Origin of the sequence: Nocardia sp. NPDC050406 (genome assembly GCF_044459025.1) — a bacterium.
Lineage (GTDB): Bacteria > Actinomycetota > Actinomycetes > Mycobacteriales > Mycobacteriaceae > Nocardia.
Genome location: NZ_JBITIM010000002.1, coordinates 1996137 through 2051167 on the forward strand (window position 1 = coordinate 1996137; position 55031 = coordinate 2051167).

Consider the following 55031-nt stretch of genomic DNA (forward strand, 5'->3'; position numbering starts at 1 on the left):
CGCCGCGCAGCTGGCCGCGCTCGAGCCCGACGAGGTGCCGCTGAACTTCCTCAACCCGCGCCCGGGCACCCCCTTCGGCGACCTCGAGGTGCTGCCCGCCGCCGACGCGCTGCGCGCCGTCGCCGCCTTCCGGCTCGCGCTGCCGCGCACCATCCTGCGCTTCGCGGGCGGTCGCGAGATCACCCTCGGCGACCTCGGCGCCAAGCAGGGCATTCTCGGCGGTATCAATGCCGTCATCGTCGGCAACTACCTGACCACCCTCGGCCGCCCCGCCGAAGCGGACCTCGATCTGCTGGGCGAGTTGAGCATGCCGATCAAGGCCCTCAACGAAACCCTGTAGTGCGCATCGCATATCGATTGGGCAACCGCATACCGAGAAGTGGGCGCACGCATGGGTAATGTCGTGGATATGGACACGGACGAGGTCGGCGGGTCCGCGGGCGGCCCCGCGCTGTACAACCCGTTCACCGGCAAACCGATCGTGGCGGGCGTGGACAATCCGGTCCCGACGGCCGCCGCCATGGGCTTGGAACCGCCGCGCTACTGCGATCGGTGTGGCCGTCGCATGATCGTCCAGGTGAGCCCGGACGGCTGGTGGGCCAAGTGTTCGCGGCACGGGGTCCTCGACTCCAAGAGTCTGGAACACCGGTAGTGGCAACGGCATTCGCCACGGCCGAGCGGTCCGGGCCGCGCAGCACCGTGCTGGTGCGCGAGGCCCGGGCCGCCGCCATGGTGCTCGCCGCCGTGGTCGCCGCGAGCGCGCTCGCGGGCATCGCCTGGGCCTACCTCGCGCCGACCGAACGGCTGTATGTGGTGGAGCCCGACCGAGGTTCGGTGCTCACCGGCGAAAGCGCGCACCAATTCGACGCTTTGGCGATCTTCATCCTGATCGGCATGGTCACCGGCGTGCTCTCCGCGGCCGCGGCGTGGCGGTGGCGCACGGTGCGCGGCCCGGTTCTGTTGGCGGGACTGCTGCTCGGCTCGTTGGCGGGCGCGGTCGTCATGCGCGGCGTCGGCGAGGCGATGGCCGAGATCGTCCATCCGCGCCCGCGCGACCCGGCGGTGCACACCATCGTCGAGATCGCCCCCACCATCCAGGGCTGGTCCGGCCTGATCGCGCAACCGCTCCTGGCGGCCCTCGCCATCCTCGTCATGACCGCGCTCAGCGTCGCGGACGATCTCGGCAGCGGCCAATATCTTCCCTTCGGTGGCGCGAAACCGCGTACTCCTCTGGCCCCCGGCCCGTACGGTTCCGCCATCAGCTACGGCCCGTACGGCGGACCGGGAGCCAACGGCGGCTCGGTGCAAGCCTTCGGCCCCGGCCCGTACGAGGGCGCGGGCCCGGCCCGCTGACCTCGCGGGGTCCAGGGTCTTCGACGAACGCCTTTGTGCGGGTGCGCTATCGGTCCGCTGGCTGGCTTCGACACCACATGGTTGCCGGATATTGGCCGAATGTGCGTCGTAGCGTGCGGTTTTGGGTCGTAGGCTGAAACCGTACGGCCGCTTCTGGCGGTTGACGCCGTCGTTCGAAGGGGGCGGTCATGGGGTTCATCGGTGGCGGTCCGGTGGTGGAAGAGGCGGACGCGCGCTTCTGGATTGTTCGCGAACCCCTCGTGTACCAGGGCGATACGGATCGATTCGTGGTGCCGGTGGGGTTCCGTACCGATTTCGCGTCGGTGCCGCGCGCGGTGGTCTGGCTGATCCCGCGCTATGGCGTCTACACCCGGGCCGCGATTCTGCACGACTTCCTGGTGCGCTCCAACGAGGTTAGCCGCCTCGACGCCGACGGCCTGTTCCGGCGCGCGCTGCGCGAGGCCGGGGTGTCGGTGCCGCGGCGTTGGATGATGTGGGCGGCAGTGCGTTTCGCCTCCGGATTGACGGGGGCGTCGGCGGGCGATGTGCTCCGCTTCCTGCTCGTCGCCGTGCTCTCGGTGAGCTATCTCGCGGTGCCGGTGGCCGTCGTGCTGCTCGCGCTGCTGCTGTTCTGGTTGGTGGAACTGATGTTCTGGGCGGGAGCGAGACTGGCGCGGCGCACCGCCGCGCCGCCACCAGGGCCGCAGCTGCAGGCGGACTGAGGATTTCGACTACTCGCTCTGCTCCCACGCCGCGACCGGCAGCGACAGGTAGACGCCGAAGTTCGCCAGCCCCACGGCCCGCTCGATGTCGGCGTGCAAGCCCTCGACGCGCTCCTGCCGGTTCTCCGCCCGGCTGGGGAAGAACTTGGACCGCACCTCGATCACGACGTCGAGGCCGCTGCGGTCGAACGGCCCCAGCGGGCGGAAGCGAACCTCCACGTCGCCGGGTCGCAAGTCGCCGTCGTAGGGCTCCTCCGGACACTCCACCGCGACCGAAACCGCGTGCGGCAGTGCATCACCCAGCTTGCGGAGCGTCTCCTCGGGCAGCTGCGGCGCATAGGTCACCTCGACGAGTGGCATCGCACGAGTCTACGAACCCACCCGGTCGGGAAATTCACTGGCGTCGTATGCGTTGTACCGCATACCGTGGCTCGACTTCACGAACCCGAGGGGAACCCCATGAACACCGCAGCACGGGGCGGCCGTGCCCCGGCCGCGCCACAGCAGGCTTCGTCCACGCCCGACGAACGCCCCGATCTGACCGCCTGGCGACAGCGCCATGAGCTACGCCGATCCAATGCGGCACAACCGATCCCGAGCGCCCGCCGCTACCGCCGCACCGGCAAGCACCGCAATCGCGCACAGGACTGAGCCGCTCCCGCTATTCGGCCACCTTCGTGCGCCCGGACCACTCGTACACCGGTAGCTCGCCCTCGGGCGTGGCTTCGGTGTGCGGTGTCGGTTTGAAATGTTCGTAGCCGCCCCGGTGCGAGATCTTGATCTCCAGCCCGGACGGGAGAATGTCGACGATACGTTCGGGCAGATCGCGGGGACCGCCCACCAGATACGCCTTGGGTGCGATTGCCATACGTCGAGTATCACCACCGAATCGGCCGCCCGTGGCCGAATCAGCCTGGCGGGATTGCGATTCCCCACCGCCCAGACCAGCCGGTTTGGCGTGAACGCGCCACGGCGGCCGCGCCGCACGACAGGTCAGCTGGGTGGGCGGAAGGCGGCGAATTCGTCGGTGACTCGGATCTCCGAATCGGTGAAGCGATAGACGGCGGCGGGTCGTCCGCCCGCGCGCCCGGGTGAGGCCGTCGCGCCGGTCGGGGTGATCACCTTGCGGCGGGTGAGAACTCGCTGCAGGTTCGTGGTGTCCACGTCGTAACCGAGTGCGGCACAGTAGATCTCACGCAGCGTCGACATGGTGAACCGATCCGGCGCGAGCGCGAACGCGATATTCGTGTACGACAGCTTCGCGGCCAATCGGGTGCGAGCGTGCTCGACCACCACACCATGGTCGAAAGACATGTCCGGCAAGGCGGATACCGGATGCCATCGCGTATCGGGCGGCAACTGCGGATCGGCGGTCAATGGCACCAATCCCAAGTAGGCCGAAGCGATCCGCCGATCCCCGGGAACCCGATGCGGGTCACTGAAGACCGAAAGCTGTTCCAAGTGCGTCAATTCCCGCACATCGACCTTCTCGGCGAGTTGGCGCGCGGCGGAGAAATCCAGATCCTCGTCATCGCGCAACCGCCCGCCGGGCAGCGACCACGTGCCCTTGGCCGGATCCAGCGCCCGCTCCCACAGCAGCACCGCCAACTCCGTGTGCTGCCCCGGCGGACAACGCCGCGCAATCACGTCGGCGGCGTCGGCTCCCCGTCTCGCCGTCGACCCGGCTGAACCGGGATTCGCATGTCCCTGCGCGCTTCCTCGCCTACCGGAATCGCCTGTACCAGCGCTTATAGCGTTGGGGAACCGTCGAACCTGGAACACCGCGGTGAGCGTTTCGTGGATGGTGCTACTATGGGGCACGTTTTCGATTGTAAGTCGAAAACCGGGTGTATGCGAATCGGCGAGGTTGCCAGTCGCATGAGAGAAGGAGCCATGCCATGGCTGCAATTGGTGCGACACTGACGCTCGCCGAGCGCATCGCGGACGGGCCGTCGGGTTTCGGGGGAGTCGAGGCCACGCCGGAGTGGGCACAGGAGATCAAGCGGCTGGCGCGCGAGCGCAATGCCACCATCCTGGCGCACAACTATCAGCTGCCCGAGATCCAGGACGTCGCCGACCACGTCGGTGATTCCCTCGCGCTCTCCCGCATCGCGGCCGAGGCTCCCGAGGACACCATCGTGTTCTGCGGCGTGCACTTCATGGCCGAGACCGCCAAGATCCTGAGCCCCGAGAAGACGGTGCTCATTCCGGATCAGCGCGCGGGCTGCTCCCTCGCGGACTCCATCACCGCCGACGAACTGCGCGACTGGAAGGCCGAGCACCCGGGCGCGCTGGTGGTCTCCTACGTGAACACCACCGCCGCGGTGAAGGCGCTCACCGACATCTGCTGCACCTCCTCCAACGCCGTCGACGTGGTCGCCTCCATCGACCCCGACCGCGAGGTGCTGTTCCTGCCCGACCAGTTCCTCGGCGCGCACGTCAAGCGCGTCACCGGGCGCGAGAACATGCACATCTGGATGGGCGAATGCCACGTGCACGCGGGCATCAACGGCGACGAGCTCAACGAGCAGGCCCGCACCCACCCCGACGCCGAACTCTTCGTGCACCCCGAATGCGGTTGCGCCACTTCGGCGCTGTACCTGGCGGGTGCGGGCGAGTTCCCCGCCGACCGGGTCCACATTCTCTCCACCGGCGGCATGATCGACGCCGCCAAGGCGGCCAAGTCCTCGCAGGTCCTAGTCGCCACCGAGGTGGGCATGCTGCATCAGCTGCGAAAGGCCGCCCCTGGCATCGACTTCCAGGCCGTCAACGACCGCGCGTCCTGCAAGTACATGAAGATGATCACCCCGGCCGCGCTGCTGCGCTGCCTGGTGGAGAACCGTGACGAGGTGCACGTCGACCTCGAAACCGCTGCGTTGGCTCGTAATTCGGTGCAGCGCATGATCGAGATCGGCAACCCGGGCGGCGGGGAGTGAGAATGCGCCCCCGACTCTCGGCGGGGAATTGCCCTGCCGAGGAGGGGGTGCGGGTTGGATTGGATGGGGGTGCGGTCGCGGAGGGGTGTTTGTGGTCGGAGGGGTGGGAGGAGGCCGTTGGCCTGAGCGGTCACGAATCGCGCCTGGTAGTGGGATTTCGCTGCCTGGCTGCGATTTCCGACCGTTTAGGCCAATACGCACCCACCCATAACCACCGCAGCACTCCCGCCGCACAACACCCCTCCGTGACCACACGCCACACCAGCCCGATCCTGAGCGGCGCGACGATATGCCGCCCACGCATGTCCACCGGGAAGGGAGATATCCGGTGAGTATCACGATCACATGGGAAGCCGAGGCCGATCTCGTCGTCATCGGCGGCGGGGTCGCCGGGCTGACCGCGGCTCGTACGGCCTCCCTGCGCGGACTGCGGGTGTTGACGCTCAGCAAAGGCGGCCCGACCGATACCTCGACGCAGTACGCGCAGGGCGGGATCGCCGTCGTCGCGCCGGAGGGGGATTCGGTCGAGTCGCATGTGCACGACACCGTGGTCGCGGGGGCGGGGCTGTGCGACGCCGACGCGGTGCGGTCGATCGTCGAGGGCGGGCGCGATGCCGTCGCGGCTCTGACCGACCTCGGGGCGGTCTTCGATCTCGGGCGTGACGGGCAGGTGTCGCGGACCCGGGAAGGCGGGCACAGTACGCGCCGGATCATCCACGCCGGGGGTGACGCCACCGGGGCCGAGGTGCAGCGCGCGCTCAATGCCGCCGGGCTGCCGGTGATCTTCGGGGCCGCCGCCGTCGAGATCGTCACCGGACCCACCGGTGTGCAGGGCGTGATCGCGCTGTCGGACAAGGGTTTCGGGCTCGTGCACGCACCCGCCGTGCTGCTGGCGACCGGTGGCCTCGGGCAGCTGTACGCGTGCAGCACCAATCCCGCCGGGGCCACCGCCGATGGGATCGCTCTGGCCTTGCGCGCCGGGGCGCTGGTCGCGGATCTGGAGTTCGTGCAGTTTCACCCCACCGTGCTGTTCGCTCGCGGTGGCCTCGGTCGGCGGCCGCTCATCAGCGAGGCGGTGCGCGGCGAAGGCGCGACATTGGTCGACACCCAGGGTCGCTCGATCATGGACGGGGTGCATCCGCGCGGCGACCTGGCACCGCGCGATGTGGTGTCGCGCGCCATCGCCGCCCGCATGCAGGAGCTCGGCACCGAGCACGTGTATCTCGACGCGCGCGCCATAGCCGGTTTCTCCCAACGCTTTCCGACCATCACGGCCTCCTGCCTCGCGGCCGCCATCGACCCGCAGACCGGTCTCATCCCCGTCGCCCCGGCCGCGCACTACCAGTGCGGCGGCGTGGTCACCGATCCCTCCGGGCGCACCAACGTCCCCGGCCTCTACGCGGCGGGGGAGGTGGCGCGCACCGGGCTGCACGGCGCGAACCGCCTCGCCTCCAACAGCCTCCTCGAGGGTTTGGTCGTCGGCGAACGCGCGGGCGTGGCGGCATCGGAGCGCCTCGGCGAATCGACTCGGATCACCGAGTTCGGGCCGCTGACGCTGCCCCGCGTGGACCGAACCGCTTTGCAGCACCTGATGACCGAGCACGCCTCCGTGGTCCGCGACGGCGACGGCCTGCGCGCGGGCGTGCTGCGATTGCTGCAACTGCTCTCCGAGAGCGGCACCAACACCTCGGACGTCGGCGACGGGGAGGAATCCCGTGCGGCGGCAGCTGACATGACGGGACCGAGCGGCCAGACCGACGTCCCCACCGGGCCGTCGAACCGTCCCTCCGACCCGAATGCTCGGGATCGAGGACGCACTGACGCGGCCGCATCGGATGCCGGGCGGCCGACCATTGCGGACTCGAATTCCACACCGGCACACGTACTGTCGGGGCAATCCGCCGCTCTCGCGCTCACCGATATCGAAGACGCGGCGCTGACCCTGACCGCCCGTGCCCTCTTGGTCGCCGCGGCAGCCCGCACCGAAAGCCGTGGCTGCCACACCCGTTCGGACCACCCCGAGCCCTGCGACGAACAACGCCGCAGCATCGCGGTCCGCCTCGGCGACGACGGCCGCCCGCAGCTGCTCACCGAGGGCTGGGAGGTGACCGAGGAGTGGTCTCGTACCCCCGTTCCGACAGCCCTGTGACACAAGCGTTTCGGCCTGGGCGACGGCCGATATCTCCACGGGAGCGCGGCTCCCGTTCCCTCGAGCTAGGAGTGCAGTGATGGCTCTCGATTCCGGACTCGACCGCGACGAGGTGGTCGCGCTCATTCGCACCGCCCTCGATGAGGATCTGCGGTACGGACCCGATATCACCACTGTCGCGACGGTTCCCGCCGACGCGACGGTGAAGGCGGCCGCGGTGTCGCGGCAGGTCGGTACGGTCGCCGGGCTCGATGTGGGGCTGTTGGTGCTCGACGAGGTGATCGGGGCGGGGAACTACGAGGTCACCGAGCGGGTGGCGGATGGCACCCGCGTCGCGCCGGGCGACGCGGTGCTGAGCGTCGTCGCCCCGACCCGTGGGCTGCTCACCGCCGAGCGGACCATGCTCAACCTGGTCTGCCACCTGTCCGGAATCGCCTCCGCCACCGCGGAATGGGTGGACGCGGTCGCGGGCACCGACTGCCGTATTCGCGACAGTCGCAAGACGCTGCCGGGGCTGCGGGCGCTACAGAAGTACGCGGTGCGCGTGGGCGGCGGCGTCAATCACCGCATGGGCCTCGGCGACGCCGCCCTCATCAAGGACAACCACGTGGTGGCGGCCGGATCGGTGGTCGAGGCCCTGCGCGCGGTACGCGCCCTGAACCCGACCATCGAATGCGAGGTCGAGGTCGACAGCCTGGAACAACTCGACGCCGTCCTCGCCGAGGACGTGGAACTCGTCCTGCTGGACAACTTCCCGCTCTGGGCCACCCAAGCCGCCGTCCAACGCCGCAACACCCGTTCGCCCCGCACCAAACTCGAATCCTCCGGCGGCCTCACCCTCGACGCCGCCGCCGACTACGCCCACACCGGCGTCGACTACCTCGCCGTAGGCGCCCTCACCCACTCGGTACGCGTCCTGGACCTGGGCCTCGACATGTGACACCCATCGACCAGGTGCTGGTGGCGCGTGCCTCTCGCGCGATGCCGCCACCGGTACCTGGTCGATCAGTCGGTCGTTGTGGTGAGGCCGAATTCTTGGGGGTCGAGGTGGAGGATTTGGCAGGCGTCGCGGATGGCGGATACCTCGTGTTGGTCGAAGGCGCCGTCGGCGTTGCCGATCATGATGCCGATCTGGACGACGGCGCGGGCCTCGGTGGGTTTGCCGGTGGCCTTGGCGATCTGCTGCATGACGTAGGCGCGGCCGAAGGCCGGGTCCATGGTGATGCGATTGCAGTTGTCCTCGAACAGGTTTCGCAGCTCGTCGGTCGGGAAGTGGCGCAGGATGGCGTCATTGCCGATGAGCTGCGCCACGCGCATACGCTCCTCCGGATCGATACTGCCGTCGGCCGCGGCGACCAACGCGCAGATCCCCATGGTGGCGTCGCGGAACGACCCGCCCCGCAGGTCGTTGCGCTTGGCCAACAACTGCTCCCGCCACTTCGGCGCATTGTCGAGCAGTTTGCCGATGGTGCTCGCGTTGTAGAGGATGCGGTTGAGGAAGGCCATGACACACTCCGAAATGAGAAGACCGGACCAGCACCCCCGTGCCCGGACCATGCGGCTGTACCAGCCGACCCTAACAGCGCACCGCACCCCGGGACACCCCACGAATTTGCGCGGAATAAACGGCCCCGTCACAGCGCCCCGCCCTCGAATCCCCGGCCCCCCAGCCGGATTCGCCCCGTGACCCCGATCTCGACCGCCGCGCACCCACGCGGGAGTCATCGACGGATGGCTAATCGGTGACCTTCGCGCCGTTCTGAAAAACTAGGACTCGTTGAGATCCATCGGGCCGTATACGACCGCACCGTCCTCGAGGAGCGACACCTTCGACACACCTGCGGCGCGAAGTTCCCGATGATTTTCGCCCAACCAGACCTCAGCGTCGGCCTGCGTTGTGAAAACCTCTCGCGGCAAGCTTGACGCCGTGGACCCATCGGCCGTCTCGTAACTCCACTTCCACGACATGTGTGTTCCCTTCGCTCGATGAACTTTCGTTGTGCTTCAGGCGGTCAGTTCGCGTTCCAGAGGGGTTCGGAATCGGGGGATGGGGCGGATGTCGCCGTACCAGGTTCGCAGGCGGGCGGCTTCGGCTTCTATGAGGGGGTGGGCTTCGGGGTCGACGTCTTCCAGGAGGCGGTAGGCGATGTCGCCGTCGGGGCGTTGGGCCCAGCCGCCGACTATGCGGCCGTTCCACCAGATGGTGGGGCCGACATTGCCGTTGCGGTCGAAGAGGGCGGGGGCGTGCGGGCCGAGGTACCAATCGCGGGACTGCCAGCCCATGGGGGTGGGGTCGAGGGCGGGGAGTAGGGCGGCCCAGGGGTCGGGGGTGGGGACCGGGTCGAGGTCGCCGGCGAGGACGAGGCCGGTCACGCCGTCGAGGTCCACTTCCACGGTGTCCAAGTGGTGCAGGGCCTTTCGTACCTCGCCCAGGGTCCAGCCGGTCCACCATTTGATGTCGCTCACCGGTGCGGGGCCGAAGGTGTGCAGCCACCGGCGGACCAGTTCCGCCCGCGCCTGCTCGATCGGCATCGCCGGAACCCCGTCGGGCAGCCAGGATTCGATCGGAGCCCAGGTGTACTGGCTGCTGGACCAGCTGCCATTGGGGCGGCCGCGCACGATGCGGCCCTCCGCGCCGAGCGTGACGAGCACCCACGTGGTGATATTCGTCGGCTTCGAATACGACTTGCCGGGGGCGGTGTCGACCTGCGTCCGCAGGCGCGGCACATCCTTGCTCAATTGCGCGCCGGTGGCGCTGCCGCGCGCGAGCAGTGCCTGATGCGTCTCCTCCTCGACCGAGGCCCAGAAGGTGCTCACATCCTCGTCGAGCACCCCCGCCTGTTCGAGGAAGCGCCCATAGGTTTTGCGCTGCTTGTGCGCCAACGCGTCTGCGCACGACGCCTGCAACACCGGCACCAAATCCAGCGGCGCGACGAACATGGTCCGCCGCATGGCCAACATGCGCAGCAACGTTCGATCCTCGTACAGCGCCTTCTCCACATGCCCGGGCTCGAGATCCCGACCGCGCGCCGCCACCGACAGAAACACCGTCGCCGGATCGGTCGCATGCAACACCACCATGGCCCGCGCGACAGCGGCCACGTCCTGCTCCCGCGCAGCGGGCGTGAGCAGGTGCCGAACCGCCAGCCGAGCGCGCCGCTCCGCGACATCCATCGAACGCATGCGCGAATGGTAGCGGCCCGCCACGACATTCGGCGCGCGGACGCACAGCCGCGCCATTGCCCGTCAGTCCGCGCTGACGGCGTCGACGATGTTGAGTCTGGCCGCGCGTAGGGCTGGAGGGATTGAACCGAGGAGGCTCAAAACCAGGGCGGTGGTGGCGAAGACAGGGAGCAGAGGGCCGGGGCGAGCGGTCACGTCTACGCCGAGCAGGTCGGTGGCGATGGCGGCGTAGAGGAACTGGTTCGTCAGACCGAAGATGACGCCGAGGACCGCGCCGACCACGCCGATGGCTGCCGCCTCGGCGAGGATCATGCGTAGCGCGAAGCGGCGGGTGGAGCCGACGGCGCGCAGGATGCCCAACTCGCGGCGGCGTTCCAGCAGCGCGAGCATGAGGGTGTTGAGCAAGGCCATGGCGGCGATGACGGCGGTGATCACCAGGATGGCGCGTGCCAGCGTCATGGCCTGTTCCATGGAGGAGCTGATGCCGTCGAGTGCCTCTTCGCCGGAGTAGAGGTGGACGCCGGGCCCCATCGCCTGGTGCAGTGCGGTGCGCAGCTGCGCGATATCGGTGCCGGGCGCCGCGTCGATCTGCAAGGTCGTGAATCCGGGGCGCGCGAACCACTCCCGCATGAGCGGCAGACTCATGACCACGGTCCCCGCCAGCGCGGAGAAGTACGACACCGAATCCAGGATCCGAACGCGCTTCTCACCGCTGGGCGTCTGCAGCGTCACCTCGTCCCCGACCGCCACGTCGAGGCTCTGCGCCAGCGAGCGCGACAGCACCAGCCCCTCACCCGCCAACAGCCTGCGCCCCGTCTCCGGATCGAGCGCCCGGAACATCGAGTAGTTGCTGTCCGCCTCCACCCCGTACAGCAGCGCCTTGGTGCCGCTGAACGACGCGAACGCCAACTGCCCCTCCGATATTCGCGACACCCCCGGTACGCTCGCCACCCGCTGTGCCAGATCCGGCGGCAGCAGTTCGGTGGGCGTCATATCCGCGGGTGTCGACGCCGCCCACAGATCGTTGTCCGACAGGCTCGCGAACGTATCGCGCGCCCCGCGCACGGCATCGTCATTGGCACCCGTGATGGTCACCGTCATCCCGACCGCGATGGTGACGGTCATGAGCGTGGCCCACACCCGTCGCGGCGCGCGCTCGATATTGACCCTGGCCAACACCCCCGCCGCACCGAACAGCCGCGCCGCCGCACCTGCCGCCCGCACGATCGGCCCGGTCAACAGGAAGGCCAGGGCGATCTCCGCCCCGAACGCGAAACCCAGTGCGACAGCGGAGAACATCCCCCACTGCGCCCGCACCACCAGCACCGTCGCGGCGACCAGCAGCACCACCACACCCGCCGCCAACCAGCGAATCCAGCGCGGCACCACATCGGCCCGCGACACCCCCACGGGCGCCAGCGCCTCCACCGGAGCCACCCGGTACACCTGCCGCGCCGCCACCGCCGACGCCCCCACACAGGTCAGCACCGCGGCCGTAACCGCCACGGGCACCGCGTAACTCGGCAGGATGTATTCCAGCCGCGTATCCACCATCTGGGTGATGGCGGGCGGCAGAATCCGAATGGTGAAGCGCCCCGTGGCCATTCCCAGCAGTCCGCCCAGTATGCCGCCGATCAGCCCGAGCACGGCCGCCTCGGTGAGCACATCCCGCATGATGGTCTGCTTGCGTCCGCCGAAGGCCCGCAGCATGGAGATGACCGGACGCCGTTGCGCCAGCGCCATACTCATCGTGTTGTAGACCAGGAAGGCCGACACCACGAAGGCGATGCCCGCGCCCATGGTCGCCATGAACCGCAGCATGAGCACGCCATTGCCGGTCTCCGCCGCCCGCGCCGCCGGTGCCCCGACCACCGCGCGCCCGCCCACGGCCGCGCCGACCTCCGAACGCAACTGCGCCGCATCGGTATTCGGCCGCGCCACGACGAGCAGCGAGTCGAGCTGCTCGACCCGCCCGGCGATCCGCTGGGCGAGGGGCAGCGGAGCCATCACATAGTGCCCGCCGTTGAGCCGCGCCGCCTGCGGATCGTCCAGGACACCCGCGACGGTCACCCGCACCGCGCCGAGCTGGACCGCTTCCCCTTTCGCATATCCGGTACCCGGGCCCACCAACACGCCGTTCGGCACGCTCAACAGCGCGTTCACCTGATCGGCCCGCATCGCCCCCTTCAGGTCGCTGTCCAGTGCCGCCGCGGACGGATCGGTCCCCAACAGCAGCACCCGCCCCGACCCGTCGCCGACACTGGTCCGCATCATGGGCACCGCCGCCGCCACCCCGGGCACCTTCGCCACGTCCTCGCGCACCGCTTGCGGGAATCCGGCGTCCGTTACCCCCGAAACCTCCAGTGCCGCATTGCCCGCCAACCCCGACGCCAACCGCGACACCGACCCCGTGACCGATCCGGAGATGGCGAACACCGCCACCAGAAACGCCGCCGACACCGCCACCACGGTGATCGTTGCCAAGGACCGCCCCCAATGCGCGGTGAACTCGCGAATCGTGAACAGCCGCAACCGATCCAGCAGCGCCGTCATGACCGCACCCGCCGAACCGTCGAATCGCCTCGTCTGGTTCCCCGCCTCGTATCCCGCATACCGCTCGATCCCTCCCCGTGCCGCCGCATCGCGATCTCAGGCTATGACCCCGCCCCGGCGGTGTCCATGATCAGCGAGTTCCCGCACCCCTTACGCCGCGACCGACCCGAAAAACGCGACAAATGCCCCGGCCCCATCCCGTCCCGGACGCTACGCTCGCCAAGGGGGACCATTGTCGAACGGGGAGAGGTTCGCCATGAAAGTCGTTGTGGCAGGAGCGACCGGAGCCATCGGCCGCCCACTCGTCGCCGCCCTGCGCCGATCCGGACATCTCGTCTACGCCCTCACCCGCGGCGGCCGCAGCGCCGAATCCGCCCGAGCCCGGGGTGCGACGCCGATCGTCGCCGATGTCCTCGACCGCGACAACCTGCTGCGCGCCGCCGACGGACTCACCGCCGACGCGGTCATCCACGAACTCACCGCCTACAAATACTCCCCGCCCACGCACTACCGCAGCCCCGGCCTGGTGCGCACGAACACCTTGCGCGACACCGGCAGTCGCCATCTCGTCGAATTCACCCGCGCGATCGGCGCGCGCCGCTACCTCACCCAATCCCTGCACCTCGGCTACGGCCTGCGCGACCACGGCCCCGAACCGGTCACCGAACTCGCCGACTTCGGCCGTCCGCAGGGCGATGCCGCCGACCCCTTCCTCGCCGCCCTGCGCGCCGCCGAATCCCACGCCTGGGAAGCACCCGATATCGACGGCATCGCCCTGCGCTACGGCCTGTTCTACGGCCCCGGCGCCTCCGACATGTTCACCCGCATGCTGAAACTCCGCGCGCTCCCGATGCCCGCGGGCGGTGCCGGGTACACCGGCTTCGTCCATATATCGGACGCCGCCGCGGCCACCGTCGCCGCCCTCGAGCGCGGTCGCGGCGGTCAGCCCTACAACATCGTCGACGACGAGCCCGTCACCTGGGACGCCTTCTTCGACGCTCTGGCCGAGACCATCGGGGCCCGCCGCCCGCTCCGTCTGCACCCGCGCCTGCTGCGCCTGGGCTCCCCGCTCGTCGCCGCCCAGATGCTGGATATGTCGATCCGGCTCGACAACGCCAAGGCCAAGGCCGAATTGGCGTGGAAACCCGAGTACCCGACCTACCGCGACGGTGTCCGCACCCTCGCCCCGGGCTGACGGCCACCCGGGCCCCGAAAACTCATGGCGTGCCCGCCTCGTCACCTGCTGGAATGCTCGCTCGGAACAGGTTCGGCCCGAACGGTGTTGATCGACAACGAAACCGATGAGATGGAGGCGATGATGACAACCCCGCGGGACCCGTCCTACCACTGGCTCGGCGAGGACCTCGATCTGGACGCCTACCTCGCGCGCATCGGGTTCACCGGCGACCGCGAGCCCACCCTCGACACGCTGCGCCGACTTGTCCACGCGCACACCACCACGCTGCCGTTCGAGAACCTGGAGATCATTCTCGGCCGCGGCATCCCCCTGGACCTGGAGACCATCCAGGACAAGATGATCCGACACCGCCGCGGCGGCTACTGCTACGAGAACGTCGCCCTCTTCGCCGCCGCTCTCGAGCGCCTCGGCTTCGACTTCACCGGCCTGTCCGGCCGCGTCAGCATGGGCGCGCCCAAACTGCTCGCCGCCACCCACGCCATGGTGCGCGTCGTCATCGACGGCCAGGCCTGGCTCTGCGACGTCGGCTTCGGCTCGGGCCCCCTCGAGCCCATCGAGCTGACCGCCGACCGCGGCGAATTCGCCCTCGGCGCATGGCGTTACCGCCTCGAGCGCGGCGCGACCGCCCTCGGCACCGAACAGTGGACCCTGCACCATTTCGGCCGCGACGGCTGGATCGACCGGCACACCGTCGATGTGAATCCGGCCTACCGCATCGATTACGAGGTCGGCAACCACTACGTCTCCACCTGGCCGCGCTCCCCGTTCACCACCCGGCCCTTCATCCAGCGCTTCCTGCCGGAGCTGCATCACGTCATCGACGGCACCACCTGGACCACCGAGTACCCGGACGGCACCTTCGAGGTCCGCGAACTGGAACCGGCGGAGCTGCCGAAGGTTCTCGAGGAGGCGTTCGACATCGAACTGGACGCCCCGGATGCCGCGAAACTGGCGCTGGGCGAGTGGCCCGCGCGTCGAGCGGGGTGATTCTCACCGCACCCCACCGCCGACGTTTTCCCAGCTGATAACGCCGCGATCACCCGAATGCGACGAGGATCTCAGCGAGATCTCAGTCATATCTCGCGCTGACGTCGGCGCGACGCGTGGAGCCCGCTACACTCGTGCGGGGAAACACGCGGGCAACCGCGTCGACACAGTCATTCATTCGCGCGGAGAACTTCGGAGTAGTGCCATCGAAACCGGCCAAGTGATCGCAGGGCATTACCGCCTGGTCGAACGGATTGGTAGCGGCGGCACAGGTGTCGTCTGGCGCGCCGTCGACGAGCGGCTGGAACGGTCGGTGGCGATCAAGCAGATCCTCACCCAACCGAGCTTGTCCCAGTCCGACAAGGACGTCGTCAAACAGCGCGCGGCCCGTGAGGCCCGCAATGCCGCCCGCTTCCAGCATCCCAACGCCATCGTCGTCTTCGACATCACCGAGCACGAGGGCGACCCGTGCCTGGTCATGGAGTACCTGCCGTCGCAGAGCCTGGCGGTGGTGCTCTCCTCGCAGGGCACGCTGCCGCTGCCGCAGGTGGCGCGCATCGGTGAGCAGGTGGCCTCGGCGTTGATCGCCGCGCACCGGGCGGGCATCGTGCACCGCGACGTCAAGCCCGGCAATATCCTGCTCGGCGACAACGGAGCGGTGAAGATCACCGACTTCGGCATCTCCAAGGCCAAAGGCGATGTGACTCTCACCGCGACCGGCCTCATCTCCGGCACCGCTGCCTACCTCGCCCCCGAGGTGGCCCGCGGCGCGGAGCCGACCCCGGCCGCCGACGTATTCGCCTTGGGCGCAACGCTGTTCCACGCGCTGGAGGGCGAACCGCCCTACGGCACCAACCCGAATCCGCTCGCCCTGCTCTACGCGGCGGCCAACGGCCAGCTCAGCGAACCGCGCAATGCGGGTCCCCTGGAGGATCTGCTGCGCGGACTGCTGAAGTTCGAGCCGGAGGACCGCCCGAGCATGCTCGAGGTGCGCGATCGCATGGCCGATTTCGCCGAGGTCGGCCCCGATGCGGAGGCCACCCGGGTGCTGGCCTCGCGTCGCCCGCAGCAGCGCCAGCCCGAACCCCAGCGTCAGGAAGCGCAGCGCCGCCCGGTGCCGCCGCGCCAGCCCACCCGGCCGCTGGACCGTCGCCCCTCGGCCAATGCCGATATCCCCACCGGCGCGGTCAGTGCCGCCGCGCTGTTGGAATCCACTCCGCCGCCGCGGCCCCCGGCCCAGGTCGGCCCCGCCACGCACGCCGGGATGGAGCCGCACGCCGAGGGCCAGTCCAGCCGCAAGTTCATCTGGATCGCCCTCGCGGCCGTGGTCGCCGTGGTCGCGGGCGTGGTCTTCGCCATGTCGAATTCGGGTGGCGGCGGCGAGCCGGGCGACACCGCGGGCGGACCGTCCACCTCCAAGGTGACCGGCGCGCCGCAGACCGCCCCGAAGACGCCCGCTCTGGGCCAGGCCAAGAATGTCGGCACGGTCGGCATCGGCCAGGCCGGTCGCGCGATCGAGAACTTCTACAACGCGCTGCTCGCCCAGAACTACAGCCAGGCCTGGAGCCTGCTGACGCCGGGCGCGCAGGGCGTGTACGGCAGCCAGAGCGAGTTCGAGCAGTACTGGGAAGAGAACCCGATCAACGGCTACCGCGATATCGGCGGGCAGAACAACAGCGACGGTTCCGCCGATATGCGCCTGGCGAACCTCACCTACGGCGGCAAGTCCAAGCCGTTCGAGCTGCGCGTCGTCGATGACGGCAGCGGTTCGCTCCAGATCGACAGCGACACCAAATAACGCTTCCAGCGACGGCGGCGGCACACCCGGTGGGCCGCCGCCGCTCGTGTTTCTGGCCGTTGCTGTCTATCGCCGAAGACCAACGCCTGGTTAGCCTTTCGGTATGGATACCCGGGGGATGCTCACCGACGAGCGCGTCGAACTGGTGGAACTACTGCGCTCCCTGACCGACGAGGAGTGGGAGGCCCCCTCGCTCTGCGCGGGCTGGCGCGTACGAGATGTGGTGGGGCACATGCTCACCGACGCGGTACCCCTGGGCAGCTACGTGGCGATCGCACTGCGCAGCGGAACCGTCGACCGCACCAACAATGCCCTGGTACGCAAGTCACGGTCACTGTCCACCGCGCAGCTGGTCGACAAGCTCGAGACCATGGACGGCTGGTTCACCAAATACCTGCCGCGCGTGGCGCTGTCCGACACCTTCGTGCACCAGCAGGACATCCGCCGCCCACTCGGCAAGCCCCGCAAGGAGATTCCGGCCGAGCGCATGCGCGCCGTCCTCGACCTGCCGGACCCCTTCGCCTTCCCCTTCCGCCTCATGCGCGGCCTGCGCTGGGAGGCAACCGATCTCGACTGGGCGAAGGGTTCGGGACCCGTGGTGCGCGGCCCGGGCGAAGCGCTAGCCCTGGCCATGGTCGGCCGCACCGGCGCCCTCGACGACCTCGACGGTGACGGCGTGCCGACCCTGCGTCAGCGTTGCCCCTGACCTCGCGCCGCCTCAGCCCCGGGCCGTCGACATGGTGTCCGCGGCCCACCCCGACAGCAGGTCCAGGGCCGTGGCGCTGGGGGAGTCCGGTTCGACGGTGTGCGCGACCAGGGCTTGGTCCGGATCGTCGGGCAGGCGCAGGGTTTCGAAGCCCAGGTCGATCTTGCCCACCACGGGATGGCGGTAGACGTAGCGCCCATGGGTCTTGTCCTTCAGTTCGTGGCGCTCCCACAGGCGGCGGAATTCCGCACTGCCCCGGCACAATTCGTCGATGAGCGCGGCGATGCCCGCGTCGTTCGGATTGCGGGCGGCGTCGAGGCGCAGGTAGGCGACCACATCGGCGGCCTTGGCGGGCCAGTCCTCGTAGAGTTCGCGCATACCCTCGTCCAGAAAGACCAGGCGGGCGAGATTGCGTTCCCGCGGTGGGAGCGCGCCGAAATCGGTGATGAGGGCGGCGGCCAGGCGATTCCAGCCGAGCACCGCGGTGCCGCGCCCGACGATATAGGCGGGTACGCCCGCGGCCGCGTCGAGCAGCCGCCGCAATCCGGGCCGCACCTGTTGCTCACCCGGTGTCTCGGCGCCCGACCACGGCCGGGCCAGCCGGTACAGATGGTCGCGCTCGACAGGATTCAGCCGCAGCGCCCGCGCCACGGCGTCCAGTACCGACTCCGAGAAATGCAGGGTGCGCCCCTGCTCCAGGCGCACATAGTGATCCACGCTGACCCCGGCCAGCAGCGCCAACTCCTCCCGCCGCAGCCCGGGCACCCGCCGCCGCGCGCCGTGATCGACGAGCCCCACCTCCTCGGGCCGCAGCCGGGCGCGACGGGAACGCAGGAATTCGCCGAGTTCGGTACGTCGGTCCAAGGTCATGCGGTCAGTATCCCGGGCAGCCGCGCCATCGTCCTGGTCACGTCATGCCCAGGCATATGCGGCACTGCCTACCCCGCGCGCACCCGACGACAGTGAAGCGAACAACCCGAAACCTTAGGAGCCTCACCATGTCACTGCACGTCGTCGCCGAATTCCGCGCCACCCCCGGCCACGAGGACCGCCTCCGCACCGCCCTCGAGGCCATGATCGAACCCTCGCTCGCCGAATCCGGCTGCCTCACCTACCAGCCCTTCACCAACCCGAACGACAGCACCCACATGGTGCTGGTCGAGGAATGGACCAGTGCCGCCGCCCTGGAGCAGCACTTCACCACCGCGCACTTCGATCACGTACGCGGAGTCCTCGACCGGATCCTCGCCGAACCCATGGTGATCCGCCGCCTGGTCGCCGAATGAGGGCGTCGGGCGCACTTCCGGGCGGGGACGGGCGACCGAGCCTGGTGTGGCCGAAATCCGGTGGTGGCGACCCGATAGTCTGGTAGCTGGTCACGGGCCGTTGCGGCGGTCCATCCGACCCCTCGAAGACCAGCACAGACAAGGACTACCCAGAGCGATGACAAGCCGCATCGAGCTCGCCCGCGTGGACCTGCGCGGACGTACTCCCACCACTGCCGAACTGCGCGCGGCGCTGCCGCGCGGCGGAGTGGACGTGGACTCGGTGCTGCATCATGTGCGGCCGGTCGTGGAGGACATTCGCGATCGGGGCGTCGAGGCGGCGCTGGAGTACAGCGAGAAGTTCGACGGGGTGCGGCCCGCCGGTGTGCGGGTGCCCGCGGCCGAACTCGACCGTGCCCTCGCCGAACTCGATCCGGCCGTGCGGGCCGCTCTGGAAGTCGCCATCGAACGCACCCGCAAGGTGCACAACGATCAGCGGCGCACCGACAAGACCACCGAGGTGGTGCCCGGCGGCACCGTCACCGAGCGGTGGGTGCCCGTCGAACGGGTCGGTCTGTACGTGCCGGGTGGCAATGCCGTCTACCCGTCCAGCGTCGTCATGAACGTGGTGCCCGCGCAGGCCGCCGGGGTGGACTCCCTGGTCGTCGCCTCGCCGCCGCAGGCTCAGTTCGGCGGCCTGCCGCACCCGACCATTCTCGCCGCCGCGCAACTGCTCGGCGTCGAGGAGGTCTGGGCGGTGGGCGGCGCGCAGGCCGTGGCGCTGCTGTCCTACGGCGGCACCGACACCGACGGCGGCCAGCTGGAACCGGTCGACATGATCACCGGCCCCGGCAATATCTATGTCACCGCCGCCAAGCGCCTGTGCCGCGGTCTCGTCGGCATCGACGCCGAGGCCGGGCCGACCGAGATCGCGATTCTGGCCGATGCCACCGCCGATCCGGCGCACGTGGCCGCCGACCTCATCTCGCAGGCCGAACACGATGTGCTCGCCGCCAGCGTGCTGGTGACCGACAGCGTGGCCCTGGCCGACGCCGTGGACGCCGCGCTCACCGCGCAGATGGCCGTGGTCAAGCACCACGACCGGGTCGCGGAAGCCTTGTCCGGCAAGCAGTCCGGCACCGTGCTCGTGGACGATATCGCCCAGGGCCTGCGCGTGGTGAACGCCTACGCGGCCGAACACCTGGAGATCCAGACCGCCGACGCCGCCGCCGTAGCCGCCCGGGTACGCAGTGCCGGAGCGGTTTTCGTGGGCGCGTGGTCGCCGGTCAGCCTCGGCGACTACTGCGCGGGCTCCAACCACGTGCTGCCCACCGCCGGATGTGCCCGGCACTCCTCGGGTTTGAGCGTGCAGACCTTCCTGCGCGGCATTCACGTCGTGGACTACTCGGAATCGGCGCTGAAGGACGTCGCCGGACATGTGGTGGCGCTGGCCAATGCCGAGGATCTGCCCGCGCACGGCCAAGCCGTCCAGGTGCGGTTCGGGGCGCTGTCATGAGCGTGCCCGGTGCCCGCACCACCCTCGACGAGCTGCCGCTGCGGGACAACCTGCGCGGCAAGAAGCCTTACGGCGCACCGCAATTGACGGTGCCGGTGCAGCTCAACACCAATGAGAACCCGCATCCGCCGAGCAAGGCCCTCGTCGACGATGTCGCCGAATCCATTCGCGAGGCCGCGGTCGATCTGCACCGCTACCCGGATCGCGACGCCGTCGCCCTGCGCACCGACCTCGCCGCCTACCTGACCCGGCAGACCGGTGTCGCGGTGGACGTGTCGAATGTGTGGGCGGCCAACGGCTCCAACGAGATCCTGCAACAGCTGTTGCAGGCCTTCGGCGGACCCGGCCGCAGCGCACTGGGTTTCGTGCCGTCGTACTCGATGCACCCGATCATCTCCGAGGGCATCGACACCGAGTGGATCGAGGCCAAGCGCAGCGGCGACTTCTCCCTCGACATCGACTACGCGGTGGCGGCCATTGCCGACCGCCACCCGGACGTGGTGTTCGTGACGAGCCCCAACAACCCGACGGGACACAGCATTCCGCTCGGCGACCTGGAGCGCATCCTCGCCGCGGCGCCCGGCATCGTGGTGGTGGACGAGGCGTACGGCGAGTTCTCCGCCGAGCCCAGCGCCATCACCCTCATCGACCGGTATCCGACGAAACTCGTTGTCACGCGCACCATGTCGAAGGCCTTCGCCTTCGCGGGCGGGCGGCTGGGCTACCTCGCCGCCGCACCCGCGGTCATCGACGCCCTGCTCCTCGTCCGCCTGCCCTACCACCTGTCCGTGGTGACGCAGGCGGCCGCGCGGGCGGCACTGCGCCACGCCGACGAAACCCTCGGCAGCGTCGCCGAACTCGCCGCCGAGCGGGATCGGGTGGTGGCGGCGCTGGGGGAGATGGGTTACGAAGTCGTCCCCTCCAACGCCAATTTCGTGCTGTTCGGCTACTTCGCCGACGCGCCGCGCGCCTGGCAGCACTACCTCGACGAGGGCGTGCTCATTCGCGATGTCGGCATCCCCGGCTATCTGCGCGCCACCATCGGCCTGGTCGCCGAGAACGACGAATTCCTGCGCGTCAGCCGGAAACTGGTGGCGGCGGAAGTGATCACCCGATGACCGTGCCCGGTTCGCAGCAAGCGCCCGAGTCGAAGCAGGAAGCGAGAATGGACCGAATCGCGCGGGTGGAACGCACCACCCGGGAATCCAGCATCGTCGTCGAACTCAACCTCGACGGCACCGGCAAGACCGATATCTCCACGGGCGTGCCGTTCTACGACCACATGCTCACCGCCTTCGGCCAGCACGGCAGCTTCGACCTGACCGTGCGGGCCAAGGGCGATATCGAGATCGAGGCCCACCACACGGTGGAGGACACCGCCATCGTCATCGGCCAGGCGCTCGCCCAGGCCCTCGGCGACAAGAAGGGCATCCGTCGCTTCGGCGACTCCTACATCCCCATGGACGAAACCCTCGCCCAGGCGGTGGTGGACGTCTCGGGCCGCCCCTACTGTGTGCACACCGGCGAGCCGGAACACATGCTGCACACCATCATTCCCAGTGTCGGTGCGGGAGCGTCGTATTCGACGGTCATCAACCGCCACGTCTTCGAGTCGATCGCGCTGAACGCCCGCATCGCCCTGCACGTGCGGGTGCTCTACGGCCGCGACCAGCACCACATCACCGAGGCCGAATTCAAGGCGGTGGCACGGGCCCTGCGCGCCGCCGTCGAATACGACCCGCGGGTCAGCGGCGTTCCCTCCACGAAGGGAACGCTATGAGGAAGCTGGCGCTGCTGGACTACGGCTCCGGCAATCTGCACTCCGCCGAGCGCGCCCTGGTGCGCGCGGGCGCGGAGGTCACCGTCACCGCCGATCCCGATATCGCCATGAACGCCGAGGGTCTCGTGGTACCCGGCGTCGGCGCGTACGCCGCCTGTATGGCGGGCCTGAAAGCGGTTCGCGGAGAACGCATCATCGGCAAGCGCCTCGCCGGTGGCCGCCCCGTGCTCGGCATCTGCGTGGGTATGCAGGTGCTGTTCGAACGCGGCGTCGAGCACGGTATCGAAACCGAGGGCTGCGGTGAATGGCCCGGCACCGTGCAGCGGCTGGACGCGCCCGTCCTGCCGCACATGGGCTGGAATACGGTGCGCGCACCCGAAGACAGCGTGCTCTTCGCGGGCATGGACGCCGACACCCGCTTCTACTTCGTGCACTCCTACGCGGCACAACGGTGGGAATGGGACAACAGCGACACCATCGCCCCGGCCAAGCTGACCTGGGCCGAACACGGCGCACCGTTCCTGGCTGCGGTCGAGAACGGCCCGCTCAGCGCCACCCAGTTCCACCCGGAGAAATCCGGCGACGCGGGCGCGCAACTACTGCGCAACTGGGTCCGGTCCCTGTGAGCTGAGCGAATCGAAACCCCCACCCGGCGTGGGGGTTTCGTCGTATCGGGGCGTCGAGCGTGCCAGCCGATACCGAGGTCGTCACCAGGAAGTAACGCCCGCTCACCGCCGGTCGGGGCGGGCGACGACCCAGCCGCCGAGTAGCGCGCAGACGATCAACCCGACGCCGAAGACAGTCGCGCCGGTGGGCAGGCCGACGGCGTCGCTGAGGTATCCGGCCGTGACGGGCAGCAGCCCGGCCGGGAGGTAGCCGCCGACATTGAGTGCGGCATTGGCCTCCGCGAGTCGGTGGGGCGCGATGCTGGCATTGAGCAGTGACAGTCCGCCGAGTTGACCCAGTCCCTGGCCCGCACCGGCGAGCAGGGCGGCCACGAGGAGTGCGGGTACCCAGCGCAGGTGGACCGCGAGGATCAGGGCGGCCATGGCCAGGCCGGTGGACACCGCGGACGCGATCATGATCGAGCGGCGGTCCACGGCGCGCACCGCGAACTGCACGGCCGTCGCGGTCGCGAACATGGCGAAAGCCATTGCGCCCGCGATGATCCCGCTGGTCGTGTGCAGCAGCTCGGACAACAGGCTGGGGCCCAGCGACAAGACGAACGAGGTCGCGGTGATGCCCGGAGCGAAAACGGCTATGCCCCGGACGAGTTCGCGGCGGTTCGCAACCGGAACGCGCGGAATCCGCGCCCACGCACCGGTTCCCGTGCTGGTCGGTCGGCGCACCGGCATGCGGACGACCGTCACGATCGCGGTGGCGAGCACCGCCGCGTCGACCACGAACACCGTCACCGTCGGGCCGGGCAGGGTCTCGGCGAGTACTCCCGCCAGCAGCGGGCCCACGCCCGCGCCGAAAACCATGGCGGTGGAGGCCAAGAGCGCGGCGGTGCGGGCGCGTGGGGGACCGGCGACATCGGTCACCGCCGCCATTCCCGCCGAAACAGCCGCTCCCACCGCGATTCCCGTCAACAGCCGGGCGACCATCAGCGCCGCCACGGTCGAGGCCGTCGCGAAGAGGGCGCAGGCGAGAATCGCGAGGGCCAGGGCGGGCAGCAGTACCGGCTTGCGCCCCAAGCGATCCGAGGCCACGCCGGAGACCAGCAGCGAACCGAGCAGACCCACGATGTAACTGGCGAAGATCACCGTCATGGTGCCTCGCGAGAAGCCGATCTCGCGCTGCCACACCACATACAGCGGCGTCGCCGCATTGGACAGCACGAAGATCGCGGTCACGGGCCAGGCCGCCAGCCACACCCACCAACCAGGAGCCCCGCGCTGCGCGCCGTCGAGCGCCTCCCGCCGCGTATCGAGCACCGCCACGGCACATCACCTCCATAAGTACGAAATTAGTCGAACTAGTACGACCAGAGTCGAAGCTAGCATGAAGTACGATCAGAGTCGTACTGAGTGGGAGAGGGAGGAATCACCGTGCCGACAACGCAGCGCGCATTCGAAGCACCCGCCGAACCGCCGGGCACACCGCTACCGCTGCCCGAACCGGCCATCGAGGACCTGCGCCTGGAAACCGTGCTGGGCGCCTTGAGCGATCCGCTGCGGTTGTTCATCGTGCGCAAGCTGCTGCTCGAATCCGAGGGCTTCGACCACTCCTGCGGCTGGTTCGGCATCGACCGCCCGAAATCCTCGCTCACCCACCACTTCAAGGCTCTGCGCGAGGCGGGCGTCACCCGCCAGCGTCAGTACGGGCTCGAACGGCGCAGCCAGGTCCGCGTCGCCGATCTCGAAGCCCGGTTCCCGGGACTGCTGGCGCTGGTCGCCGACTGGTCGCCCGCCGACTGAATCCGAACCCCCGGCCCGCGCGCGCGGCGCACAATGGCGCTATGGCAGTGCAGCCAGCCCCCGTCGATCGCGACGATATTCGGCGCTCGCCCGTGCGGCAGAGCTGGCGCGACGTGGTCTTCCTGCACTGGCCGATCGACCCGGCCACGGTGCGGCCACTGCTACCCGCGGGCACCGCGCCGGATGTGTGCGAGGGCAGCTCCTGGGTCGGCGTCATCGGCCTGCGCATGACCGACCTGCGCTTCGGCCCCATTCCCTATCCGGAATTCCGCGAACTCAATCTGCGGCTCTACAGCATCGACGAAAACGGCCGCCGCGCAGTGGTTTTCCGCACCCTGGAGGCCACCGACCCGGCCTTCGCGGCACTGGCGCGCACCACCCTGGCCCTGCCCTACAGCTGGGCCGATATCGCCTGTGAGCGCGGCGACGGCCGAATCGCCTACCGCACCGCCCGCCGCCACCCCGCCCCGTCGGGCGCGGGCGTGCACTTCCGCGTCGCCCTCGGCAACCCCATCCAGCCCACGGCACTGGAATGCGCCCTCACCGACCGCTGGGCCCTGCACCAGTCCTGGTACGGCCGCACCCTGCGCCTACCCCTCGCCCACGAGCCCTGGCCACTGCGCCGCGCCACCACCCTCGAATGGCACGACGACGGCCTCTTCGCCGCCTGCGGCCTACCCCCGCCCGAGGGCCCGCCGCACAGCACCCTCTACGCGGAATCGGTGACGGCCCGCTTCGGCCCGCCCACCTCCGTGCGGCCCGCGTCGTGGCGAGCACGCTGAGCCGAGCGCGGTATGCCGCATATGCCCAGGCCGACGGCAGGCCATCGACCAGCAACCACTAAACTGCTCACGTGAGTCTTGTGCTGCTACCTGCCGTCGATGTCGCCAATGGTGAGGCCGTGCGCCTGGTTCAGGGGGAGGCGGGCAGCGAAACCAGTTACGGTTCGCCGCGCGATGCCGCTCTGGCGTGGCAGCGCGATGGGGCCGAATGGGTGCACATGGTGGACCTGGACGCGGCGTTCGGCAAGGGCTCCAACCGGGACCTGCTGGCGCAGGTGGTCGGCGAACTCGATGTGAAGGTGGAGCTCTCCGGCGGTATTCGCGACGACGAATCGCTGAAGGCCGCGCTCGCCACCGGGTGCGCGCGGGTCAATCTCGGCACCGCGGCCATCGAGAATCCGGAGTGGTGCGCCCGTGCCATCGGCGAGTACGGCGACCGTATCGCGGTCGGTCTCGATGTGAAGCTCCTCGACGGCGAATGGCGACTGCGCGGCCGCGGCTGGGTCACCGACGGCGGCGATCTGTGGGAGGTGCTCGAGCGCCTGGAACGCGACGGCTGCACCCGCTACGTCGTCACCGATGTGGGCAAGGACGGCACTCTTACCGGGCCGAATCTGGACCTGCTGAGCCAGGTCGCCAACGCCACCGAGGCGCCCGTGATCGCCTCCGGCGGCGTCTCCACCCTCGACGACCTGCGCGCCATCGCCACCCTCGTCCCCGAGGGCGGCGTGGAGGGCGCGATCATCGGAAAGGCCCTCTACGCGGGCCGTTTCACCCTGCCCGAAGCCCTCGAAGCGGTCCGCTAGCGGATGGCCGACCGCACCGCGCTGCTCGCCATCGCGAGCCAGGTACTCGATTCCGCCGCACCGCGTTTCGTGGAAGGGCTCGGCGCGCCCAGCGCGGTCCAGAAGGGCCGCAACGACTTCGCCACCGAACTCGATCTGGAGCTCGAACGCCGGATCTCGGAGCAATTGAGCCAGCGCACCGGAATCCCGGTGCACGGTGAGGAATTCGGCGGTCCACAGCTGACCTCGGGCACCGCGTGGGTACTCGACCCGATCGACGGCACCTTCAATTACTCGGCGGGACATCCGCTCTCGGGCATGCTGCTGGCGCTGGTCGAGGACGGCGTGCCCACCATCGGACTGACCTGGTTGCCCGTACTCGGCCAGCGCTACGCCGCCGCCGTCGGCGGCCCGGTCGTACTCAACGGCGTCCCGCTGCCGAAACTGGAGCCGAGCAAACTCTCCGACGCCATGATCGGCTTCGGAGCCTTCAACCTCGACGGCGAGGGCCGCATCCCCGGCCGCTTCCGCTTCAACCTGCTGGGCGCGCTCAGCCGTCTCTCCGGCCGTCTGCGCATGCACGGCTCCACCGGAATCGACCTGGCGTACACGGCATCCGGCGTCCTGGGCGGCGCGGTGGTCTTCGGCCACCACCCCTGGGACAACGCCGCCGGGGTCGCGCTGGTGCGCGCCGCGGGCGGCGTCGTCACCGACCTGCTGGGCAGGGACTGGACCATCGAATCCGGGTCGGTGCTGGCCGCCGCGCCCGGTGTGCACGAGGAACTACTGGACCTGATCAGCGCCTGCGTCGATGAGGTCCGCGGAGAGGTGAACCAATGACCTTGGCAGTACGCGTGATTCCCTGTCTCGACGTGGACGCGGGCCGGGTGGTCAAGGGCGTCAACTTCGAGAACCTGCGCGACGCGGGCGATCCGGTGGAACTCGCCGCCACCTACGACGCCCAGGGCGCGGACGAACTCACCTTCCTCGATGTCACCGCCTCCACCGGCGACCGCGGCACCATGATCGACGTGGTGACCCGCACCGCCGAACAGATCTTCATCCCGCTCACCGTCGGCGGCGGCGTGCGCACCGTGGACGATGTGGACCGGCTGCTGCGCGCGGGCGCGGACAAGGTGTCGGTCAATACCGCCGCCATCGCCAAACCCGAAGTGCTGCGCGAGATGTCGGAGCGCTTCGGCTCCCAGTGCATCGTGCTCTCGGTGGACGCCCGCACCGTGCCCGCGGGCCAGGACCCGACCCCGTCCGGCTGGGAGGTCACCACCCACGGCGGCAAGCGCGGCACCGGCATCGACGCCGTCGAATGGGCGGTGCGTGGAGCCGAACTCGGCGTCGGCGAGATCCTGCTCAACTCGATGGACGCCGACGGCACCAAGGCCGGATTCGACCTCACCATGATTCGCGCCGTCCGCGCGGCCGTCACCGTCCCCGTCATCGCCAGCGGCGGCGCGGGCAAGGTCGACGACTTCGCCCCCGCCGTCCAGGCCGGTGCGGACGCGGTGCTGGCGGCCAGCGTCTTCCACTTCGGTGACCTGACCATCGGCCAGGTCAAGGACGCCATGCGCACCGAGGGCATCACCGTGCGCTGAGCGCCCGGCCCATGTACATGCAACTACCTTGCTCGGCCGGGAGTATGCATGTACAAATAAGTGGTGTCAAGTATTCAGCGCGACGAACAGATGTGGAATCGGGTCATCGCCCTGCACGCGCAGGTCGAGCAGCGGCTCGCCACCGCGCTGACGCGCACCCACGGACTCGGGCTCTCCGAGTACCGGGCGCTGGGGTTCCTCGACGAATCGCCCGATTCCGAGCTGCGCATGCAGGAGTTGGCGAATCGCCTCGGCCTCAACCAGAGTTCGGTGACCCGCCTCGTCGGCCGCCTCGACGCCGCCGGATTCGCCGAGCGTGACCTGTGCCCCGATGACCGCCGCGGCGTGTACACCGTCCTCACCGAGGCGGGCCGCAAGCGCTACCGCGACGCGCGCGGCACCTACCGCGACACCCTCGCCGCCGCGTTGGACGAGGCCCCCGACGGCACCGCCGCCGCCCTCCGTCAGGCCCTCGCCTGAGCGACTGTTATAACGAGAGCATGAGTCTGGATCCCGCCATCGCCGCCCGCCTCAAGCGCAACGAGGCCGGGCTGGTCGCCGCCATCGCCCAGGAGAAGGCCACCGGCGATGTGCTCATGATGGCGTGGATGGACGACGAGGCCCTCGCCCGCACCCTGGAATCCCGCAAGGCGACCTACTATTCGCGCTCGCGCCAGCAGTACTGGGTCAAGGGGGAGACCTCCGGACACACCCAGTACGTGCACGAGGTGCGCCTCGACTGCGACGGCGACGCCGTTCTGCTGATCGTCGACCAGGAGGGCGCGGCCTGCCACACCGGCACCCACACCTGCTGGGACGGCGATGTGCTGCTGACCGAAACGGCCTGAGTCGGAACGGCTTTCGCGGCGCTGCCGGGCCGAAGGGTTGTCGGTCTAGAGGTTGTCGGAGTCCGGTACCGCCGCGGTGTGGTGCTCGGTCACCGCGTCACCGTCGGCGTCGGCGTAGCCGCCACCGCGTCCGGCCCGCCCCAACCCGTGCGCGAGGCCGCGCTCCATCTGCGCCACCATGGCCTCGCCGAGTTCCAGCAGCTGCCGCGTCTGCTCGGTGTCCAAACCGTCGAATACCAAGCCGCGCACGGTATCCAGATAGCCCGGCGCGGCCTCGGTCACCTTTCGGTACCCGGCATCGGTGAGCACCGCCTGCGCGCCGCGCCGTCCCGCGATGGTCGCGCGCTGCGCCCAGCCGAGTCGCTCCAGTTTCGACACCACATGCGACAGGCGCGATAGCGATGCGTTTGCCTTCCGTGCCAGGTCGCTCAGTTGCAAACGGTGGCCCGGTTCTTCGGAGAGCAGCGTCATCACGAAGTACTCGAAATGGGTAATTCCGGATTCACGTTGCAGCTGGGTATCCAGGGCGGCGGGGAGCCGGGTGGTGAGCGCTATGACGGCACGCCAAGCTCGCTGTTCCATCGGATTCAACCACTTGGTCACCGTGCGCCCTCTCGTAGCAGCCAAGTGACCTTCGGTCGTTGAGAAATGGTCCGCGGTCAGCGAACTTCAACGCACAGTCACCCGCAAAACAAAGTTTGCCACGATTTCGCTCATGAGTCACGGGCGTTGCTGAATGACGTGACATCAGTCACGTGCCGTCAGCTGTGGGAATCGTCAGATGCCGCCCGGCTCCGGGGGAGTGACGGGCTCGGTGGTGGTTTGCGCTGGCACGCTCTGTTTTTCCGGCGCGGTCCGCCGCTTGGCGACACGATGCCGACGAATTCCCCTGCGCACCACCAGAAATGCGGCGAAGGCGAATATTACCGCGGCCACAATGGCACCGGCGAGGCAGGCCCCTCGGAAGCCGGGGGCATCCACATCGAGAATTCGTTCACCCGCGTGGGCGGCGGTGCTGTTGCCGAGCACGATGGTGAGCGTCATGAGATTCGGGACGGCCGCCACGACGGCGAGAACCGCCAACATTCCCGCTATAAACCGGCCGCCCCGTTTTCGCCAAACCATTGTCGAGAACAACAAAAGAAACAGCGGCAGGGCGGTGGATACGACACCGAGGACGAGTCCGTACCAGATGCCCTTGGAAAAACTGGAATGCACCATTTCCGCAATTCGCTGGGCCCACCATCGCGGAATGAAGGCCGCCAGAACGAGATACGCCAACCACAACACCACGGCCAGTGCCAGCAGTCCGAGGATGCGGTTGCGCCAAATGGCGAAGGAGCCCTTCTCGTCCGTCGCTGCGTAGTCGCTCGGCGTCGTCATGGGGCCTAGCCTAGGCCCGGACCGCGCGGTTTGCTCGGAGGTCGCTGCGTCGTGTGGCCACTTATTTGCCTGCCCGGGTCGCGACGCCTTGTGATGGCCGTCGCGGGCCGTGCCGCGGTTACGAGTCGCGGTTACGAGTCGCGCTGGGGCGAATGTGACTCGACCAGGTCGGCGAAGAGGCGGCTGACCCGGTCGCTCAGGTCGGGGACCGTCATGCCCATTTGGGCGGCGCGTTCGGGAAGCTTGCCGTCGAGGGCGAGGGAGGCCAGGCCGTGCGCGAGACTCCACCAGGTCATGGCGAGAATATCGGCCTCGGCGGCGGGGAGCGCCCCGGCCTCGACGGCCGCCGCGACGGTCTCGGCCAGCACCGCGAAGGCGGCGTCACCGGCCGCGCTGGTATCGGGATGCTTGTGCGACTGCGACAGTTCCGGCCGGAACATGAGGCGGAAGTACGCGGGCCGCTCCCGGGCGAAGCGCACGTACGCGTCGGCGAGGGTGGCCAATCGCGCCACCGGTGTAGCCGCCTGTTCGCGGGCGGCGAGCAGATCCTCGCGCAGCAGTTCGAAGCCCTGGGTGGACAGGGCGGTCATGAGCGCGGCGCGGTCGGCGAAGTGGTGGTACGGCGCACCGGGGCTGACCCCGGCCTCGCGGGCGACCCGGCGCAGGCTCACCGCGGCCAGGCCCTCGGACTCGATGAGCTGGAGGGAGGCGCGCAGCAGCTCCTCTCGCAGCGCGCCGTGGTGGTAGCGGGACTTCGTCGACGACATGGGATGAGCGTAAGGGGTTGACGGCCGGGGCACGGTCAATCTATACATTGATTAGATTCTGAACACCGCTTAGATTGGAGTGTGGCTCATGTCGGATCGTGTTCTCGTGACCGGAGTTTCGGGGTATCTCGCCGGGCATATCGTCACCGACCTGCTCGACCGGGGATACGAGGTGCGCGGCACCGTGCGCGCGCTCGGCAGGCCGGAGACCACCGCGCATCTGCCGGGCGTGGAGCTGTTCGCGGCGGATCTGGAGTCCGATGCGGGATGGGCCGAGGCGGTCGCGGGCTGCCGCTATGTCATCCACGCCGCGTCCCCGTTCCCGGCCGGGGAGCCCGAGCACGAGGACGAACTGGTGCGCCCGGCCGTCGACGGCGCGCTGCGGGTGCTGCGCGCGGCGGAGGCGGCCGGTGTCGAACGGGTCGTGCTCACCTCGTCCATCGCGGCGGTGCGGGTCGGGCACGAGAACGTGTGCACCGAGGACGACTGGTCCGATCCGGCCCGGTGCAATCCCTACGAGAAGAGCAAGACCCTCGCCGAGCGCGCCGCCTGGGAATTCGCCCGCAGCCGACCGGGTTTCGAGCTCGCCGTCATCAATCCGGGCATGATCCTGGGGCCGGTGCAGCGCGCCGAGGCGCGTACCTCCGTCGACGCCGTGCGCCTGTTGCTGGCGGGGGAGATGCCCGGTGTGCCCCGGATCGCCTTCGCCATGGTCGATGTGCGGGATGTGGCGACCGCGCATCGGCTGGCCATGGAATCACCGGGGGCGACGGGCAATCGGTACATCTGCGCGGGGGACCTGGTGTCGCTGCCCGACGCCGCCACCGTCCTGGCCACCCGGTACAAGGTCGCCACCCGGCCGCTGCCGAACTGGTTGATCCGCACCGTGGCCCGCGTCAACCCCGCCGCCCGCACCGCCGCGCGCTATCTCAGCATTCGCGAGCGGGTGACCGCCGACAAGGCGCGCCGCGAGCTGGGCTGGACCATGCGCCCCATCGAGGACACTCTCCTCGATACCGCGGAAAGCCTTGTCCGCCTGGGCGTCGTCGCCGACCCGGGGCCGTCGAAGCGGGCGGCGTCGACGCGGACCGCCAGCCCCCGTCCCGCCTCGGCCGTCTGAAAGGGCCGGTGCGCCATGCTGATTCTCACCGCGATCATCACCACCATCGGCCTGATCCGCCGAAAAGTGAAGGCCACCAAGACGAACCGGCCGGAGGGTGCATCGACAGGCCCCGAGGCCACGGCGGCTCGGTCGTGGCGAACGCGTCTGCGTCGCCCGACCGAAGGGAGCGAGGCAAACCGACCCGCGATGCGTCGCCGCCTCGAAAAGCGGCTGCTACAACCGGCTTTCGCCGCCGCCGCGCTCGTGGTCGTCGCCTTCGCGGGCATCCACCTCGCGAGCTGCTGAGAAAACCGCTCCTACTTCGCGCGCTTGCGCAGGAAGTCCAACGCGTCGTCGGCGTGCACATTGGCCCGGAGCTCACTCGAGATCACCGTCGCGACAGTGCGATCCGGGTCGATGACGAAGGTCGCGCGCTTGACCGGGCTGAGCTTGCCCAGCAGTCCCCGCTTCACCCCGAACTGCGCGGCGACGGTGCCGTCGGGGTCCGACAGCAGGGGATAGTCGAGGCTCTGCTTCCCCGCGAACCCGGACTGGGTATCCACCGAATCGGCGCTGATGCCGACCCGGGTCGCCCCCACCGCGGCGAATTCGCCTGCGAGATCACGGAAGTGGCAGGCCTCGGCCGTGCACACCGGCGTATTCGCGGCGGGGTAGAAGAACAGCACGACCGGTCCATCGGCGAGCAGTTCGTCGAGCGAGCGCACGGTGCCGGTCTGATCGGGAAGCTCGAAATTCGGTGCGAGCTGGCCAGGCTTCATGCCCGAACCCTACGGGATACCGGCCCGCCGGTACGAGTTGCGCGGGCGGGCCACACCTCCTCGGTGTTCCGGCGATCCTGGCCCGGCTACATCGTGACCGTGCGGGCGGCCGCTCACACCACTCGGTCGTGACATGGCACGGCCCGCGCACGGGGGCCGTGTGCGGGCCGGGGTACCGCGGGCAATCAGACGCCGATGAGCGCGGCGACGTCCGGGTTCTTGATCTCCATGACATCGAGGATGCCGTGGGCCCGCAGGAAGGGCTTGAGTTCGCGGATGCGGTCCGCGTGCTCGGCGTACTCGTCCGGGAAGTGCCGGGGATCCAGCGCCTCGAGCGCCTTCACGTACGTGACGAAGGAGGCGATGGCGCTGTGCTTGCCCGCCGGGTTCATATTCATCATGCGCGGCGGCTGGGTGGGGTGCTGTCCCGGAGCCACCTGCTGACTGGCGTGCCGTGGACCCTCCGGTGCGACCGGTTGCGAGGGGTACATCTGTGTTGAACTCCTCTCTATAAGGGATACCGCGTGTGGCGAGTGTAGTGATCACCGCCACTGTTATTCGCGGCCGGTATGGCTGTGGCTGTGCGGGGAGTGGGATTCGATACCGGGAATCCGGCCTGGAATGATGGGGCAATGCCCGGCACTTCGAACTCCTCCACCACTTCGCGCGAACAGTTCCGCCTGCTCGCGGCCGACCATCGGGTCGTCCCGGTGATTCGAAAGGTGTTGGCGGACTCCGAAACTCCGCTCTCCGCCTACCGGAAACTGGCCGCCGACCGGGCGGGCACCTTCCTGCTGGAGTCCGCCGAGAACGGGCGTTCCTGGTCGCGCTGGTCGTTCATCGGCGCGGGCAGTCCGACCGCGCTCACCGTGGAAAATGGTCAGGCGACCTGGCTCGGACAGGTTCCGGCGGACGCTCCGGCGGGCGGCGAACCGCTGCAGGCGCTGCGCGACACCCTCGAACTCCTGCAAACCGAGCGACTGCCCGGTCTGCCTCCGCTCACCGGCGGGCTCGTCGGCTACCTGGGCTACGACGCGGTGCGCCGGATGGAGCGCCTGCCGGTGCTGGCCGCCGACGATCTGCGACTGCCCGAGATGGTGCTGCTGCTCGCCACCGACCTGGCCGCCTTCGACCACCACGAGGGCGCGATCACGCTCATCGCCAATGCCGTCAACTGGAACGGCACCGACGAACGCGTCGACGAGGCCTACGACGACGCGGTCGCGCGCCTGGACCGCATGACCGCCGCGCTGGCCGCCCCGGCCGAGTCCACGGTCTCGGTCTTCGACCGTCCCGAACCGCACTTCCGCCGCCAGCGCACCTCCGAGGAGTTCGGCGCGGGCGTGCGCCGCCTGGTCAAGGAGATCGAGGCGGGCGAGGCGTTCCAGGTGGTGCTGTCGCAGCGCTTCGAAATGGATTACGACGGCAGCCCGCTCGATCTGTACCGCATGCTGCGGGCCTCGAATCCGAGCCCGTACATGTACCTCATGCACATTCCGGACCGCGACGGCGGCACGGCGTTCTCCATCGTCGGCTCCAGCCCGGAAGCGCTCGTCACCGTCAAGGACGGCGTCGCGACCACCCATCCCATCGCGGGCACCCGCTGGCGCGGGGCCACCGAGGAGGACGATCTGCTGCTCGAGAAGGGCCTGCTCGAGGACGAGAAGGAGAACGCCGAACACCTCATGCTGGTGGACCTGGGCCGCAACGACCTCGGCCGGGTCTGCGAGCCCGGCACCGTGCGCGTCACCGAGTACCGCCACATCGAGCGCTACAGCCACGTCATGCACCTGGTCTCCACGGTCTCGGGCCGCCTGGCCCCCGGCAAGATCGCCATGGACGCCGTGCGGGCCTGCTTCCCGGCGGGAACGCTCTCCGGTGCGCCCAAGGTGCGCGCCATGGAGCTGCTCGAGGAGCTCGAACCCACCCGCCGCGGCATCTACGGCGGCGTGGTCGGCTACCTCGACTTCGCGGGCGACGCCGACACCGCCATCTGCATTCGCACCGCGCTGCTCAAGGACGGCATCGCCTACGTCCAGGCGGGCGCGGGCGTGGTCGCCGACTCCGATCCGGACTACGAGGACGTGGAGTCGCGCAACAAGGCCATGGCGGTCCTCAAGGCGGTGGCGGCCGCGCAGACCGTGCGGGCCTTCCGGCCCGACGGACAGGGCGGCGCGCAGTGAGCGACACCGGCGATACCGAACGCCCGCCCGAGCCCGTCACCGGAACTCCGACCGCGTCGAATCCGGCTGACGCTCAGCCTGATTCGACGCTAGAGCGCGAAAGCTCGCCTGACACCGCCGTTTCCGAGCGCGCGACCGCGCGAAGCGCCCGAGCGCAAGCTCGCGGGGACCGAGACGACGCACGCGCCGAACGTGACGCCGCGCGCGTGGAACGGGATGCCGCTCGCGTGGAACGGGATGCCGTGCGCGCGGACCGCGACGCAGCCCGCGCCGAGCGAGACGCGGTCGCGGCGGCACCCTCCGATTCCATTGGTGGACAGGACGATCCTCGGCCTCCGGCGGATGCGACCGCCACCCCCGCCGAGCCCACCGCACCCCGAGAGGTCGCCCAGGCGCTGACCGACGCCGAGCTGGCCGAGTCGGCCGCCACGGCCCAGCCCGCGACACCCGGCAAGCGCTCGAAACCCATTGCCGCCGTGTTGCTCCTGGCGCTCGCCGCCGGTTTGCTGTGGGGCGCTTCGCGAATGACGTGGGTGAGCATCGAGATCACCAGCGACTTCGGCATGCCGCGCGACAAGGATCTCGACGGCGGCACCTGGTTCGCCGCGCTCACCCCGCTGGCGCTGGCCCTGGTGGCCACCATCGCGGCCGTCTTCGCCACCCACGGCTGGTTCCGGCGGCTCATAGGCGTCGTGGTGGCGGTGCTCGCCGCCATTGCCGCCGTACCCGAATACGCCCTGCTCAGAGGGCAGGGCAAGATCGCCGAGCGGGCCGGTCGACTGGCCGAGCTGCGGGACTGGGAGCATGTGGTGAGCGCGCAGACCGCGACGCTGCCCGCCGTGCTGGCCCTGGCCGGTGCGGTCGCGGCCTTCGTCGCCGGTCTGCTGCTGGTGCGCATGCCCCAGGACTCCGCCCGCATGTCGGGCAAGTACGACAATCCGGCCGCTCGTCGCGCCGCCGCCACCGCCGAGGTGGCCGAACACCGCGCGACCGAATCCACCGCACCACCCGCCTCGGGCGACCAGCTCTCGGGCCGGGTGCTGTGGGACGCGCTCGACGCGGGCGACGATCCCACCGCGACCGAAACCAATACCCCTGCCGCACACGATGATCCGGATACGGGGACAGCGCGCGACCAGACCCGCTGATCAGCGCGGGAGACCGTACCCGGTCCCCGTACCGCCCCCGCCGTCAACGACGCGGAGATAGCCATTTACTCTTTATCAGCATCGGTGAGACAGCGCCTGGGGGGATTCTCAGGCAGCAAGTCCGTCTCCCCAGAAAGGATTCGAGCCAGATGACGGTACTCGACTCGATTCTCGACGGGGTCCGCGCGGATGTGGCCGCACGGGAAGCCCTCCTGGATTTCCAGGCCGTGAAGAAGGCTGCCGCGGCGGCACCCTCGCCGCGCGACGCGAAGGCAGCGCTGCACGAGGACGGTATCGGCGTTATCGCCGAAGTGAAGCGTGCCAGCCCCTCCAAGGGCGCGCTGGCGACCATCCCGGACCCGGCCGATCTGGCGCGTGCCTACGAGGACGGCGGTGCGCGCATCATCAGCGTGCTGACCGAACAGCGCCGCTTCCACGGCTCCCTCGCGGATCTCGACGCCGTGCGCGCCGCCGTGGACATCCCGGTGCTGCGCAAGGACTTCATCGTCGGTCCGTACCAGATCCACGAGGCCCGCGCCCACGGCGCGGATGTCATCCTGCTGATCGTGGCGGCCCTCGAGCAGGACGTGCTGTCCTCGCTCATCGACCGCACCGAATCGCTCGGTATGACCGCCCTGGTCGAGGTGCACACCGAGGAGGAGGCCGACCGCGCCCTCACCGCCGGTGCCACCGTGATCGGCGTGAACGCCCGCAACCTCAAGACCCTGGACGTGGACCGCGATGTGTTCGCGCGCATTGCCCCCGGTTTGCCCAGCGAGGTGATCCGCATCGCCGAATCCGGTATTCGCGGCACCGCCGACCTGCTGGCCTACGCCGGTGCGGGCGCGGACGCGGTACTCGTCGGCGAGGGCCTGGTCACCAGCGGTGACCCGCGGGCCGCGGTCGCCGAGCTGGTCACCGCCGGTACCCATCCGTCCTGCCCGAAGCCGGTCCGCCGGGGCCGGTGAAGGAAGTCATGACACAGACGAACCACTCGCTGCCGCAGGCCAGCGCGGGCGTCGCGCACAAGAGCGCGCACGAGCCGGATCTGGGCGGCCACTTCGGCGTGTACGGCGGACGCCATGTCCCCGAGGCGCTCATGGCCGTGATCGAAGAGGTCACCGCCGAGTACGAGAAGGTCCGCGTGGACCCGAACTTCCTCGGTGAGCTGGACCGCCTGCAGCGCGACTACACCGGGCGTCCGTCGCCGGTGTTCGAATGCACCAAGCTGGCCCAGCATGCCGGTGGGGCGCGCATCCTGCTGAAGCGGGAAGACCTGAACCACACCGGATCTCACAAAATCAACAATGTGCTCGGGCAGGCGCTGCTGGCCAAGCGCATGGGCAAGACCCGCGTCATCGCGGAGACCGGCGCGGGCCAGCACGGCGTCGCCACCGCCACCGCGTGCGCGCTGCTCGGCCTCGACTGCATCATCTACATGGGCGCGGTCGATACCGCCCGCCAGGCGCTGAACGTCGCGCGCATGCGGCTGCTCGGCGCCGAGGTCGTCTCGGTCACCACCGGGTCGCAGACGCTCAAGGACGCCATCAACGAGGCGCTGCGCGACTGGGTCACCCACGCCGACGAGACCTACTACTGCTTCGGCACCGCCGCCGGACCGCACCCGTTCCCGCTCATGGTGCGCGACTTCCAGCGCATTGTCGGGCTGGAGGCGCGCGAGCAGGTGCAGACCCTCACCGGTCGGCTGCCCGACGCCGTAACCGCCTGTGTCGGTGGCGGTTCCAATGCCATCGGCATCTTCCACGCCTTCCTCGACGATCCGGCCGTGCGGCTGATCGGCTACGAGGCGGCGGGCGACGGCGTCGAAACCGGCCGCCACGCCGCCACTTTCACCGGCGGCACGCCGGGCGCGTTCCAGGGCGCGTACTCGTACCTGTTGCAGGACGAGGACGGCCAGACCATCGAATCCCATTCCATCTCCGCGGGTTTGGACTATCCGGGCGTCGGCCCGGAGCACGCCTACCTCAAGGACATCGGCCGCGCCGAGTACCGGCCCATCACCGATACCGAGGCGATGGACGCGCTGCTGCTGCTCTCCCGCGCCGAGGGCATCATCCCGGCCATCGAATCCGCGCACGCGGTCGCCGGTGCCCTGCAATTGGGTCGGGAGCTGGGCGAGGGCGCGATCATTCTCGTGAACCTGTCCGGTCGCGGTGACAAGGACATGGATACCGCCGCCCGCTGGTTCGGGCTCTTCGACAAGCCGGAGGGCGAGCAGTGAGTCAGCAGTCCCGTCTCGCCAACACCTTCGCCGCGGCCCGCGAGGAGAACCGCGCCGCGCTCATCGGCTACCTGCCCGCCGGATACCCGGACCTGCAGGGCTCCATCGACGTGTGCACCGCCATGGTCGAATCCGGTTGCGACGTCATCGAAGTCGGCGTCGCCTACTCCGATCCGGTGATGGACGGGCCCACCATCCAGGCCGCCGCCGAACAGGCGCTGCGCGGGGGAGTGCGGGTCCGCGACGTGTTCAAGGTCGTGGAGGCCATCAGCAAGGCGGGCGGCAAGGCCGTCGTCATGACCTACTGGAACCCGGTGCTCAAGTACGGCGTGGACACCTTCTCCCGCGATCTCGCGGCGGCGGGCGGGCTCGGACTCATCACCCCGAACCTGATTCCGGAAGAGGCCGACGACTGGTTCATCGCCTCCTCGACCCACAATCTCGACCGCATCTTCCTGGTCGCGCCGTCCTCCACCGAGGAGCGACTGGTCAAAACCCTCGAAGCCTCACGGGGTTTCGTGTACGCGGCCTCCACCATGGGCGTCACGGGCGCGCGTGACGCGGTATCCTCCATGGCTCCCGCGCTGTGCGGCCGTATTCGCGCCCACTCCGATATTCCGATCGGCGTCGGCCTGGGTGTGCGCAATGGCGCGCAGGCGGCCGAAATCGCTTCCTACGCAGACGGTGTCATCGTCGGTTCGGCGCTGGTGAGCGCTGCGGCCGAGGGCCTGGACGCGGTGCGCTCGCTCACCGCGGAGCTGGCGCAAGGCGTGCGCTCGGCGACCGTCGCGTCGTAATTTCGCAGCACCGCGGGCGGGTACCGAATTCGGTGCCCGCCCGCGGTCGTTTCGCCAGGTAACCACCGATTTGCCGATCTAGTTAACTCTGGGTTAATGTCCGGCTCCGTGCTGAGCATTCTGAAGCCCGCGCCGCATATCGCGCGGGTTGCCGACAACGAGGTCGATCCGCTCTACCGCCGCCTGCGGTGGCAGATCTTCTTTGGCATCTTCTTCGGCTACGCCGCCTACTACTTGGTGCGCAAGAACTTCGCGCTCGCCATCCCGGACCTCATGGACGAGTACGGGTACTCGCGCGGACAGCTCGGCCTGGTGCTCTCGGCCATCTCACTGGCCTACGGCGTCTCCAAATTCGTCATGGGCGCGGTGTCGGACCGCTCCAATCCGCGAATCTTCTTGCCGCTGGGCCTGATTCTCTCCGCTTCCGTCATGCTCTTCATGGGCTTCGTGCCGTGGGCGACCTCGAGTATCGCCATCATGTTCGTGCTGCTGTTCATCTGCGGCTGGTTCCAGGGCATGGGCTGGCCGCCCTCGGGCCGCACCATGGTGCACTGGTGGTCGCAGCAGGAGCGCGGCCGGATCGTGTCGGTGTGGAACTGCGCGCACAATGTCGGCGGCGGCCTGCCCCCGCTGCTGTTCCTGCTCGGCGTGGCCTGGTTCCACGACTGGCGTTCGGCGTTCTACATGCCCGCCTTCTGCGCGATCATCGTCGCGGTCATCGCGTACCTGCTCATGCGGGATACGCCGCAGTCGGTGGGGCTGCCGCCGGTCGAGGAGTACAAGAACGACTACCCGAAGGACTACTCGGCCAAGGACGAGGTCGAGCTCACGGCCAAGGAGATCTTCAACCGCTACATCCTGCCCAACAAGCTGCTCTGGTACATCGCCTTCGCGAACGTCTTCGTGTACCTGCTGCGCTACGGCGTGCTGGACTGGTCGCCGACCTACCTCAAAGAGGTCAAGCACTTCACCCTGGACAAGTCCTCGTGGGCGTACTTCCTCTACGAGTACGCGGGCATTCCGGGCACGCTGCTCGCGGGCTGGATGTCGGACAAGGTGTTTCGCGGCAATCGCGGCGCCACCGGCGTGCTGTTCATGGGTCTGGTGACCGTGGCGACGCTGGTGTTCTGGCTGGCCCCCGCCGACAAGCCCGGCGTGAGCATGGCGTGCATGATCGTCATCGGCTTCCTCATCTACGGGCCGGTCATGCTCATCGGCCTGCACGCCCTCGAGCTCGTCTCGAAGAAGGCCGCCGGGACCGCCGCGGGCTTCACCGGCCTGTTCGGCTACCTGGGCGGCTCGGTGGCGGCCAGCGCGATCGTCGGCTTCACCGTGGACCACTACGGCTGGAACGGCGGGTTCATCATTCTGGTCGGCGGTGGCGTGGCGGCGGTGCTGCTGCTCATCCTCACCATGATCAGCGAGAAGAAGCACAAGGAGCGGCTCGCCCTGGTGGAGGTCTGAGCGGTGCTGATCGGGTCGATTCCGCTACGGTGGGGCCGTGACCTATCGAGCCCTGGCTGACAGCACCGGCGCGAATATTCTGGCCTACATTCCCTCCCCGCCCCGCGGCGTCTGGGATATCGGCCCGTTCCCACTGCGCGCCTACGCGCTGTGCATCATCATCGGCATCGTCGTCGCCATCTGGTGGGGCGAGAAGCGGTGGCAGGAACGCGGCGGGCAGGCCGGAATGGTCCTGGACGTGGCCATGTTCGCGGTGCCGTTCGGACTCATCGGCGGGCGGCTGTACCACGTGGCCACCGACTGGCAGAAGTACTTCGGCGCGGGCGGCCATCCGCTCGACGCCCTGAAGATCTGGCAGGGCGGGCTCGGCATCTGGGGCGCGGTGCTGCTGGGCGGCGTCGGCGCGTGGATCGCCTGCCGGATCTACCGAATCCCCTTGCCCGCCTTCGGCGACGCCATCGCCCCCGGCATTCTGCTGGCCCAGGCGATCGGGCGGCTCGGCAACTACTTCAACCAGGAACTCTACGGCCGCGCCACCGATGTGCCGTGGGGCCTGGAGATCTATCTGCGCTTCGACTCCAACGGCCAGCTGGACATGATGAACGGCGTCTCCACCGGCGTGGTGGAGAAGGTCGTGCAGCCCACCTTCCTCTACGAGATGGTGTGGAATCTGCTCGGCGTGGCCGCACTGCTGTACCTGGACAAGAAGTTCCGCATCGGCCACGGCCGCCTGTTCGCGCTCTATGTCGCCATCTACAGCTTCGGCCGCTTCTTCGTGGAGCTGCTGCGCGACGACGAGGCCACCCATATCGCGGGCATCCGCATCAACAGCTTCACCTCGGCGATCGTCTTCGCCTGCGCCATCGCGTATTTCGTACTCGCCACCAAGGGGCGCGAAACCGCGGCGCAAGTGCAGGCGTCGGACGAACAGCGGCCGTGGCCGTGGGAGCTGTCGAAACTGCGGGCCTTCGGCGCGGCCTCGGCGGCGACCGCGACGGCCACGGAAGGCGATGCGGCGGAAGGCGATACGGCCGACAGCGACGACGAATCCGTGTCACTGACGAAGGATTCCGAGCCCGAGGACGCCGAATCCGGTTCCGTTGTCAACGAATCCGTAGCGGAGGACGATAAACCCTCGAAGTCCGTCGAGGCGGAGTCGGTCGAGGCGAAGTCGGTCGAGACACAGTCCGACGAGGCGAAGACCGACGAGGCGAAGACCACCGGCGTCGACGACACCAAGTCCTGACGCCGCGCACCACCGGAGGAGAATGCCGTGACCGATCCCTATCAGCCGCAGCCCGAACCGAGCGGGCCGCAGTATGGAGTTCCGGGCACCGGTCCGAACCTCGGCAAGGACAACGATCCGTACGCCCAGCCCTACGACCCGCCGCAGTACGCGCAGCCCGGCTACGGCCAACCGGGCGGCTACCCGCCCGCCCAGTACGCGCCGGGCGTGGATCCGGAAGCGCCGTACGGCCGCGATATCTACGGCGCGCCCTTCTCCGACAAGCAGAAGCTCGTCGCCGGGCTGCTCCAGATCTTCGTCGGCGGTTTCGGCGTCGGCCGGTTCTACCTGGGCTATAACAGAATCGCCGTCTGGCAGATCGTGGCCACCATCTTCACCTGCGGAGTGGTCGGACCGATCTGGGGTCTGGTGGACGGGATCCTGATGCTCGTGGGCAAGGTGCCGGACCCGTACGGCCGCCCCTTGCGCGACTGATCACGGACCCTTCGAGACACGCTCGGTGGCGGGCTCCCTCACCTGCGCGGGAGCCCGCTCTCGCTATCATCCGAGGTGATGTTTGCGCAAGGTTTGCGCGCAGCGCGATCATTGATGACCCGCCCGGTTGGTTTCCGGCGTACCCTGTAGCGGTTGTTTGTCGCGTGGCCACCCCACGCTCGAAGAGAGGTAAACCGTGCGCCGCAAGCTGTTCGCCGCCGTGCTCGCCCTTGTCGCCGCCACCGGGCTGACCGCCTGCGGGAGCGCCGACGACCCGAACGTGCTCAAGGTCGGCACCGAGGGCACCTACTCTCCTTTCAGCTACCAGGAGGGCGGCCAGCTCACCGGGTACGACGTGGACGTCGTCAAGGCCGTCGCCGACAAACTGGGCCGCAAGGTCGAATTCGTGCAGACCCCGTGGGACGCCATCTTCGCGGGCCTCGAGTCCAAGCGCTTCGACCTCGTCGCCAACCAGGTCACCGTGAATCCCGATCGCGCGCAGAAGTATTCGCTGTCGGACCCCTACACCACCTCCGAAGGCGTCATCGTCACCCGCGCCGACAACAACGCCCTCACCTCCCTCGCGAGCCTGAACGGCAAGACCTGCGCGCAGTCCTCGACCAGCAACTGGTCCAAGGTCGCCGCCGGGGCGGGCTGCAAGGTCGAGGGCGTGGAGGGCTTCGTGCAGGCCATCCAGCTGCTCAAGAACGGCCGCGTCGACGCCACCGTCAACGACACCCTGGCCGTCGGCGAGTACACCAAGCAGCACGGCTCCGACTCGGTGAAGGTCGCGGGCAAGACCGGTGAGACCAGCCAGCAGGCCTTCGCCGCCCGCAAGGACTCCCAGGAGCTCGTCGACCAGGTGAACAAGGCCCTGGCGGAACTGCGCGCCGACGGCACCCTGGCCAAGATCTCCGACAAGTACTTCGGCACCGACGTCAGCAAGTAAGTCGCGAGGAGATGGATTCCGCCACCTGGGAACTCATCCGGCAGAACCTGTGGCCGATGCTGAAGGCCACCGTCGAGATGACGCTGCCGCTCACCGCCGTCAGCTTCGCGATCGGGCTCGTACTGGCCCTGTTCGTGGCGCTGGCGCGGATGTCGCCGATCTGGCCGCTCTCGGCGGCGGCCAGGTTCTACATCTCGATCATTCGCGGTACGCCGCTGCTGGTGCAGCTGTTCATCGTGTTCTACGCGCTGCCGCAATTCGGCGTGGTGATCGATCCGTTCCCGGCGGCGGTGATCGCCTTCAGCCTCAATGTGGGCGGCTACGCGGCCGAGGTCATTCGCGCCGCCATCCTGTCGGTGGCGCACGGGCAGTGGGAGGCGTCCTACGCGGTCGGCATGACCTATCCGCAGGCGTTGCGGATGATCATCCTGCCGCAGGCCTCCCGCATCGCGGTGCCGCCGCTGTCCAATACGCTCATCTCCTTGGTGAAGGACACCTCGCTCGCCTCCACCATTCTGGTGACCGAATTGCTGCGCACCGCCCAACTGGCCGCCGCGCCCACCTTCGACTTCTTCGCGCTCTACGGCGTGGCCGCGCTCTACTACTGGGTCATCTGCCTGATCCTCGGTTTCGGGCAGACCCGGCTGGAGACTCGTCTAGCGCGTCACGTCGCGCGCTGAGCGATAGCTGGGGTTTCCTCCAAGTGCTGGATGCCACACGCTTGCTGTTCACCGATCGGCCGCCCAGGGTTGCGGTGTGCCCGGTGAGCGGGACCCTATCGGCAGGTCTAGGGTTGATGGTGTGATGCGACGGACGAAGATTGTGTGCACGCTCGGACCCGCGGTGTCGTCCGAGGAAAAAATTCGTGAACTCGTCGAGAGCGGTATGGACGTGGCCCGGCTGAACTTCAGCCACGGCGAACATGCCGACCACGCCGAGAACTACAAGAAGGTGCGCCAGGCCAGCGATGACCTCGGCCGCGCCGTCGGCATTCTGGCCGACTTGCAGGGACCGAAGATTCGCCTCGGACGCTTCGAGGGTGATGGCAAGACCTTCTGGGCAACCGGTGAGGTCGTGCGCATCACCGTCGACGATATCGTCGGCACCCACGACCGCGTCTCGACCACCTACTCCGAACTCGCCCAGGACGCCAAGGCCGGTGACCGTTTGCTGGTCGACGACGGCAAGGTCGGCCTGACGGTCGAGAGCGTCGACGGCAACGACGTGGTCTGCCGGGTGACCGAGGGCGGCCCGGTCTCCAACAACAAGGGCGTCTCGCTGCCCGGGATGGACGTCTCCGTGCCCGCGCTGTCCGAGAAGGACATCGAGGACCTCGAATTCGCCTTGAAGCTCGGCGTGGATTTCATCGCGCTGTCGTTCGTCCGCTCGCCCTCGGACGTGGAGCTGGTGCACGACATCATGGACCGCGTCGGCCGTCGCGTGCCCGTGGTCGGCAAGCTCGAGAAGCCGGAGGCCATCGACAACCTCGAGGCCATCGTCCTGGCCTTCGACGCCATCATGGTGGCGCGCGGCGACCTCGGTGTGGAGCTGCCCCTGGAGCAGGTGCCGCTGGTACAGAAGCGGGCTATTCAGATGGCGCGCGAGAACGCCAAGCCGGTCATCGTGGCCACCCAGATGCTGGAATCCATGATCACCAACTCGCGGCCCACCCGCGCCGAGGCCTCCGATGTGGCCAACGCGGTGCTCGACGGCGCGGACGCGGTCATGCTCTCCGGTGAGACCTCCGTCGGCGCGTACCCGATCGAGGCCGTGCGCACCATGGCCCGCATCGTGCACGCCGTGGAGAGCGAATCCTCCACCCGGGTGCCGCCGCTGACCCATGTGCCGCGGACCAAGCGCGGCGTCATCTCCTACGCCGCCCGCGATATCGGCGAGCGCCTCAATGCCAAGGCGCTGGTCGCCTTCACGCAGTCCGGTGACACGGTGCGCCGCCTGGCCCGCCTGCACACCCCGCTGCCGCTGCTGGCCTTCACGCCGCAGCCGGAGATTCGCAGCCAGCTCGCATTGACCTGGGGCACCGAGACTTTCATCGTGCCGAGGGTGGCCGATACCGACGAGATGATCCACCAGGTCGACAACGCGCTGCTGTCCATCGGCCGGTACAAGAAGGGCGATCTGGTGGTGATCGTGGCCGGGTCCCCGCCGGGAACCGTCGGCTCCACCAATATGATTCACGTCCACCGGATCGGCGAGGAGGACCACTGAGTTGAGCGCGTCACTGGGCGAAACGGTCGGCGAGGCGGGCGCGCTGGCCCGCTCGGCCGATCTGGAAGTGCTGTTGGAGCTGCTGGATCTGGAAGAAGCCGGGCCGGACATCTTCATCGGTCACCATCCGGACAAGGTGTGGAGTCGCACCTTCGGCGGACAGCTGGTCTCGCAGGGGCTGATCGCCGCGGGCCGCACCGTCGGACCGGGTCGCCCGGTGCACGCCGTCAACGCGCATTTCGTGCGCGGCGGCGATCCCAAGAAGCCGATCGAGTACCGCGTCGACCGGCACCGCGACGGGCGCTCGTTCGCCAATCGCACGGTGACGGCCATGCAGGACGATCAGGAGCTGTTCGTCATGCTGGCGGCGTTCCAGGACTACGGCAAGGGCCTCGAGCACGGCACGCCGCTGCCCGAGGTGCCGGATCCGGATACGCTGCCGCGCGTGGAGGAGTCCTTCGCCGGACTCGAGGACCGCCTCGAAATGTTCGTCAACGCACCGCATCCCATCGATATGCGCTACACCAACGATCCGGCGTGGATTCTCAAGGGCACGGGGGAGAAGCTCAACCACAACCGGGTGTGGATGCGCACCGACGGCGCGCTGCCCGACGATCCGATGATTCACGTTGCGGCGCTGGCGTATTCGTCCGACACCACGGTGCTGGACTCCATCATCACCACGCACGGTCTGTCGTGGGGATTGGATCGCATCATCGCGGCGACGGTGAACCACTCCATCTGGTTCCACCGGCCGTTCCGGTTCGACGACTGGGCGCTGTACGCGACCGAATCGCCGGTGGCGGCGGGGTCGCGCGGGCTGGCGCGCGGTCACTTCTATTCGCGCACAGGGGAATTGCTCGCCACGACGGTGCAGGAAGGCGTGATCCGGCACTTCCCGTCGCGGCGCTGAGTCGCGGAGCGCGAACTTCTGGCCGCACCGCACGAACTTCTGGCCGCATTGCACGAACTTCTGTCAGGGCCTCGGCGAATGCGCCGGGGCCCTGACGTATTCGGCCGGTGGATCGCGCTCAGATGAGTTCGCGGTTCTCTTCCAGGTCGAAACCCTCGCGCTGCAAGGCCCGAATCACATAGGGGAACGGCTGATCGGCCGAGAGCCCGAGGACCAGGCGCTGCTCCAGGCGGTCGATGGCCGCCTTGGTGAGCAGGCGGGCATCACCGACCAGGCTCAGCGCGATCTCGTAGGTGTGTCGGTCGTCCGGCTCCACACCGGGATGATCGAGCCGCCATTGGGTTTCGAGCACCGTGTGGGTGGGGTCGTCCCCCTCCACCGGTAGCGTGAACCGCCAGGCGAACAGATCGCGATCGGCCACATGCTCGTCCACGACCCGGCAGACGATGCCTACCACGCGGTCGAGCAGCTGCGGTGTCACGAAAACATGGAGCGAAACATCCGAAATTCGTTTCGGCATGTCCTTCAGTCCTGTTCGGTGTGTGGTGAAGTACCCGCGGGGAGTGTAATCCCTTACCGGACGTTTACGGCAGACAGGTCCATTGACACGCGGTGTTCGCTTGTGAGTTTCCGCCCTAGTGGCGCGAAGACGCAACCCGCTGGCCGGAATCCGCAACCGGTTGTTCCGGTTTGCCGGAGTGCGCGGGCTTTTCGGTCGCGATGGCGGGTTGCGCGCCGGTGTCGGCGTGTTTCGGATCGCGCCCGCCCGGCAGGACCAGCAGGGCGGGGCGGGGATTACCGGCGTCATCGGCGGTCGCGCGAGGGTGGATGGTCGCCTCGGGATGCTGATGCGCGTGTAGCGCGAACAGCAGCGGCACCAGCGCTTCCGCGATGCGGTCGCCCACTTCGCAATACGCCTGCGGGGACAGGCCGACCGGGTCGGCGATGTTCTCGCGGCCGACCAGCGCCAGATCGTGGCGGGCCTGATTCAGCGCGGCCACCGTGCGCGCGCCGCTGACCTTCGCGATGCGGTAGGCCTCGAGCAGCGTGAAGGTGTGTGGCGCGGCGGAGGGTTCGATCTCGCAGACCTTGTCGCGGATCTGCTCGGTCATGGTGAGGATCATGTCGGCGCGGCGCACCATCTCCGGTTTCAGCCTGCGCGCCTTGAAGCCGCTGGCGTCGCCGCCGAGGCCCTCGATGGTCTGTGCCGCAAGCGGTTCCACCGGGAATCCGACCAGGGCGCGCACACCCGCGCTCTCGACCGTGAGATCGCGCCACCGGTGTTCGGCGGCCACGGCGAGGGTGAGCCGTTCCGCGATCACGGATCGACAGACATTGCCAGAGCAGACGAACAGGACGTGCATGGTGCGAAGGGTAGGCCGCCCGCGTCGCCGCCGAAATGAATCCGTGACCGAATCACACCCTGTGACGAGGATGTTCATCTGGCGGTCTCGTGTCGGTTGCCCGGTGTTCGCGCGGTACGCCGAAACCGGCCCGGAGCAAGGCTTTCGGGGCGCGCGCGACGGGTGCGTCAGGAGCGATAGTAGCTGTCCTCGTCGACCACCGGCGCGACCGTGGGGTCGGCCCCGCGCACCCGGCCTCGGGTGGAGAACATGCGGCCGCGGGCGGCGACGGTCGGCGCGAATCTCGCCATACCGGTCGCCGGGGTCATATCGTCGTAGACCGAATCGAAGCCGCCGCGCGCGAAATACGCCTCGTGCCAGAAGCCGGTGCCGCCCGAATCGCGCAGGAAGCCCTGCCACCACTGGCGGTGCGGGTCGGAGCGGGTCCACTTCTCCAGGCTCTCGAGGTCGCGCCAGTACTGGCGTGCGCCCCAATGCGGCGGGAACAGCGACCAGACGATGTCCTCGTGCGACAGCAGGCCGTCGGGCTTGCCGCGGTGAGAACTGTAGAGCTTGGGGCCGACGCCGAGCAGGCGCAGGATGCCGCGTGGTCGGCGCACCCGCATACCCAGGTAGATGACGACCAGGTCGGGGTAGTCCGACAGGTCCACCGTCAGCCGGTTCACACGCACGCGTCGCCCTCCAGGATGAGTCTCTGTACGGGGATACGGATGGGCGGCGTGCGCGGTTCAATCGGTGGGATTCGCCAGGGGGCTGGACGGCGTCGCGGGGTTACAGTGGAGATTCACTCAGCGCTTCCGAGGAGGAAGCATGGCCAATATCGTGATGACCGGTGGCACTTCGGGTTTCGGCGCGATCGCGGCCGAGCGGCTGGTCGCCGCGGGGGACAACCGGCTGCTGGTGGGTGCGCGCCGAACGGTTCCGGCCGGTGAGGCGATACCGCTGGAGTTGCGGGAACTCGACTCCGCGCGGATGTTCGCGGCGACGGTGCGGGAACGGTTGGGCGGCAGCCCCATCGATGCCCTGGTGCTCAATGCCGGTGTCATCCGACCCGATGCCGACGACCGCACCCTGGACGGCTTCGAGACCACCTTCGCCGTCAACCACCTCGCCCAGTATCTGGTGTCGCGCCTGCTGCTGCCCGACCTGGCGGAAACGGCGATCGTCATCCTCACCACGAGCGGGACCCACGACCCCGCCACCGGCGCGAGTCTGGTGCCACCCCGCCACGCCGACGCCGAACTGCTCGCGCACCCCGAACGCGATCCCGACCGTGACTCGCGGCCACGCAAGGCGGGCGAGCACGCCTACACCGCCTCCAAACTCTGCGCGGTGCTCACGGCGCGGTCCCTGTCCGAGCAGCGCGAGGGCCTGACGGCGTTGGCCTACGATCCGGGCCAGGTCTTCGGCACCGGCCTGGCCAAGAACCTCTCGCTCCCGCTGCGAACGGCCTGGTCGCTCTTCGGCACGCCGCTCGGCTGGCCGCTACGCCAGTTCAGCCCCACCATGAACACCCGCCACGCGGCCGGAAAAGCCTTGGCCGACTTGGCACTGCGCGTCACACCGCCCCCGCCGGGCCACCTCTACGCCGCGCTCCGCCGCGGCCACCTCACCTGGCCCGACCTCTCCGATCTGGCCCGCGACGACAAGCGCGCGCTCGCCCTGTGGACCGACAGCGCCGGACTCGTCGGCCTGCCGGACTGACGCGCGCCGGGGCATCCGCTACGTTGCCGTGCGTGACCATCAACCATGACGCGCTCGTCGACGAAATCCACACGCTGCACGCCGATCTCGCCAGCTGGCTGGGCACTCCCGACAGCGCCGACGCCCTGGAGCGGTTCATCGCGCAGACGCACCCCGATTTCTCCATGGTCAACGTCGACGGTGGTGTCGTACGCCGTGAGTCCCTGTGCGAGGGTCTGCGTAGCGCGGGCCACGCCGCGCCCGGCCTCACGATCGACATCGTCGACCTCGAGGTCCTGCACACCTCGGCCGAGAGCGCGGTGGCGCGGTTCAAGGAAATCCACCACACCCCGCATGGCCCGACGGCCCGCCTGACCACCGCCCTCCTACTGCCCGCCCCCGCCGCCCGCAACGGCCTGCTCTGGCGCACCGTCCACGAAACCCCCACGACCCCTTGAGATGTCGTCGGCGGAACCGGCCGCCTCGGTCTCCGATCGGGTGAGCGTGGCGTGCTCGGCGGAGGTGCGCTCAGCCGCCGCCGGGCTGGCGGTCGCGTGTGCGGCGAAGGTCGGTTCGGCCCCCACCGTCGCGGTGGCCGCGTGTTCGCTGGTGCTCGGTTCGGCTTCTGCCGTGGCGGTGGTCGGCTGTTCGGTGGAGGTCGGTTCGGCCACTGCCGCGGCGGTGGCCGCGTGTTCGGTCGAGGTCGGTTCGACCTCTGCCGTGGCGGTCGTGTCTTCGGTGGGGGTCGGATCAGCCTCCGCCCGGACGACGGCCTGTTGGTCGGCGGAGGGCAGCGCGGTGTCCGCCGCGGCAGCCGCGCGCTCGGTGCCGCTTGCCTCGACCTCGGGAGTGATCGCGTCCGCCACGACCGCGTCCGCCGCGACCTGCGCCCGCATGGACACCGTCTCCCCATCCGACAGCGATTCCAACTCCCCGCGCATCTGGGCGATGCGCGCCGCGAGTTCTTCGGTGAGGGTCCGCAGTTCCCCGCGCAGTTCGGCGATTTCGGCGGCGAGCACATCGCGTTCCTGTTCGCGCTCGATCAAATTGGCGCGCTGGATCTCGATGGTGTCGTTCATGGCCGCCAATTGCCGGTCGGCCCCCTTCAGCCGCCATTCGATAATCGCCCGCCGATCCACCGACTGGCTGGCATTGGACACCCACTCCACCACGTAATCCAGCCACTGCGCCGGTTTGGGCATTTTCTCGTTCTCGTCCCACCCCTTGCGCAGCGCCGTCTTCGCGGAGATCACCCGCTCCGCCCCCAACCCCTCCACCGGCGCGTTCATCTGCACATGACTGAGCTTCCCCAAACTCGTCACGACCGCCGTCAGCCGATATCGCCCCACCAAATGCATCCGCAACTCCGCGGCCCCCCGCCCATCCGCATCCATAGCCCCCAACCAAGGCCCATCCGCCACCTCGATAATCGACTCCAACACCCCCAGCTGCCCCACCCCCCGCCGCAGCCGAGTAGCCCGCCGCCGTAGATCCTCGGTCGTATCGGTCATCTGGTCCCAATGCACCCACCGAATATATCCGCGCCCGCCGCCACTCCCCGCCAACCAACAAGATCACCAGGTACTGGTGGCGGCATCGCCCGAGAGCCCGCCGCCACCAGTACCTGGTGAACGCTCCTTCTATTTCAGGGCGACGCGGGCGCCTCCGGAGAACATCGAGTCGTGGAATTCGATGGCGACGGGGTCGGTCCCGGCCGGGACGTCGAAGGCGATCGCGACGGGGACCTTGTTCCCGGGGTTGATCTCCGTGGCGATCACGTTCGTGTTGATATTCGCCTCGGCCATACTGTCATTGGTGAACTGTTTGCCCTGGGCGTCGATCAATTTCTGATTCTCGCCGAAGTAGGTCTGCGGTTTGTCTCCGATGTTCGTGACGTCAACGCGCACAACGATGTACACGCCCTGAGCGTCTTTCTTCATATAAGGGTTGTCGCCCACCGACCCCGCGGGTTCATCGACCCCGGTGACCACGAACTCGAACTTCCCATCCCGCACCGCCGACCCGACCGGAGCGACCTCGGCGGTCGCCTTCTCCGGCGCGGAATCCTTGTCCGACATGGCGAGGATCCCGAAGCACCCCCCACACAACAGAATCATCCCCCCGGTGATCCCAAGGATCACCCACAAAACGGTCCTACTCTTCCGCCGAGGCGGCTGCGGATATTGCCCCGAACCAGGTTGCTGAGGCGGCTGCGGATAGTTCATCGAAACCCCTAGAGATAGGCAGGGTCACCCCTGAAATTGCGACAGCGTTGCTGTGTACAGGGCAAATCCACCCCCACCACCCGGGCGTTAGCTCCCTGTGCAGTTCAGTGGCACAAAATGTCAGTCGACCAAGCAGTCGCAAGGCAATGCTGGCGAATCGCTGTGCCTCAGAAGAAGTTCCGTCTCCAGCCGCTCGACGGGAAGGCGAATACGTAAGCGGTGCAACGGATGTCCGAGAATCCTCCGATTCCGATCCCGGTTGCCCCCATGCCGCGCTGGACACGAGGGAAGGACCCACATCCCCGCCCCGGCCCCCCGGAAAACAGAACGGCGGGCATGATCACCGATCATGCCCGCCCATTGGTGCCGAGTGTGGGACTCGAACCCACACGTCCTTCCGGACAACGGTTTTTGAGACCGTCGCGTCTGCCAGTTCCGCCAACCCGGCGCACCGGGAGAAAACTATAGCGGGTGTACCACTCGTAAACCTAACCACGCCCGGGAAGTGGGTTCTACGTTGTGATACTGGTCGGTTTGCGCTGGGTAGATGGGTTGTGACGGGAGGTGGGCGGTACTCTTTGGGTTACTCGGGTGCGTGCCGATCCGGCGAGGGTGGCGCAGGACGAGGTGCATCGGGTGTAGGTATCGGAAGCGACAGGGGTTCATCTATGGGAACGACAGCAGGGGGCGCGGGCGCGAAGAAAGAGGCCGCGCCGTCCACCCCCAAGCGGGTGGTGGTCGCCGAGGACGAGGCGCTCATCCGGATGGATCTCGTCGAGATGCTCTCCGAGGAGGGCTATCACGTGGTCGGTGAGGCGGGGGACGGACAGCAGGCCGTGGATCTGGCCGAGGAGTTGCGGCCCGATCTGGTGATCATGGATGTGAAGATGCCGCGGCGCGACGGGATCGACGCCGCCGCCGAGATCGCGTCGAAACGGCTTGCGCCAGTGGTGATCCTGACCGCCTTCAGTCAGCGCGACCTGGTGGAGCGGGCGCGCGACGCGGGCGCGATGGCCTACCTGGTGAAGCCGTTCACCAAGTCGGACCTGGTTCCAGCCATCGAATTGGCGGCCAGCCGCTTCCACGAGATCACCGCGCTCGAGGGTGAGGTCGCCAATCTGGCCGACCGGCTCGAGACGCGCAAACTGGTCGAGCGCGCCAAGGGGGTGCTCATGCAGACGCAGGGTCTGTCCGAGCCGCAGGCGTTCAAGTGGATCCAGCGCACCGCCATGGACCGCCGCACCACCATGAAGGCGGTTGCCGAAGTGGTGCTGGAGAATCTCGCACCGAAGTAATAGAGCACGGCTATGTTGCCGGGGACGGTGCGGAAGCATTAATGCCCCGGTAACACCAACCGGAAAATAGTTTGTCTCGATGTCACATGCATGATCCGAATGTGATGCGCAGCTAACGCGGTGGGGATATGTTCTGACCGGGCCGACAGATGAGGCGGCCCCCTCGGCGAGCCGGGGGTGCACAGAACATAGAGGTGAATCGTGCTTGGTTCAATGACGCGCACGTCTTCCCTGCGGCGCGTACGCATGGCACGCGTAGTGGTCATCGGGGCGGCGACCGTGCTCGCCCTGGCGGGGTGTAGCAGCAAATCGACCGACAACGGTCCCGAAAGTGCCGGGGGCCTGTCCATCAAACCGCTGGTGCAGGTCGACCTCGACGGTAAAGAGGTTCCGGCCGCGGATACCTCCGCCGCCGCCGACCCCGCCGGTGACGGCAAGGCCAAATGCGCACCCACGTCCATCGCCATGGCGGGTCCGCTCACCGGTCCGAACGCCAACCTGGGCCTGAACATCGTGCGCGGCGTGAAGCTGGCGCTCGACGAGCACAACAAGGCCAACAAGGACTGCCAGGTCACCCTCAAGGAGTTCGATACCGAGGGCAACCCGCAGAAGGCCACCCAGGTGATCCCGACGATCATCAACGATCCGTCGATCGTGGCGCTGATCGGCCCGACCTTCTCCGGTGAGACCAAGGCGACCGGTCAGGTGCTCAGCGACGCCGGACTGCTGGCGCTGACCCCGTCGGCGACCAACGTCTCGCTCACCCAGAACGGCTGGAAGACCTTCTTCCGCGGCCTCGGCAACGACGGCATCCAGGGTCCGGCGGTTGCCAAGTATCTGCTCGGCACCGGCAAGTACAAGAAGATCTGCGTCGCCGCCGACAACACCGATTACGGTGTGGGCCTTGCCAAGACGCTCACCGAGACCCTCGGTGCGACCGCCGATCCGAGCTGCGCGGTGAACGTGAAGGAAGGCGACAAGGACTTCTCCGCCGCCGTCTCCAAGCTGGCCGCCGCCAAGCCGGACGCCATCTACTACGCGGGCTACTACGCCGAGGCGGCCCCGTTCGTCCAGCAGCTGCGCTCCGGCGGCGTCACCGCCACCTTCATCTCCGACGACGGCACCAAGGACGTCGAGTTCGTGAAGCAGGCGGGCGACGCGTCCAAGGACGCCGTGCTCTCGTGCCCGTGTGGTCCGGCCCCGGACAAGTTCGCCGAGGACTACAAGGCGCTCAGCGGTTTCGAGGCGGGCACCTACTCCACCGAGGGTTACGACCTGACCACCATCGTGTTGAAGGGCCTCGCGGCGGGCAAGGCCACGCGCGCCGACATGGTCGAGTACGTCCGCACCTACCAGGGCCAGGGTCTGGCCCGCGAGTACAAGTGGGGTCCCACCGGTGAGTTGGAGAAGGCGCTGATCTGGATGTACGAGGTCAAGTAGCCCTTCGAAGTTCGGAAACAGCGTGTGCCGGGAGTCCGGCGGGCTGAGTACCGCGACCCGCCGGTTCCCGGCACACGCGTTTTTCCACGACGGCGAGAGTAACGAATGAGTTCATCCGCATTGATCGATGCGACCCTGTTGGCGAACGGGTCGATCGATTTCAACGTCTCGGGTGTGGTCGACCAATTCTGGCGACTGACCGTGGACGGTTTGGCCTACGGCTCGATTTACGCACTGGTCGCCGTGGGATACACCCTGGTTTACGGTGTGCTCCGGCTGATCAATTTCGCCCATTCGGAAATATTCATGGTGGGAATGTTCGGCCAATACGTGGGCCTCATGGTGCTCGGATTCGGGCCCAGCGGAAATGTGTATTCCCAAGGTATCGCCCTCACCGTCGTGTACCTGATCGTGGCGATGCTGTTCGGTATGGCGGTCGCGGGCGGCGCGGCCGTCGGATTGGAGCGGGTGGCCTATCGGCCGCTGCGCAAACGCGGCGCGAAACCGCTCATCTTCCTGATCACCGCGATCGGCATGTCCTTCGTGCTCCAGGAATTCGTGCACTACGTGCTGCCGAAGGTCTGGCCCGGCCTGGGCGGCACCAATGCCCAGCAGCCGATCATGCTGGTGCGTCAGAGCGAGCAGTTCCAGATCTTCGGGGCCTCGGTCACCAATGTGACGCTGGTGATCATCCTCTCGGCGCTGGTGCTGGCGCTGGTCACCGAAATGCTCATCAACAGAACGAAATTCGGCCGCGGTA

At 68.5% G+C, this 55031-nt stretch carries 61 protein-coding genes and 1 tRNA gene (2 of these 62 cut by a window edge); 43 read left to right on the top strand and 19 right to left on the bottom strand.

Annotation, left to right across the window (positions count from 1 at the left end):
* From bioB to ACIBH2_RS22490, 4 genes are all read left to right on the top strand, one after another.
* Positions 1 to 340, top strand: partial view of a biotin synthase BioB gene (bioB, locus tag ACIBH2_RS22475; RefSeq protein WP_397120321.1) — the 3' portion only. The gene continues 698 nt to the left of window position 1, outside the view; 340 of the gene's 1038 nt are visible here — the last part of the coding sequence; its start codon lies beyond the left edge, outside the window; its stop codon occupies positions 338 to 340.
* A gap of 69 nt (positions 341 to 409) precedes the next feature.
* On the top strand, positions 410 to 652 hold the full coding sequence (locus ACIBH2_RS22480) for a hypothetical protein (RefSeq protein ID WP_397120323.1): 243 nt from the start codon (positions 410 to 412) through the stop codon (positions 650 to 652).
* Positions 652 to 1353 (top strand): DUF2567 domain-containing protein, encoded by a 702-nt coding sequence (locus ACIBH2_RS22485; protein ID WP_397120325.1) that lies wholly within the window; start codon positions 652 to 654, stop codon positions 1351 to 1353. The genes ACIBH2_RS22480 and ACIBH2_RS22485 overlap by 1 nt, the downstream gene beginning before the upstream one ends.
* A 188-nt stretch (positions 1354 to 1541) precedes the next feature.
* Positions 1542 to 2075, top strand: a complete 534-nt coding sequence (locus tag ACIBH2_RS22490; RefSeq protein ID WP_397120327.1) for a DUF1353 domain-containing protein — start codon at positions 1542 to 1544, stop codon at positions 2073 to 2075.
* 9 nt (positions 2076 to 2084) lie between these two features.
* On the opposite strand, the gene ACIBH2_RS22495 is transcribed toward ACIBH2_RS22490, so the two are convergent.
* Positions 2085 to 2435 (bottom strand): hypothetical protein, encoded by a 351-nt coding sequence (locus ACIBH2_RS22495; protein ID WP_397120329.1) that lies wholly within the window; start codon positions 2433 to 2435, stop codon positions 2085 to 2087.
* Positions 2436 to 2534: 99 nt separating this feature from the next.
* On the opposite strand from ACIBH2_RS22495, the gene ACIBH2_RS22500 reads away from it, so the two are divergent.
* Positions 2535 to 2726 carry a hypothetical protein gene (locus ACIBH2_RS22500; RefSeq protein WP_397120331.1) on the top strand — a complete coding sequence of 64 codons (192 nt, stop codon included), beginning with the start codon at positions 2535 to 2537 and terminating at the stop codon, positions 2724 to 2726.
* A 10-nt stretch (positions 2727 to 2736) separates the two neighbouring features.
* Here ACIBH2_RS22500 and ACIBH2_RS22505 read toward each other — a convergent pair whose 3' ends face one another.
* The gene (locus ACIBH2_RS22505; protein WP_397120333.1) at positions 2737 to 2943 is read right to left on the bottom strand and encodes a DUF5988 family protein; all 207 of its coding nucleotides are present in this window, start codon (positions 2941 to 2943) and stop codon (positions 2737 to 2739) included.
* Positions 2944 to 3068: 125 nt separating this feature from the next.
* Positions 3069 to 3896 carry an NrtR DNA-binding winged helix domain-containing protein gene (locus tag ACIBH2_RS22510; protein WP_397120335.1) on the bottom strand — a complete coding sequence of 276 codons (828 nt, stop codon included), beginning with the start codon at positions 3894 to 3896 and terminating at the stop codon, positions 3069 to 3071.
* A 77-nt stretch (positions 3897 to 3973) separates the two neighbouring features.
* Between ACIBH2_RS22510 and nadA the strand changes: the two genes are divergently transcribed.
* From nadA to nadC, 3 genes are all read left to right on the top strand, one after another.
* Positions 3974 to 5011, top strand: coding sequence for a quinolinate synthase NadA (nadA, locus tag ACIBH2_RS22515; protein WP_397120337.1), 1038 nt, complete (start codon positions 3974 to 3976; stop codon positions 5009 to 5011).
* Positions 5012 to 5300: 289 nt separating this feature from the next.
* A complete protein-coding gene (locus ACIBH2_RS22520) occupies positions 5301 to 7160 on the top strand; it encodes an L-aspartate oxidase (RefSeq protein ID WP_397120339.1) in 1860 nt (619 codons plus the stop codon).
* A 79-nt stretch (positions 7161 to 7239) separates the two neighbouring features.
* Positions 7240 to 8100 (top strand): carboxylating nicotinate-nucleotide diphosphorylase, encoded by an 861-nt coding sequence (gene nadC, locus ACIBH2_RS22525; RefSeq protein ID WP_397120341.1) that lies wholly within the window; start codon positions 7240 to 7242, stop codon positions 8098 to 8100.
* A 65-nt stretch (positions 8101 to 8165) separates the two neighbouring features.
* On the opposite strand, the gene ACIBH2_RS22530 is transcribed toward nadC, so the two are convergent.
* From ACIBH2_RS22530 to ACIBH2_RS22540, 3 genes are all read right to left on the bottom strand, one after another.
* Positions 8166 to 8666: a tellurite resistance TerB family protein gene (locus tag ACIBH2_RS22530; protein ID WP_397120343.1), complete on the bottom strand. Its 501-nt coding sequence runs from the start codon at positions 8664 to 8666 to the stop codon at positions 8166 to 8168.
* A gap of 498 nt (positions 8667 to 9164) precedes the next feature.
* The gene (locus ACIBH2_RS22535; protein WP_397120345.1) at positions 9165 to 10343 is read right to left on the bottom strand and encodes a winged helix DNA-binding domain-containing protein; all 1179 of its coding nucleotides are present in this window, start codon (positions 10341 to 10343) and stop codon (positions 9165 to 9167) included.
* A gap of 63 nt (positions 10344 to 10406) precedes the next feature.
* Positions 10407 to 12896, bottom strand: coding sequence for an FtsX-like permease family protein (locus tag ACIBH2_RS22540; RefSeq protein WP_397120347.1), 2490 nt, complete (start codon positions 12894 to 12896; stop codon positions 10407 to 10409).
* Positions 12897 to 13152: 256 nt separating this feature from the next.
* Between ACIBH2_RS22540 and ACIBH2_RS22545 the strand changes: the two genes are divergently transcribed.
* The 4 genes from ACIBH2_RS22545 to ACIBH2_RS22560 all read left to right on the top strand — a co-directional run bounded on the left by ACIBH2_RS22545 (position 13153) and on the right by ACIBH2_RS22560 (position 17585).
* A complete protein-coding gene (locus ACIBH2_RS22545; protein ID WP_397120349.1) occupies positions 13153 to 14091 on the top strand; it encodes an NAD-dependent epimerase/dehydratase family protein in 939 nt (312 codons plus the stop codon).
* A 123-nt stretch (positions 14092 to 14214) separates the two neighbouring features.
* On the top strand, positions 14215 to 15081 hold the full coding sequence (locus tag ACIBH2_RS22550) for an arylamine N-acetyltransferase (RefSeq protein WP_397120351.1): 867 nt from the start codon (positions 14215 to 14217) through the stop codon (positions 15079 to 15081).
* A gap of 220 nt (positions 15082 to 15301) precedes the next feature.
* The gene (locus tag ACIBH2_RS22555; protein ID WP_397120353.1) at positions 15302 to 16879 is read left to right on the top strand and encodes a serine/threonine-protein kinase; all 1578 of its coding nucleotides are present in this window, start codon (positions 15302 to 15304) and stop codon (positions 16877 to 16879) included.
* Between the two features lie 103 nt (positions 16880 to 16982).
* Positions 16983 to 17585, top strand: coding sequence for a maleylpyruvate isomerase family mycothiol-dependent enzyme (locus ACIBH2_RS22560; RefSeq protein ID WP_397120355.1), 603 nt, complete (start codon positions 16983 to 16985; stop codon positions 17583 to 17585).
* Between the two features lie 12 nt (positions 17586 to 17597).
* Here the strand turns inward: ACIBH2_RS22560 and ACIBH2_RS22565 are convergent, their stop codons facing one another.
* Positions 17598 to 18455, bottom strand: coding sequence for a helix-turn-helix transcriptional regulator (locus ACIBH2_RS22565; RefSeq protein WP_397120357.1), 858 nt, complete (start codon positions 18453 to 18455; stop codon positions 17598 to 17600).
* A gap of 128 nt (positions 18456 to 18583) precedes the next feature.
* Between ACIBH2_RS22565 and ACIBH2_RS22570 the strand changes: the two genes are divergently transcribed.
* The 5 genes from ACIBH2_RS22570 (at position 18584) to hisH (ending at position 22772) form a co-directional block, all read left to right on the top strand.
* Positions 18584 to 18871, top strand: coding sequence for a putative quinol monooxygenase (locus tag ACIBH2_RS22570; RefSeq protein WP_397120359.1), 288 nt, complete (start codon positions 18584 to 18586; stop codon positions 18869 to 18871).
* Positions 18872 to 19028: 157 nt separating this feature from the next.
* Positions 19029 to 20366 (top strand): histidinol dehydrogenase, encoded by a 1338-nt coding sequence (hisD, locus tag ACIBH2_RS22575; RefSeq protein ID WP_397120361.1) that lies wholly within the window; start codon positions 19029 to 19031, stop codon positions 20364 to 20366.
* Positions 20363 to 21484 carry a histidinol-phosphate transaminase gene (locus ACIBH2_RS22580; RefSeq protein WP_397120363.1) on the top strand — a complete coding sequence of 374 codons (1122 nt, stop codon included), beginning with the start codon at positions 20363 to 20365 and terminating at the stop codon, positions 21482 to 21484. Before hisD ends, ACIBH2_RS22580 begins: the two co-directional genes overlap by 4 nt.
* 47 nt (positions 21485 to 21531) lie before the next feature.
* Positions 21532 to 22146 (top strand): imidazoleglycerol-phosphate dehydratase HisB, encoded by a 615-nt coding sequence (gene hisB, locus ACIBH2_RS22585; RefSeq protein ID WP_397120365.1) that lies wholly within the window; start codon positions 21532 to 21534, stop codon positions 22144 to 22146.
* Positions 22143 to 22772, top strand: a complete 630-nt coding sequence (gene hisH, locus ACIBH2_RS22590; protein WP_397120367.1) for an imidazole glycerol phosphate synthase subunit HisH — start codon at positions 22143 to 22145, stop codon at positions 22770 to 22772. The genes hisB and hisH overlap by 4 nt, the downstream gene beginning before the upstream one ends.
* Positions 22773 to 22874: 102 nt before the next feature.
* On the opposite strand, the gene ACIBH2_RS22595 is transcribed toward hisH, so the two are convergent.
* Positions 22875 to 24089, bottom strand: a complete 1215-nt coding sequence (locus ACIBH2_RS22595) for an MFS transporter (RefSeq protein WP_397120369.1) — start codon at positions 24087 to 24089, stop codon at positions 22875 to 22877.
* Positions 24090 to 24197: 108 nt separating this feature from the next.
* Between ACIBH2_RS22595 and ACIBH2_RS22600 the strand changes: the two genes are divergently transcribed.
* The 7 genes from ACIBH2_RS22600 (at position 24198) to hisI (ending at position 28591) form a co-directional block, all read left to right on the top strand.
* The gene (locus ACIBH2_RS22600) at positions 24198 to 24566 is read left to right on the top strand and encodes an ArsR/SmtB family transcription factor (protein WP_397120371.1); all 369 of its coding nucleotides are present in this window, start codon (positions 24198 to 24200) and stop codon (positions 24564 to 24566) included.
* Positions 24567 to 24607: 41 nt separating this feature from the next.
* Positions 24608 to 25348 carry a YqjF family protein gene (locus ACIBH2_RS22605; RefSeq protein ID WP_397120373.1) on the top strand — a complete coding sequence of 247 codons (741 nt, stop codon included), beginning with the start codon at positions 24608 to 24610 and terminating at the stop codon, positions 25346 to 25348.
* A gap of 71 nt (positions 25349 to 25419) precedes the next feature.
* Positions 25420 to 26154, top strand: a complete 735-nt coding sequence (priA, locus tag ACIBH2_RS22610; RefSeq protein WP_397120375.1) for a bifunctional 1-(5-phosphoribosyl)-5-((5-phosphoribosylamino)methylideneamino)imidazole-4-carboxamide isomerase/phosphoribosylanthranilate isomerase PriA — start codon at positions 25420 to 25422, stop codon at positions 26152 to 26154.
* A 3-nt stretch (positions 26155 to 26157) separates the two neighbouring features.
* Positions 26158 to 26973: an inositol monophosphatase family protein gene (locus ACIBH2_RS22615; RefSeq protein WP_397120377.1), complete on the top strand. Its 816-nt coding sequence runs from the start codon at positions 26158 to 26160 to the stop codon at positions 26971 to 26973.
* On the top strand, positions 26970 to 27743 hold the full coding sequence (hisF, locus tag ACIBH2_RS22620) for an imidazole glycerol phosphate synthase subunit HisF (protein WP_397120381.1): 774 nt from the start codon (positions 26970 to 26972) through the stop codon (positions 27741 to 27743). Before ACIBH2_RS22615 ends, hisF begins: the two co-directional genes overlap by 4 nt.
* A 63-nt stretch (positions 27744 to 27806) precedes the next feature.
* On the top strand, positions 27807 to 28223 hold the full coding sequence (locus ACIBH2_RS22625) for a MarR family winged helix-turn-helix transcriptional regulator (protein ID WP_397120383.1): 417 nt from the start codon (positions 27807 to 27809) through the stop codon (positions 28221 to 28223).
* A gap of 20 nt (positions 28224 to 28243) precedes the next feature.
* Positions 28244 to 28591, top strand: coding sequence for a phosphoribosyl-AMP cyclohydrolase (hisI, locus tag ACIBH2_RS22630; RefSeq protein WP_397120385.1), 348 nt, complete (start codon positions 28244 to 28246; stop codon positions 28589 to 28591).
* A gap of 45 nt (positions 28592 to 28636) precedes the next feature.
* On the opposite strand, the gene ACIBH2_RS22635 is transcribed toward hisI, so the two are convergent.
* The 3 genes from ACIBH2_RS22635 to ACIBH2_RS22645 all read right to left on the bottom strand — a co-directional run bounded on the left by ACIBH2_RS22635 (position 28637) and on the right by ACIBH2_RS22645 (position 30741).
* On the bottom strand, positions 28637 to 29173 hold the full coding sequence (locus tag ACIBH2_RS22635; RefSeq protein ID WP_397120387.1) for a MarR family winged helix-turn-helix transcriptional regulator: 537 nt from the start codon (positions 29171 to 29173) through the stop codon (positions 28637 to 28639).
* 195 nt (positions 29174 to 29368) lie between these two features.
* A complete protein-coding gene (locus tag ACIBH2_RS22640; protein ID WP_397120389.1) occupies positions 29369 to 29974 on the bottom strand; it encodes a permease in 606 nt (201 codons plus the stop codon).
* Between the two features lie 131 nt (positions 29975 to 30105).
* A complete protein-coding gene (locus tag ACIBH2_RS22645) occupies positions 30106 to 30741 on the bottom strand; it encodes a TetR/AcrR family transcriptional regulator (RefSeq protein WP_397120391.1) in 636 nt (211 codons plus the stop codon).
* A gap of 88 nt (positions 30742 to 30829) precedes the next feature.
* Here ACIBH2_RS22645 and ACIBH2_RS22650 point away from each other — a divergent pair, with 88 nt between their 5' ends.
* On the top strand, positions 30830 to 31861 hold the full coding sequence (locus ACIBH2_RS22650) for an NAD-dependent epimerase/dehydratase family protein (RefSeq protein WP_397120393.1): 1032 nt from the start codon (positions 30830 to 30832) through the stop codon (positions 31859 to 31861).
* Positions 31862 to 31876: 15 nt separating this feature from the next.
* A complete protein-coding gene (locus ACIBH2_RS22655) occupies positions 31877 to 32149 on the top strand; it encodes a hypothetical protein (RefSeq protein WP_397120395.1) in 273 nt (90 codons plus the stop codon).
* Between the two features lie 11 nt (positions 32150 to 32160).
* On the opposite strand, the gene ACIBH2_RS22660 is transcribed toward ACIBH2_RS22655, so the two are convergent.
* Positions 32161 to 32622, bottom strand: a complete 462-nt coding sequence (locus ACIBH2_RS22660; protein ID WP_397120397.1) for a peroxiredoxin — start codon at positions 32620 to 32622, stop codon at positions 32161 to 32163.
* A gap of 185 nt (positions 32623 to 32807) precedes the next feature.
* The gene (locus ACIBH2_RS22665) at positions 32808 to 33113 is read right to left on the bottom strand and encodes a hypothetical protein (RefSeq protein ID WP_397120399.1); all 306 of its coding nucleotides are present in this window, start codon (positions 33111 to 33113) and stop codon (positions 32808 to 32810) included.
* Between the two features lie 141 nt (positions 33114 to 33254).
* Here ACIBH2_RS22665 and ACIBH2_RS22670 point away from each other — a divergent pair, with 141 nt between their 5' ends.
* The 12 genes from ACIBH2_RS22670 to ACIBH2_RS22725 all read left to right on the top strand — a co-directional run bounded on the left by ACIBH2_RS22670 (position 33255) and on the right by ACIBH2_RS22725 (position 46264).
* Entirely contained in the window at positions 33255 to 34805 is a 1551-nt protein-coding gene (locus tag ACIBH2_RS22670) for an anthranilate synthase component I (RefSeq protein WP_397120401.1), read from the top strand.
* 227 nt (positions 34806 to 35032) lie between these two features.
* The gene (locus ACIBH2_RS22675; protein ID WP_397120403.1) at positions 35033 to 35953 is read left to right on the top strand and encodes a TIGR02234 family membrane protein; all 921 of its coding nucleotides are present in this window, start codon (positions 35033 to 35035) and stop codon (positions 35951 to 35953) included.
* 149 nt (positions 35954 to 36102) lie between these two features.
* Positions 36103 to 36921 (top strand): indole-3-glycerol phosphate synthase TrpC, encoded by an 819-nt coding sequence (gene trpC / locus ACIBH2_RS22680; RefSeq protein ID WP_397120405.1) that lies wholly within the window; start codon positions 36103 to 36105, stop codon positions 36919 to 36921.
* An 8-nt stretch (positions 36922 to 36929) separates the two neighbouring features.
* On the top strand, positions 36930 to 38195 hold the full coding sequence (gene trpB, locus ACIBH2_RS22685) for a tryptophan synthase subunit beta (RefSeq protein ID WP_397120407.1): 1266 nt from the start codon (positions 36930 to 36932) through the stop codon (positions 38193 to 38195).
* Positions 38192 to 38992, top strand: a complete 801-nt coding sequence (trpA, locus tag ACIBH2_RS22690) for a tryptophan synthase subunit alpha (RefSeq protein ID WP_397120409.1) — start codon at positions 38192 to 38194, stop codon at positions 38990 to 38992. Before trpB ends, trpA begins: the two co-directional genes overlap by 4 nt.
* Before the next feature lie 96 nt (positions 38993 to 39088).
* Entirely contained in the window at positions 39089 to 40456 is a 1368-nt protein-coding gene (gene glpT / locus ACIBH2_RS22695) for a glycerol-3-phosphate transporter (protein WP_397120411.1), read from the top strand.
* A gap of 37 nt (positions 40457 to 40493) precedes the next feature.
* Entirely contained in the window at positions 40494 to 41702 is a 1209-nt protein-coding gene (gene lgt, locus ACIBH2_RS22700; protein ID WP_397120413.1) for a prolipoprotein diacylglyceryl transferase, read from the top strand.
* A gap of 27 nt (positions 41703 to 41729) precedes the next feature.
* Positions 41730 to 42176 (top strand): NINE protein, encoded by a 447-nt coding sequence (locus ACIBH2_RS22705; RefSeq protein WP_397120415.1) that lies wholly within the window; start codon positions 41730 to 41732, stop codon positions 42174 to 42176.
* Positions 42177 to 42372: 196 nt separating this feature from the next.
* Positions 42373 to 43125, top strand: coding sequence for an amino acid ABC transporter substrate-binding protein (locus tag ACIBH2_RS22710; protein ID WP_397120417.1), 753 nt, complete (start codon positions 42373 to 42375; stop codon positions 43123 to 43125).
* A gap of 11 nt (positions 43126 to 43136) precedes the next feature.
* On the top strand, positions 43137 to 43805 hold the full coding sequence (locus tag ACIBH2_RS22715) for an amino acid ABC transporter permease (RefSeq protein ID WP_397120419.1): 669 nt from the start codon (positions 43137 to 43139) through the stop codon (positions 43803 to 43805).
* A gap of 121 nt (positions 43806 to 43926) precedes the next feature.
* Positions 43927 to 45351, top strand: coding sequence for a pyruvate kinase (pyk, locus tag ACIBH2_RS22720; RefSeq protein ID WP_397120421.1), 1425 nt, complete (start codon positions 43927 to 43929; stop codon positions 45349 to 45351).
* 1 nt (position 45352) lies between these two features.
* Positions 45353 to 46264, top strand: a complete 912-nt coding sequence (locus ACIBH2_RS22725; protein ID WP_397120423.1) for an acyl-CoA thioesterase — start codon at positions 45353 to 45355, stop codon at positions 46262 to 46264.
* A gap of 118 nt (positions 46265 to 46382) precedes the next feature.
* Here the strand turns inward: ACIBH2_RS22725 and ACIBH2_RS22730 are convergent, their stop codons facing one another.
* The 3 genes from ACIBH2_RS22730 to ACIBH2_RS22740 form a co-directional block, all read right to left on the bottom strand.
* Positions 46383 to 46745 carry a hypothetical protein gene (locus ACIBH2_RS22730; RefSeq protein ID WP_397120425.1) on the bottom strand — a complete coding sequence of 121 codons (363 nt, stop codon included), beginning with the start codon at positions 46743 to 46745 and terminating at the stop codon, positions 46383 to 46385.
* Positions 46746 to 46899: 154 nt separating this feature from the next.
* The gene (locus ACIBH2_RS22735) at positions 46900 to 47628 is read right to left on the bottom strand and encodes a low molecular weight phosphatase family protein (RefSeq protein WP_397120427.1); all 729 of its coding nucleotides are present in this window, start codon (positions 47626 to 47628) and stop codon (positions 46900 to 46902) included.
* A 167-nt stretch (positions 47629 to 47795) separates the two neighbouring features.
* Positions 47796 to 48299, bottom strand: a complete 504-nt coding sequence (locus ACIBH2_RS22740; RefSeq protein ID WP_397120429.1) for a phenylacetaldoxime dehydratase family protein — start codon at positions 48297 to 48299, stop codon at positions 47796 to 47798.
* Positions 48300 to 48438: 139 nt separating this feature from the next.
* Here ACIBH2_RS22740 and ACIBH2_RS22745 point away from each other — a divergent pair, with 139 nt between their 5' ends.
* Entirely contained in the window at positions 48439 to 49332 is an 894-nt protein-coding gene (locus tag ACIBH2_RS22745) for an SDR family NAD(P)-dependent oxidoreductase (RefSeq protein ID WP_397120431.1), read from the top strand.
* 32 nt (positions 49333 to 49364) lie between these two features.
* Positions 49365 to 49769, top strand: coding sequence for a hypothetical protein (locus ACIBH2_RS22750; RefSeq protein WP_397120434.1), 405 nt, complete (start codon positions 49365 to 49367; stop codon positions 49767 to 49769).
* Here the strand turns inward: ACIBH2_RS22750 and ACIBH2_RS22755 are convergent.
* The 3 genes from ACIBH2_RS22755 to ACIBH2_RS22765 form a co-directional block, all read right to left on the bottom strand.
* Positions 49698 to 50837, bottom strand: coding sequence for a hypothetical protein (locus ACIBH2_RS22755; protein WP_397120436.1), 1140 nt, complete (start codon positions 50835 to 50837; stop codon positions 49698 to 49700). The genes ACIBH2_RS22750 and ACIBH2_RS22755 overlap by 72 nt on opposite strands.
* Before the next feature lie 114 nt (positions 50838 to 50951).
* Positions 50952 to 51536, bottom strand: coding sequence for a DUF4352 domain-containing protein (locus ACIBH2_RS22760; RefSeq protein ID WP_397120438.1), 585 nt, complete (start codon positions 51534 to 51536; stop codon positions 50952 to 50954).
* A 361-nt stretch (positions 51537 to 51897) separates the two neighbouring features.
* Positions 51898 to 51984, bottom strand: a tRNA-Leu gene (locus ACIBH2_RS22765).
* A 220-nt stretch (positions 51985 to 52204) separates the two neighbouring features.
* Between ACIBH2_RS22765 and ACIBH2_RS22770 the strand changes: the two genes are divergently transcribed.
* The 3 genes from ACIBH2_RS22770 to ACIBH2_RS22780 all read left to right on the top strand — a co-directional run.
* Complete coding sequence (locus ACIBH2_RS22770) at positions 52205 to 52831, top strand: ANTAR domain-containing response regulator (protein ID WP_397120440.1); 627 nt, start codon at positions 52205 to 52207, stop codon at positions 52829 to 52831.
* Between the two features lie 246 nt (positions 52832 to 53077).
* Entirely contained in the window at positions 53078 to 54271 is a 1194-nt protein-coding gene (locus tag ACIBH2_RS22775; protein WP_397120442.1) for a branched-chain amino acid ABC transporter substrate-binding protein, read from the top strand.
* A 105-nt stretch (positions 54272 to 54376) separates the two neighbouring features.
* A protein-coding gene (locus tag ACIBH2_RS22780) for a branched-chain amino acid ABC transporter permease (protein WP_397120444.1) crosses the window boundary here: on the top strand, positions 54377 to 55031 show its 5' portion. 383 nt of this gene lie beyond the right edge of the window; the window shows 655 of its 1038 coding nt (coding positions 1–655); the start codon lies at positions 54377 to 54379; the stop codon falls past the right edge of the window.

What these genes read in the sequence shown, in the direction of transcription:
- ACIBH2_RS22480 (WP_397120323.1), top strand. Translation starts at nt 410, where the DNA reads ATGGACACGGACGAGGTCGGCGGGTCCGCGGGCGGCCCCGCGCTGTAC.
- ACIBH2_RS22490 (WP_397120327.1), top strand. Translation starts at nt 1,542, where the DNA reads ATGGGGTTCATCGGTGGCGGTCCGGTGGTGGAAGAGGCGGACGCGCGC.
- ACIBH2_RS22495 (WP_397120329.1), bottom strand. Translation starts at nt 2,435, where the DNA reads ATGCCACTCGTCGAGGTGACCTATGCGCCGCAGCTGCCCGAGGAGACG.
- ACIBH2_RS22500 (WP_397120331.1), top strand. Translation starts at nt 2,535, where the DNA reads ATGAACACCGCAGCACGGGGCGGCCGTGCCCCGGCCGCGCCACAGCAG.
- ACIBH2_RS22505 (WP_397120333.1), bottom strand. Translation starts at nt 2,943, where the DNA reads ATGGCAATCGCACCCAAGGCGTATCTGGTGGGCGGTCCCCGCGATCTG.
- nadA (WP_397120337.1), top strand. Translation starts at nt 3,974, where the DNA reads ATGGCTGCAATTGGTGCGACACTGACGCTCGCCGAGCGCATCGCGGAC.
- ACIBH2_RS22520 (WP_397120339.1), top strand. Translation starts at nt 5,301, where the DNA reads ATGCCGCCCACGCATGTCCACCGGGAAGGGAGATATCCGGTGAGTATC.
- nadC (WP_397120341.1), top strand. Translation starts at nt 7,240, where the DNA reads ATGGCTCTCGATTCCGGACTCGACCGCGACGAGGTGGTCGCGCTCATT.
- ACIBH2_RS22530 (WP_397120343.1), bottom strand. Translation starts at nt 8,666, where the DNA reads ATGGCCTTCCTCAACCGCATCCTCTACAACGCGAGCACCATCGGCAAA.
- ACIBH2_RS22535 (WP_397120345.1), bottom strand. Translation starts at nt 10,343, where the DNA reads ATGCGTTCGATGGATGTCGCGGAGCGGCGCGCTCGGCTGGCGGTTCGG.
- ACIBH2_RS22540 (WP_397120347.1), bottom strand. Translation starts at nt 12,896, where the DNA reads ATGACGGCGCTGCTGGATCGGTTGCGGCTGTTCACGATTCGCGAGTTC.
- ACIBH2_RS22545 (WP_397120349.1), top strand. Translation starts at nt 13,153, where the DNA reads ATGAAAGTCGTTGTGGCAGGAGCGACCGGAGCCATCGGCCGCCCACTC.
- ACIBH2_RS22550 (WP_397120351.1), top strand. Translation starts at nt 14,215, where the DNA reads ATGACAACCCCGCGGGACCCGTCCTACCACTGGCTCGGCGAGGACCTC.
- ACIBH2_RS22560 (WP_397120355.1), top strand. Translation starts at nt 16,983, where the DNA reads ATGGATACCCGGGGGATGCTCACCGACGAGCGCGTCGAACTGGTGGAA.
- ACIBH2_RS22565 (WP_397120357.1), bottom strand. Translation starts at nt 18,455, where the DNA reads ATGACCTTGGACCGACGTACCGAACTCGGCGAATTCCTGCGTTCCCGT.
- ACIBH2_RS22570 (WP_397120359.1), top strand. Translation starts at nt 18,584, where the DNA reads ATGTCACTGCACGTCGTCGCCGAATTCCGCGCCACCCCCGGCCACGAG.
- hisD (WP_397120361.1), top strand. Translation starts at nt 19,029, where the DNA reads ATGACAAGCCGCATCGAGCTCGCCCGCGTGGACCTGCGCGGACGTACT.
- ACIBH2_RS22580 (WP_397120363.1), top strand. Translation starts at nt 20,363, where the DNA reads ATGAGCGTGCCCGGTGCCCGCACCACCCTCGACGAGCTGCCGCTGCGG.
- hisB (WP_397120365.1), top strand. Translation starts at nt 21,532, where the DNA reads ATGGACCGAATCGCGCGGGTGGAACGCACCACCCGGGAATCCAGCATC.
- hisH (WP_397120367.1), top strand. Translation starts at nt 22,143, where the DNA reads ATGAGGAAGCTGGCGCTGCTGGACTACGGCTCCGGCAATCTGCACTCC.
- ACIBH2_RS22605 (WP_397120373.1), top strand. Translation starts at nt 24,608, where the DNA reads ATGGCAGTGCAGCCAGCCCCCGTCGATCGCGACGATATTCGGCGCTCG.
- ACIBH2_RS22615 (WP_397120377.1), top strand. Translation starts at nt 26,158, where the DNA reads ATGGCCGACCGCACCGCGCTGCTCGCCATCGCGAGCCAGGTACTCGAT.
- hisF (WP_397120381.1), top strand. Translation starts at nt 26,970, where the DNA reads ATGACCTTGGCAGTACGCGTGATTCCCTGTCTCGACGTGGACGCGGGC.
- hisI (WP_397120385.1), top strand. Translation starts at nt 28,244, where the DNA reads ATGAGTCTGGATCCCGCCATCGCCGCCCGCCTCAAGCGCAACGAGGCC.
- ACIBH2_RS22635 (WP_397120387.1), bottom strand. Translation starts at nt 29,173, where the DNA reads ATGGAACAGCGAGCTTGGCGTGCCGTCATAGCGCTCACCACCCGGCTC.
- ACIBH2_RS22640 (WP_397120389.1), bottom strand. Translation starts at nt 29,974, where the DNA reads ATGACGACGCCGAGCGACTACGCAGCGACGGACGAGAAGGGCTCCTTC.
- ACIBH2_RS22645 (WP_397120391.1), bottom strand. Translation starts at nt 30,741, where the DNA reads ATGTCGTCGACGAAGTCCCGCTACCACCACGGCGCGCTGCGAGAGGAG.
- ACIBH2_RS22650 (WP_397120393.1), top strand. Translation starts at nt 30,830, where the DNA reads ATGTCGGATCGTGTTCTCGTGACCGGAGTTTCGGGGTATCTCGCCGGG.
- ACIBH2_RS22655 (WP_397120395.1), top strand. Translation starts at nt 31,877, where the DNA reads ATGCTGATTCTCACCGCGATCATCACCACCATCGGCCTGATCCGCCGA.
- ACIBH2_RS22660 (WP_397120397.1), bottom strand. Translation starts at nt 32,622, where the DNA reads ATGAAGCCTGGCCAGCTCGCACCGAATTTCGAGCTTCCCGATCAGACC.
- ACIBH2_RS22665 (WP_397120399.1), bottom strand. Translation starts at nt 33,113, where the DNA reads ATGTACCCCTCGCAACCGGTCGCACCGGAGGGTCCACGGCACGCCAGT.
- ACIBH2_RS22670 (WP_397120401.1), top strand. Translation starts at nt 33,255, where the DNA reads ATGCCCGGCACTTCGAACTCCTCCACCACTTCGCGCGAACAGTTCCGC.
- trpC (WP_397120405.1), top strand. Translation starts at nt 36,103, where the DNA reads ATGACGGTACTCGACTCGATTCTCGACGGGGTCCGCGCGGATGTGGCC.
- trpB (WP_397120407.1), top strand. Translation starts at nt 36,930, where the DNA reads ATGACACAGACGAACCACTCGCTGCCGCAGGCCAGCGCGGGCGTCGCG.
- glpT (WP_397120411.1), top strand. Translation starts at nt 39,089, where the DNA reads ATGTCCGGCTCCGTGCTGAGCATTCTGAAGCCCGCGCCGCATATCGCG.
- ACIBH2_RS22715 (WP_397120419.1), top strand. Translation starts at nt 43,137, where the DNA reads ATGGATTCCGCCACCTGGGAACTCATCCGGCAGAACCTGTGGCCGATG.
- ACIBH2_RS22735 (WP_397120427.1), bottom strand. Translation starts at nt 47,628, where the DNA reads ATGCACGTCCTGTTCGTCTGCTCTGGCAATGTCTGTCGATCCGTGATC.
- ACIBH2_RS22745 (WP_397120431.1), top strand. Translation starts at nt 48,439, where the DNA reads ATGGCCAATATCGTGATGACCGGTGGCACTTCGGGTTTCGGCGCGATC.
- ACIBH2_RS22760 (WP_397120438.1), bottom strand. Translation starts at nt 51,536, where the DNA reads ATGAACTATCCGCAGCCGCCTCAGCAACCTGGTTCGGGGCAATATCCG.
- ACIBH2_RS22770 (WP_397120440.1), top strand. Translation starts at nt 52,205, where the DNA reads ATGGGAACGACAGCAGGGGGCGCGGGCGCGAAGAAAGAGGCCGCGCCG.
- ACIBH2_RS22775 (WP_397120442.1), top strand. Translation starts at nt 53,078, where the DNA reads ATGGCACGCGTAGTGGTCATCGGGGCGGCGACCGTGCTCGCCCTGGCG.